At 68.3% G+C, this 50,374-nt stretch carries 41 protein-coding genes and 1 pseudogene; 22 read left to right on the top strand and 20 right to left on the bottom strand.

Going from position 1 to position 50,374, the window contains the following annotated elements; all coding sequences use genetic code 11:
* Positions 1-119: 119 nt before the first annotated feature.
* On the bottom strand, positions 120-2,294 hold the full coding sequence (gene glgB / locus RT97_RS21985) for a 1,4-alpha-glucan branching protein GlgB (RefSeq protein WP_042580955.1): 2,175 nt from the start codon (positions 2,292-2,294) through the stop codon (positions 120-122).
* 5 nt (positions 2,295-2,299) lie between these two features.
* Positions 2,300-3,994: an alpha-amylase family glycosyl hydrolase gene (locus RT97_RS21990; protein ID WP_042580956.1), complete on the bottom strand. Its 1,695-nt coding sequence runs from the start codon at positions 3,992-3,994 to the stop codon at positions 2,300-2,302.
* 131 nt (positions 3,995-4,125) lie between these two features.
* Here RT97_RS21990 and RT97_RS21995 point away from each other — a divergent pair, with 131 nt between their 5' ends.
* The 3 genes from RT97_RS21995 to RT97_RS22005 are packed head-to-tail and all read left to right on the top strand — an operon-like array spanning position 4,126 to position 6,718.
* Positions 4,126-5,577 carry an NAD(P)-binding domain-containing protein gene (locus tag RT97_RS21995; protein ID WP_042580957.1) on the top strand — a complete coding sequence of 484 codons (1,452 nt, stop codon included), beginning with the start codon at positions 4,126-4,128 and terminating at the stop codon, positions 5,575-5,577.
* 23 nt (positions 5,578-5,600) lie between these two features.
* Positions 5,601-6,128, top strand: a complete 528-nt coding sequence (locus RT97_RS22000) for a CMD domain-containing protein (protein WP_042580958.1) — start codon at positions 5,601-5,603, stop codon at positions 6,126-6,128.
* Entirely contained in the window at positions 6,125-6,718 is a 594-nt protein-coding gene (locus tag RT97_RS22005; protein ID WP_042580959.1) for a peroxidase-related enzyme, read from the top strand. The genes RT97_RS22000 and RT97_RS22005 overlap by 4 nt, the downstream gene beginning before the upstream one ends.
* On the opposite strand, the gene RT97_RS22010 is transcribed toward RT97_RS22005, so the two are convergent.
* Both RT97_RS22010 and RT97_RS22015 read right to left on the bottom strand, forming a co-directional pair.
* Positions 6,713-7,786: an NAD/NADP octopine/nopaline dehydrogenase family protein gene (locus RT97_RS22010; RefSeq protein ID WP_080898382.1), complete on the bottom strand. Its 1,074-nt coding sequence runs from the start codon at positions 7,784-7,786 to the stop codon at positions 6,713-6,715. The two genes, RT97_RS22005 and RT97_RS22010, sit on opposite strands and share 6 nt — an antisense overlap.
* Positions 7,779-8,750 (bottom strand): Bug family tripartite tricarboxylate transporter substrate binding protein, encoded by a 972-nt coding sequence (locus tag RT97_RS22015; protein WP_042580960.1) that lies wholly within the window; start codon positions 8,748-8,750, stop codon positions 7,779-7,781. Before RT97_RS22015 ends, RT97_RS22010 begins: the two co-directional genes overlap by 8 nt.
* 147 nt (positions 8,751-8,897) lie before the next feature.
* On the opposite strand from RT97_RS22015, the gene leuS reads away from it, so the two are divergent.
* From leuS to RT97_RS22045, 6 genes are all read left to right on the top strand, one after another.
* Complete coding sequence (leuS, locus tag RT97_RS22020; protein WP_042580961.1) at positions 8,898-11,528, top strand: leucine--tRNA ligase; 2,631 nt, start codon at positions 8,898-8,900, stop codon at positions 11,526-11,528.
* Positions 11,529-11,539: 11 nt separating this feature from the next.
* Positions 11,540-12,061 (top strand): LPS-assembly lipoprotein LptE, encoded by a 522-nt coding sequence (lptE, locus tag RT97_RS22025; RefSeq protein ID WP_042580962.1) that lies wholly within the window; start codon positions 11,540-11,542, stop codon positions 12,059-12,061.
* Positions 12,062-12,086: 25 nt separating this feature from the next.
* Complete coding sequence (holA, locus tag RT97_RS22030) at positions 12,087-13,160, top strand: DNA polymerase III subunit delta (RefSeq protein ID WP_042580963.1); 1,074 nt, start codon at positions 12,087-12,089, stop codon at positions 13,158-13,160.
* A 68-nt stretch (positions 13,161-13,228) separates the two neighbouring features.
* Positions 13,229-14,521 carry a glutamate-5-semialdehyde dehydrogenase gene (locus RT97_RS22035; RefSeq protein ID WP_042580964.1) on the top strand — a complete coding sequence of 431 codons (1,293 nt, stop codon included), beginning with the start codon at positions 13,229-13,231 and terminating at the stop codon, positions 14,519-14,521.
* A 256-nt stretch (positions 14,522-14,777) separates the two neighbouring features.
* Positions 14,778-16,094, top strand: a complete 1,317-nt coding sequence (gene gshA / locus RT97_RS22040; protein WP_042580965.1) for a glutamate--cysteine ligase — start codon at positions 14,778-14,780, stop codon at positions 16,092-16,094.
* A 174-nt stretch (positions 16,095-16,268) separates the two neighbouring features.
* The gene (locus RT97_RS22045; RefSeq protein WP_042580966.1) at positions 16,269-18,137 is read left to right on the top strand and encodes a potassium transporter Kup; all 1,869 of its coding nucleotides are present in this window, start codon (positions 16,269-16,271) and stop codon (positions 18,135-18,137) included.
* Positions 18,138-18,152: 15 nt separating this feature from the next.
* On the opposite strand, the gene RT97_RS22050 is transcribed toward RT97_RS22045, so the two are convergent.
* Genes RT97_RS22050 through RT97_RS22060 form a run of 3 tightly spaced genes read right to left on the bottom strand, consistent with a single transcriptional unit; the run spans position 18,153 to position 20,322 of the window.
* Entirely contained in the window at positions 18,153-18,908 is a 756-nt protein-coding gene (locus RT97_RS22050; RefSeq protein WP_042580967.1) for a GntR family transcriptional regulator, read from the bottom strand.
* A gap of 48 nt (positions 18,909-18,956) precedes the next feature.
* Complete coding sequence (locus RT97_RS22055; RefSeq protein ID WP_042580968.1) at positions 18,957-19,880, bottom strand: polysaccharide deacetylase family protein; 924 nt, start codon at positions 19,878-19,880, stop codon at positions 18,957-18,959.
* Positions 19,881-19,890: 10 nt separating this feature from the next.
* A complete protein-coding gene (locus tag RT97_RS22060) occupies positions 19,891-20,322 on the bottom strand; it encodes a hypothetical protein (RefSeq protein ID WP_042580994.1) in 432 nt (143 codons plus the stop codon).
* A gap of 232 nt (positions 20,323-20,554) precedes the next feature.
* On the opposite strand from RT97_RS22060, the gene RT97_RS22065 reads away from it, so the two are divergent.
* Genes RT97_RS22065 through gshB form a run of 5 tightly spaced genes read left to right on the top strand, consistent with a single transcriptional unit; the run spans position 20,555 to position 27,444 of the window.
* Positions 20,555-21,760, top strand: coding sequence for an ABC transporter substrate-binding protein (locus tag RT97_RS22065; protein ID WP_042580969.1), 1,206 nt, complete (start codon positions 20,555-20,557; stop codon positions 21,758-21,760).
* 22 nt (positions 21,761-21,782) lie between these two features.
* A complete protein-coding gene (locus RT97_RS22070; protein WP_042580970.1) occupies positions 21,783-22,658 on the top strand; it encodes a branched-chain amino acid ABC transporter permease in 876 nt (291 codons plus the stop codon).
* On the top strand, positions 22,655-25,177 hold the full coding sequence (locus tag RT97_RS22075; RefSeq protein ID WP_437184105.1) for a branched-chain amino acid ABC transporter ATP-binding protein/permease: 2,523 nt from the start codon (positions 22,655-22,657) through the stop codon (positions 25,175-25,177). Before RT97_RS22070 ends, RT97_RS22075 begins: the two co-directional genes overlap by 4 nt.
* A 51-nt stretch (positions 25,178-25,228) precedes the next feature.
* The gene (locus RT97_RS22080; RefSeq protein ID WP_042580971.1) at positions 25,229-26,494 is read left to right on the top strand and encodes a benzoate/H(+) symporter BenE family transporter; all 1,266 of its coding nucleotides are present in this window, start codon (positions 25,229-25,231) and stop codon (positions 26,492-26,494) included.
* Positions 26,491-27,444, top strand: coding sequence for a glutathione synthase (gene gshB, locus RT97_RS22085; protein ID WP_042580972.1), 954 nt, complete (start codon positions 26,491-26,493; stop codon positions 27,442-27,444). Before RT97_RS22080 ends, gshB begins: the two co-directional genes overlap by 4 nt.
* On the opposite strand, the gene RT97_RS22090 is transcribed toward gshB, so the two are convergent.
* The 5 genes from RT97_RS22090 to RT97_RS22110 all read right to left on the bottom strand — a co-directional run bounded on the left by RT97_RS22090 (position 27,407) and on the right by RT97_RS22110 (position 34,583).
* Entirely contained in the window at positions 27,407-28,708 is a 1,302-nt protein-coding gene (locus RT97_RS22090) for a PepSY-associated TM helix domain-containing protein (RefSeq protein ID WP_042580973.1), read from the bottom strand. The genes gshB and RT97_RS22090 overlap by 38 nt on opposite strands.
* A complete protein-coding gene (locus RT97_RS22095) occupies positions 28,708-30,909 on the bottom strand; it encodes a TonB-dependent receptor (protein ID WP_042580974.1) in 2,202 nt (733 codons plus the stop codon). The genes RT97_RS22090 and RT97_RS22095 overlap by 1 nt, the downstream gene beginning before the upstream one ends.
* A 112-nt stretch (positions 30,910-31,021) precedes the next feature.
* Positions 31,022-31,789: a class II glutamine amidotransferase gene (locus RT97_RS22100; RefSeq protein ID WP_042580975.1), complete on the bottom strand. Its 768-nt coding sequence runs from the start codon at positions 31,787-31,789 to the stop codon at positions 31,022-31,024.
* A gap of 69 nt (positions 31,790-31,858) precedes the next feature.
* A complete protein-coding gene (locus tag RT97_RS22105) occupies positions 31,859-33,001 on the bottom strand; it encodes an ABC transporter substrate-binding protein (RefSeq protein WP_042580976.1) in 1,143 nt (380 codons plus the stop codon).
* A 70-nt stretch (positions 33,002-33,071) separates the two neighbouring features.
* On the bottom strand, positions 33,072-34,583 hold the full coding sequence (locus RT97_RS22110) for a DHA2 family efflux MFS transporter permease subunit (protein WP_042580977.1): 1,512 nt from the start codon (positions 34,581-34,583) through the stop codon (positions 33,072-33,074).
* A gap of 131 nt (positions 34,584-34,714) precedes the next feature.
* Here RT97_RS22110 and RT97_RS22115 point away from each other — a divergent pair, with 131 nt between their 5' ends.
* A complete protein-coding gene (locus RT97_RS22115; protein ID WP_042580978.1) occupies positions 34,715-36,061 on the top strand; it encodes a zinc-binding metallopeptidase family protein in 1,347 nt (448 codons plus the stop codon).
* Here RT97_RS22115 and RT97_RS22120 read toward each other — a convergent pair.
* The 4 genes from RT97_RS22120 to RT97_RS22135 are packed head-to-tail and all read right to left on the bottom strand — an operon-like array spanning position 36,052 to position 38,755.
* Positions 36,052-36,279, bottom strand: a complete 228-nt coding sequence (locus tag RT97_RS22120; protein WP_042580979.1) for a cysteine-rich CWC family protein — start codon at positions 36,277-36,279, stop codon at positions 36,052-36,054. The genes RT97_RS22115 and RT97_RS22120 overlap by 10 nt on opposite strands.
* Complete coding sequence (locus RT97_RS22125; protein WP_042580980.1) at positions 36,276-37,532, bottom strand: 6-phosphofructokinase; 1,257 nt, start codon at positions 37,530-37,532, stop codon at positions 36,276-36,278. The genes RT97_RS22120 and RT97_RS22125 overlap by 4 nt, the downstream gene beginning before the upstream one ends.
* Before the next feature lie 24 nt (positions 37,533-37,556).
* Positions 37,557-38,399 (bottom strand): enoyl-CoA hydratase-related protein, encoded by an 843-nt coding sequence (locus tag RT97_RS22130; protein WP_042580981.1) that lies wholly within the window; start codon positions 38,397-38,399, stop codon positions 37,557-37,559.
* 32 nt (positions 38,400-38,431) lie between these two features.
* Positions 38,432-38,755, bottom strand: coding sequence for a DUF2917 domain-containing protein (locus RT97_RS22135; protein WP_042580982.1), 324 nt, complete (start codon positions 38,753-38,755; stop codon positions 38,432-38,434).
* 82 nt (positions 38,756-38,837) lie between these two features.
* Here RT97_RS22135 and RT97_RS22140 point away from each other — a divergent pair, with 82 nt between their 5' ends.
* The gene (locus RT97_RS22140) at positions 38,838-39,773 is read left to right on the top strand and encodes a LysR substrate-binding domain-containing protein (RefSeq protein ID WP_042580983.1); all 936 of its coding nucleotides are present in this window, start codon (positions 38,838-38,840) and stop codon (positions 39,771-39,773) included.
* Positions 39,774-39,809: 36 nt separating this feature from the next.
* Here RT97_RS22140 and RT97_RS22145 read toward each other — a convergent pair whose 3' ends face one another.
* A complete protein-coding gene (locus tag RT97_RS22145) occupies positions 39,810-40,388 on the bottom strand; it encodes a fasciclin domain-containing protein (RefSeq protein ID WP_155403862.1) in 579 nt (192 codons plus the stop codon).
* 424 nt (positions 40,389-40,812) lie between these two features.
* Between RT97_RS22145 and RT97_RS22150 the strand changes: the two genes are divergently transcribed.
* Both RT97_RS22150 and RT97_RS22155 read left to right on the top strand, forming a co-directional pair.
* On the top strand, positions 40,813-41,040 hold the full coding sequence (locus tag RT97_RS22150; RefSeq protein ID WP_042580984.1) for a hypothetical protein: 228 nt from the start codon (positions 40,813-40,815) through the stop codon (positions 41,038-41,040).
* Entirely contained in the window at positions 41,033-41,824 is a 792-nt protein-coding gene (locus RT97_RS22155; protein ID WP_042580985.1) for a hypothetical protein, read from the top strand. The genes RT97_RS22150 and RT97_RS22155 overlap by 8 nt, the downstream gene beginning before the upstream one ends.
* Before the next feature lie 27 nt (positions 41,825-41,851).
* Here the strand turns inward: RT97_RS22155 and RT97_RS22160 are convergent, their stop codons facing one another.
* Positions 41,852-43,117: an MFS transporter gene (locus RT97_RS22160; protein WP_042580986.1), complete on the bottom strand. Its 1,266-nt coding sequence runs from the start codon at positions 43,115-43,117 to the stop codon at positions 41,852-41,854.
* Positions 43,118-43,247: 130 nt separating this feature from the next.
* Complete coding sequence (locus RT97_RS22165) at positions 43,248-45,422, bottom strand: malate synthase G (protein WP_042580987.1); 2,175 nt, start codon at positions 45,420-45,422, stop codon at positions 43,248-43,250.
* A 237-nt stretch (positions 45,423-45,659) separates the two neighbouring features.
* Here RT97_RS22165 and hisC point away from each other — a divergent pair.
* Positions 45,660-46,643 (top strand): annotated as a pseudogene (hisC, locus tag RT97_RS22170) (histidinol-phosphate transaminase); the annotation flags it as partial.
* Positions 46,644-46,704: 61 nt separating this feature from the next.
* On the top strand, positions 46,705-47,673 hold the full coding sequence (locus RT97_RS22175) for a Bug family tripartite tricarboxylate transporter substrate binding protein (protein ID WP_042580989.1): 969 nt from the start codon (positions 46,705-46,707) through the stop codon (positions 47,671-47,673).
* Positions 47,674-47,816: 143 nt separating this feature from the next.
* Here RT97_RS22175 and RT97_RS22180 read toward each other — a convergent pair whose 3' ends face one another.
* Positions 47,817-48,557 carry an IclR family transcriptional regulator gene (locus RT97_RS22180; RefSeq protein ID WP_042580990.1) on the bottom strand — a complete coding sequence of 247 codons (741 nt, stop codon included), beginning with the start codon at positions 48,555-48,557 and terminating at the stop codon, positions 47,817-47,819.
* Positions 48,558-48,677: 120 nt separating this feature from the next.
* On the opposite strand from RT97_RS22180, the gene RT97_RS22185 reads away from it, so the two are divergent.
* Together RT97_RS22185 and RT97_RS22190 are read left to right on the top strand one after the other, a co-directional pair.
* Positions 48,678-49,613: a hydroxymethylglutaryl-CoA lyase gene (locus RT97_RS22185; RefSeq protein WP_042580991.1), complete on the top strand. Its 936-nt coding sequence runs from the start codon at positions 48,678-48,680 to the stop codon at positions 49,611-49,613.
* Positions 49,606-50,374: CaiB/BaiF CoA transferase family protein (locus RT97_RS22190; protein WP_042580992.1), on the top strand; the 769-nt coding region annotated here is incomplete at its 3' end. The genes RT97_RS22185 and RT97_RS22190, both read left to right, overlap by 8 nt.

A 50,374-nucleotide genomic window follows, 5' to 3' on the forward strand; every position in this document is an offset into this window, starting at 1 on the left:
AGGGACGCAGACAGCAGGGTCGCCTTTCTTTTGCCTACGTTTCTTTGGCGAAGCAAAGAAAAGTAGGTCGGCCGCCGGGCCGAGACCCGGCCTCGGGAAGAAAAAGTTTCCCGAACCCATCAAGCCAACACCCACATCACAGTACCCAACGGCGGCAAGCTGACAGAAACCGAATCCGCCTTCCCATGCCAGGCAACAGGCGAACTCTCGACGATCCCATTCCCCACCCCACTCCCGCCATACACCGCCCCATCCGTATTGACGATCTCCCGATAAGCCCCCCCAACAGGAACACCAAGTCGATACGAATGCCGAGGCAACGGCGTGAAGTTGCACGCCACCACCACGAACGCGCCGTCGCGCGCACGACGAACAAAGGCAAACACCGACTGGTCCGAATCGTCATGCACGATCCACTCGAACCCTCCGGCATCGTTGTCCAGCTCATGCAGCGCAGGAAAATGCCGGTACACATTGTTCAAATCACGCACCAGCCGCCGCACCCCCTGGTGCGACGCATGCTCCAGCAGGTGCCAGTCGAGACTCCGGTCCGCATTCCACTCGGCCACCTGCGCGAACTCGCCCCCCATGAACAGCAGCTTCTTCCCCGGATACCCCCAGAGGTAGCCGTACAGGTTGCGCAGCCCGGCGAACTTTTGCCACTCGTCGCCCGGCATGCGCCCGATCATCGAACCCTTGCCGTGCACCACCTCGTCGTGCGAGAGCGGCAGCACGAAGTTCTCGGTGTGCGCGTACATCAACCCGAAGGTGATCTGCTGGTGATGGTGCTTGCGGTAGACCGGGTCGGTGCCCGCGTAGGCGAGCGTGTCGTTCATCCAGCCCATGTTCCACTTGTAGTGAAAGCCCAGCCCGCCGTTTTCCGGCGGTCGCGTCACGCCGGGGAAGCTCGTCGATTCCTCGGCCAGCGTGACGGCCCCGGGCCGCTCGATGCCCACCACGCGGTTCATGCGGCGAAGGAAATCGATGGCTTCCAGGTTCTCGCGACCGCCCTGCGCATTCGGCACCCACTCGCCGGCCTTGCGGCTGTAGTCGCGGTACAGCATCGACGCCACCGCATCGACACGCAGGCCGTCGACGCCGTAGCGCTCCAGCCAGTACAGCGCATTGCCGACCAGGTAGTTGCGCACCTCCGTGCGCGCGAAGTTGAAGATCAGCGTCTGCCAGTCGTTGTGGAAGCCCTCGCGCGGATCGGCGTACTCGTACAGCGCCGTGCCGTCGAAGTTGCCCAGGCCGTGCGCGTCGGTCGGGAAGTGCGCGGGCACCCAGTCGAGGATCACCCCCAGCCCCGCGGCATGCGCGGACTCCACGAAATGGCGGAAGTCGCCGGGCGTTCCGAAGCGCGAGGTCGGTGCGTAAAGGCCGATTGGCTGGTAGCCCCACGATCCGTCGAAGGGGTGCTCGCTGACCGGCAGCAGCTCGATGTGCGTGAAGCCCATGTCGCGCGCATAGGGCACCAGCGTGTCGGCCAGCTCGCGGTAGTCGAGCCACTCGTGGCCGTTGTTCTTGCGGCGCCACGAGCCCAGGTGCACTTCGTAGATGCTGATCGGCGCATGGCGCTCGTTGGCCTCGGCGCGCCCCTCGGGCATCTTCACCGCGGCCGGCAGCGGGGCCACCACGCAGGCGGTTTCGGGCCGCAGGCGCGCGGAGAACGCGAACGGGTCGGCCTTGCGCAGCACCTCGCCGTGCGCCGAGAGAATTTCGAATTGGTAGCTGTCGCCGGTCGCCACGTGCGGCGCGAAGATCTCCCACACGCCGCACTCGCGGCGCAGCCGCATCATGTGGCGCCGGCCGTCCCAGTTGTTGAAGTCGCCGACCACCGACACCCGCCGCGCATTCGGCGCCCAGACCGCGAAGGCCACGCCCTTGACGCCGTCGATCTCGCGCAGGTGCGCGCCCAGCCGCTCCCAAGGGCGCAGGTGCGTGCCCTCGGCCAGCAGCCACACGTCGGTCTCGCCGAGCACGAACGGAAAACGGTACGGGTCTTCCAGCCGCGAGGTGTGCGAGTCCCATTCGACCTGGAATGAGTAGCCCAGGCGCGCCTCCGCGGCCGGCACCAGGCCGCTGAACAGGTCGGAGTCTTCCTGCCGCGTGAGCATCGCCAGCGGCCAGCCGGTGCGCGAATGCATCACCGCCACGCTCCGAGCGCCGGGCATCAGCGCACGCACTTCGAGCCCCTCGCGCGTTTCGTGCGGCCCGAGCACGGCGAACGGGTCGCCATGTTCGGCGCGCATCAGGGCGCGGACTTCGGAAGCGGGCAGGGCGTTCGGTGGCATGGTGATCAGCTTTGTCCTTCTTCGTGGGCGGATGTTCCGAAAAAGACGCCGTAGGGCGCCAGTGCCAGCATGCGCTTTTGGCCATCGCCCTGCACGGCGGCGGTGCCTGCCAGCGGATGGCCAGGCAGCGGCACCAGCGCCTCGCGCAACGGGATCGACACGGGCTCGCTGCCCAGATTGAAGACCGCCTGCAGCGACCGGCTCCCGTCGCGCCGCTCGAACCGCAGCACGGGCTCGGGCGCGTCGAAGAACACGATGCTGCCCGTGCGCAGCAGCGGCTGCGTGCGGCGCCAGTGCAGCAGGGCGCGGCTGAAGGCCAGCATCGAACCCGGTTCGTCGGCCTGGTTGTCGATGGCCAGCGGCAAGTGGGGGCCGTACACCGGCAGCCAAGGCGTGCCGGTGGTGAAGCCGCCGTGCGGCGCATCGGCCTGCCACGGCATCGGCGTGCGGCAGCCGTCGCGCCCCTTGAACTCGGGCCAGAAGGCGCGGCCATAGGGGTCCTGCAGCAGCTCGAAGGGCACCTCGGCTTCTGGCAGGCCGAGCTCTTCGCCCTGGTAGATGCTGGCGCTGCCGCGCAGCGCAAGCAGCACGGTGAGCCAGAGCCGGTCGCGCCGCGTGTCGGACGCCTTGCCGTCGCTCCAGCGCGTGGCCACGCGCGGCACGTCGTGGTTCGACACTGCCCAGCAGCCCCAGCCGCGCGTGGGCGCGAGCGCCAGGTCGAGCGCCTCGACCTGGTGGCGCAGGTGCGCTGCGCTGTGGTCCGCGGTCAGCAGGCTGAAGCTGTAGGCCAGGTGCAGGCGCTTGCCCAGCTCGGTGTACTGCGCCATGACGGGCGGGGCGTTCTCGTCGCCGACCTCGCCCAGCGCGACCGCGCCGTAGCCGTCGAGCAGCCGGCGCAGGTTCTCGAGGAAGGCCAGGTTCTCGGTCTGGCTCTTGTCGTACAGGTGCTGCTGCATCGCATAGGGGTTGTCGGCGCGCACGGTGCTGACCTCGTCGATCGACGCGAGCGATGCCGGCGGGTTGTCGCGCAGCAGCGCGTCGTGGAACTGGTGGTTGCAGGCGTCGAAGCGGAAGCCGTCCACGCCGCGTTCGCACCAGAAGCGCACCTCGCCGAGCAGGGCCTCCTGCACGGCGGCGCAATGGAAGTTGAGGTCGGGCTGTTCGGCGAGAAAGCTGTGCAGGTAGTACTGCCGCCGGCGCGAATCCCACTGCCACGCCGAGCCGCCGAAGACCGAGAGCCAGTTGGTGGGCGGCGTGCCGTCGGGCTTGGGGTCGGCCCAGACGTACCAGTCGGCCTTGGGGTTGTCGCGACTCGATCGGCTTTCGGCGAACCACGCATGCTGGTCGGAGGTGTGCGAGAGCACCTGGTCGATGATGAGCTTCAGGCCCAGCGCATGCATGCGCGCGAGCATCGCGTCGAAGTCGGCGAGCGTGCCGAAGAGCGGATCGACCGCGCGGTAGTCGGACACGTCGTAGCCGAAGTCCTTCATCGGCGAGCGGAAGAAGGGCGAGACCCAGACCGCATCGACGCCGAGGCTGGCCACGTGGTCGAGCCGGGCCGTGATGCCGGGCAGGTCGCCGATGCCGTCGCCGTTGCTGTCCATGAAGCTGCGCGGGTAGATCTGGTAGATCACCGCGCCGCGCCACCATTCGCCCTTGCTGCCGTTGGTGTTTTCGGTGCTGTCGATGCTGCTGCCCATGCCTGCCCCTGTGGTCGAAATTCATTGTGGCATGCGAGATTCGGGCCAGTCGCACGCGCTTGCGGAGGGCTGTGCGCGATTCGGCAGGCCGCGAAGCTTTCTACACTGGGCGCTGTTTCCGGCTCCTCCCAATGACATCAGACTCCGTTTCCTCCCTCGCTGCGCTCGAGGCGCGGCTCGCCCAGGACCTCGACTACCTCGGCTGGCCCGGCCGCCAGTGGATGCCCGTGCGGCAGAACGACGGCCAGGCGCTGCTCGACGTGGCCGTCATCGGCGGCGGGCAGGCCGGCCTCGCCGCCTCGGTGGCACTGGCGCAGCAGGGCATCCGCGCCGTGGTGTTCGACCGCTCGCCGGCCGGCCGCGAAGGCCCCTGGGCCACCACCGCGCGCATGGAAACGCTGCGCTCACCCAAGGAGCTCACCGGCCCCGCGCTGGGCCTGCCGTCGCTCACCTTCCGCGCGTGGTTCGAGGCGCAGTTCGGCCGGGAGGTATGGGCGGCGATGGACAAGATCCCGCGCCTGCAGTGGATGGACTACCTCGCCTGGTACCGCCGCGTGATGAACGTCGACGTGCGCAACGACACCGCGGTCACCCGCATCCAGCCGCTGCCCGATGGCACGGCGGTGCGTCTCGACCTGCGCACGCCGGCCGGCGACCGCAGCGTGCTCGCGCGCCGCGTCGTGCTGGCCACCGGTCGCGACGGTCTTGGCGGGCCAGCGGTTCCGGCGTTCGTCGATGAGCTGCCGCGTTCGCAATGGGCGCACTCGTCCGACGAGATGGATTACGGCCAACTCGCGGGCCGGCGCGTCGGCGTGGTCGGCGCGGGTTCTTCGGCAATGGACAGCGCCGCCACCGCGCTGGAAGCCGGCGCGCGCAGCGTCGAGCTGCTGATCCGCCGCCCGGACCTGCCGCGCGTCAACAAGGGCAAGGGTGCCGGCGTGCCGGGCCTCACGCAGGGGCACTTCGACCTGTCGGACGAGCGCAAGTGGCGCATCCGCCACTACATCAACGTGGCGAACGTGCCGCCGCCGCATGGCAGCACGCTGCGGGTGTCGGCATTTCCGAATGCGTTCTTCAACTTCGGCTGCCCGATCCTTTCGGTCGCGCCGCAGGGCGAGTCGATGCGCGTATCGACGCCCAAGGGCGATTTCGAGTTCGACTTCCTCATCGTCTCGACCGGCTTCAAGGTCGACTGGCCGAACCGCCCCGAATTCGATGGCATCGCCCCCCACATCCGCACGTGGAAAGACCGCTTCGTGCCCAGGGCCGGCGACGATGACCAGGAGCTGGCCGATTCGCCCGACCTCGGGCCGGTCTTCGAATTCCAGCCGCGCGTGCCGGGCGAGTGCCCGGGGCTCGAACGCATCCATTGCTTCTGCTATCCGGCGGCGCTCTCGCACGGCACGGTGTCGGGCGACATCCCCGCGATCAGCGACGGTGCCAAGCGCCTCGCGAGCGGCATCGCGAGCCTGTTCTACCGCGAGGATTTCGACCACCACTTCGCCAACCTCGAGGCCTACAGCGAGCCCGAACTGTTCGGCGACGAGTGGGTGCCCGCGCCGCCGCCCGGCGAACGCGGCTGAACCTTCTTCTTCAAGGACCCCGCATGACGAATCTTTCCGTGGCGCTGCCGGCCATCGACGTGGTCGATGACGCCGTGCCCCTCGCGCCGAACCAGCCGACCTGGGCATTGCGCCAGCAGCGCGACAAGGTGGTGGCCGCCACCCAGAGCAGCCACGACGCGATGTTCTCGCACGCCGTCGAAGGCCTGACCCGCACCGACCGCCTCTTGGTCGCGCTGCATGCCTGCCGCGTCTCGAACGCGCCGAGCCTCGCCGCGCACTACCGCGAGGAACTGGCCGCCGACAACGCCGACGCCGCGGTGGCCGATGCGGTGGAGCGCGGCGACATCGCCTCGCTCGCCGACGCGCGACTGCGTGCGATGCTCGACTTCGCCGGCAAGCTCATCGCGCGCCCGATCGAGGGCGACCGCGCCGCCATTCAGGCGCTGGCGGCGCACGGGCTGTCGACGCCCGCGCTGGTGGCGTTGAGCCAGCTGATCGCTTTTCTCTCGTACCAGGTGCGCGTCGTCGCGGGGCTCAAGGCGCTGGCCGCCGCGGAGGCTTCGGCATGACGGCGCCGATCCGCATCCGGGGCTTCACCAACGAGGTACTGAAGTGGAAGCCGTGGCTCGACACGGTGAACGTCGACACCGCCACGCCGGCCCAGCTGGCCGCGCTGGACGAGATGAGCCCGCAGGCGCGCACCTCGCCGTACTTCCTGGTGCTCGCGCACCAGCCCGAGATATTGCTGCAGCGCTCCATCGCCTTCAACGCGATCATGTTCGCGCCCGGCGGCATGCCGCGCGCCGAGCGCGAGCTGGGAGCCACGGTGGAGTCGCGCGTCAACGGCTGCGTTTACTGCGCGTCGGTGCATGCGCAGCGCTTCGAGCAACTGGCCAAGCGCAGCGACGTGATCGAGCAGGTGTTCGAGGCGCCCGCATCGGCTGGCACCACGCCGCGCGAGAAGGCCATCGTCGAGTTCTCGATCAAGCTCGGTGCCGAGCCGGACACGGTGTCGGCTGAGGACGTCCGCGCGCTGAAGGCGGTGGGGCTGGGCGAGCTGGAAATCCTCGACCTGATCCATTCGGTGGCACTGTTCGCCTGGGCCAACCGGCTGATGCTCAACCTGGGAGAGCCGGTCTTTCCCGCGGACGGGTCATAGGCGCGCGAGCAGGCCTGCGACGGTTTCGCTCTCGAGGCCCAGCGGCGCGAGCAGGTCGTTCTGCGCGCGGAAATCGATGCCGTTGACCAGCGAGGCGGCATCCACGATGGTGCGCGTCGCGGGCGTGGGCACGCCGGCGATCTCCCCCAGCGCCTCCACGAAGGCAAGGCCGTAGGGCATGTCTTCGGTCACGTAGCGGGTGTCGGTGCGCACCGGCCCGGGCGGACCGCCGCGCTTGGCATGCAGTTCGGCCGCGATGTCTTCGAGCCGCGCCGATGCGGTGCCGAACGAGCGCGCGAAGTGTTCCTCGATGGGGCCGAGCGCAATGCCGAAGGCCTCTGCAACGGCCCGCCGCTCCAGGTCCAGCGCCTCGATGGCGCGCGACACGCCGGGCGTCATGCAGTGGTACTGCGGCCAGTTCTCCGCGCGCTCGATGCGGGTCCAGTTGAAGACCGCGAGCGGGCCGTGGGACTGCGGGTTGACGTTGGCGAGCGCGCTGGCGAGCACGCTGTCGTGCGGAAAAAAGCCGTTGCCGAACAGCGCGGCGCAAAGGGCGACGGCCTCACCGACGTTCGCGCCCGGAAGCGCCGACACGCCGACTGCCTTGCGCCGCGTCATCACCTTGACCTGCGTGCCCGATTCGCGGCGCGCGGTCAGCACCGTGGTGCCGAAGCTCGCAACGGTCACCTGCTTGCCGGCGCGCCGCGCGGCTTCGTGCAGGTAGAGCGACGACAGCGAGGCCATCGAGCTGACGATCACCGTCTGGCCGTCGCGAAGGGAGGGCAGGAGCGCGTCCATCACTGGTTTATGGCCGTTGACCGGCAGGGCGAGCAGCAGCACGTCCGAGGCGTGGCAAAGCTGCGCCGCGCTGTCGGCGACTTCGACCGTCACGGTGCAGGGCTGCACGCCGCCGGCTTCCAGCGGCTGGGTGCGCAGGGCCTCCGCGCCCTGTCCGCCCGGCGACCAGAGCGTGACGCCGTGGCCCGCCAGGCGCAGCCATGCGGCGCTGGCCAGCGCGATGGCGCCGGTGCCCGCGATGCCGACGCGGTACGTCGACGCGTCAATCAACTTTGATACCGCCCTGTTTGATCACTTTTGCCCAGCGCTGGCTGTCCTCGGTCACCACCTTGCCGAGCGCCGCCGCATTGCCGCAGGTGTTGACCGCGCCCAGCTGGGCGAAGCGCTGCTTCGTCTCCGGCAGGTTGCACACCTCGACCAGCGCGGCGGAGAGCTTGTCGATGCTCGCGGCCGGCATGCGCGCCGGGGCCATCACGCCCACCCACACCGGCACTTCCATGCCCGGCAGGCCCGTGGCCTCGCCGACGGTGGGCGCCGTGCCCATGCTGGGCAGCGCCGCGCGCGAGAAGGTGCCGAGCACGCGCGCCTTGCCGGTCGCGACCATGGGCTCGATCGAGGCGACGCTGGTGACGATCGTCGCCACCTGCCCGCCCAGCAGGTCGGTCAGCGCGGGTGCCGCGCCGCGGTAGGGCACATGCAGCAGGTTCACGCCGCTCGCCTGCGCGAGCAGCGCGCCCGTGAGGTGCGACACCGTGCCGTTGCCGGTCGAGGCGTAGGTGACCTGGCCGGGCCGCGCCTTGGCGTCGCGCAGCACGTCGGCGATGGTCTTGTAGGGGCTTTCGGCGCGCACGGAGAGCGTCATCGGCGTGTCGGCGACCAGCGCCACGGGCACCAGCTCGTGCACCGGGTCGTAGGGGAGCTTGGCCTGCAGATGGGGGGCGATGGTGACCGCGCCGCCCGTGGCCAGCAGCACGGTGGCCCCGTCGGTCGCCTTGGCCACCGCGTCGGCGGCGACGATGCCCCCGGCGCCGGCCTTGTTGTCGATGATCACCGGCGTGCCGAGCTTGTCGGTGAGCTTGGCGCCCAGGTAGCGGGCAATGACGTCCTGCGCGCCGCCGGGGGCGAAGGGCACGACCATGCGCAGGGGCTTGTCGTTCTGCTGCGCCCAGAGGGGCGTGGCGGTGACAAGGGCGGCGGCGAGGCCCAGGGCCAGGGGTTTCCAGAGCAGTTTCATGGCGTTCAGGCAGTACGAAAGCAGACGTTACGCAGGCAACTTGCAGGTTGCGTGCCCCAAGTCTAGGGTCTGCCGCGCGGAGGGCATCGGCCGGGCGCGATAATCCGCCTTCCCCGGCCAGCCCGCGCCGGGCCTTGCCGAAACGCTATGAACCCCAGCTACAAACCCAGCGACGTCGAGTCCGCTGCCCAGGCGCAATGGAGCGCCGCCGATGCCTACCGCGTCACCGAGGACGCGAGCCGCAAGAAGTACTACGCCTGCTCCATGCTGCCGTACCCCAGCGGCAAGCTGCACATGGGCCATGTGCGCAACTACACCATCAACGACATGCTCACGCGCTACCTGCGCATGAGCGGCTACAACGTGCTGATGCCCATGGGCTGGGACGCCTTCGGCCTGCCGGCGGAAAACGCGGCGCTGAAGAACGGCGTGCCACCGGCCAAGTGGACCTACGAGAACATCGACTACATGCGCGGCCAGCTCCAGGCCATGGGCCTGGCGATCGACTGGAGCCGCGAGATCGCCACCTGCGATCCGAGCTACTACAAGTGGAACCAGTGGCTGTTCCTGAAGATGCTCGAGAAGGGCATTGCCTACCGCAAGACCCAGGTCGTGAACTGGGACCCGGTCGACCAGACCGTGCTGGCCAACGAGCAGGTGATCGACGGCAAGGGCTGGCGCACCGGCGCCACGGTCGAGCGCCGCGAGATCCCGGGTTACTACCTGAAGATCAGCGACTACGCCCAGGAACTGCTCGAGCACACCCAGCACAAGCTGCCGGGCTGGCCCGAGCGCGTGAAGCTCATGCAGGAAAACTGGATCGGCAAGAGCGAGGGCGTGCGCTTCGCCTTCACCCATGACATCCAGGGTGCCGACGGCAAGCTGATCCAGGACGGCCGCATGTACGTGTTCACCACGCGTGCCGACACGATCATGGGCGTGACCTTCTGCGCCGTGGCGCCGGAGCATCCGCTGGCTGCGCACGCGGCCACGCTCGATCCGAAGGTCGCGGCCTTCATCGAGGAGTGCAAGAACGGCGGCACCACCGAAGCCGAGCTCGCCACGCAGGAGAAGAAGGGCGTGCCCACGGGCCTGACCGTCACGCACCCGATCACCGACGAGCAGGTGCCGGTGTGGGTGGGCAACTACGTGCTCATCGGCTATGGCGATGGCGCCGTGATGGGCGTGCCCGCGCACGACGAGCGCGACTTCGCCTTCGCCAACAAGTACGGCATCGAGATCATCCAGGTCGTGCTGGTCGATGACGAGCCGCACTTCGACTATCACAAGTGGCAGGACTGGTACGGCGACAAGCAGCGCGGCGTGACCATCAACTCCGACAACTTCAGCGGCATGACCTACAAGGAGGCCGTGGCCGCCGTGGCGCATGCGCTGGGCCAGAAGGGCCTGGGCGAGCTGCAGACCACGTGGCGCCTGCGCGACTGGGGCGTGAGCCGCCAGCGCTACTGGGGCACGCCGATCCCGATCATCCATTGCGACGAGCACGGCGCGGTGCCGGTCCCCGAGAAGGACCTGCCCGTGGTACTGCCCACCGACTGCGTGCCCGACGGCTCGGGCAACCCGCTGAACAAGCACGAAGGCTTCCATGCCGGCGTGGTGTGCCCGGTCTGCGGCAAGGCCGCGCGGCGCGAGACGGACACGATGGACACCTTCGTGGATTCGTCGTGGTACTTCATGCGCTATTGCGACCCGAAGAACGACCAGGCGATGGTCGCCGAGGGCGCCGACTACTGGATGCCGATGGACCAGTACATCGGCGGCATCGAGCACGCGATTCTTCATTTGCTGTACGCGCGCTTCTGGACCAAGGTGATGCGCGACCTGGGCCTGGTGAAGGCCGACGAGCCCTTCAGCAAGCTGCTCACGCAGGGGATGGTGCTCAACCACATCTTCTACAAGCGCAGCGAGAAGGGCGGCAAGGACTACTTCCCGCCTTCGGAAGTCACGCCGGTGCTCGACGCGCAGGGCCGCATCGTCGGCGGCACCACGGCCGACGGCACGAAGGTCGAGTACGGCGGCGTCGGCAAGATGGGCAAGAGCGAGCGCAACGGCGTCGACCCGCAGGACCTGATCGAGAAATACGGCGCCGACACCGCGCGCCTGTACACCATGTTCACCGCACCGCCCGAAGCCACGCTCGAGTGGAACGACGCTGCCGTCGAAGGCAGCTACCGGTTCCTGCGCCGGGTGTGGAACTTCGGCGTGGCGCAGGCGGACGTGGCGCCGGCCAAGGCGGGCGCACAGGCGTTCGGCAAGGCCGCGCAGGCGCTGCGCCGCGAGGTGCACACGGTGCTGCGCCAGGTCGACTACGACTACCAGCGCATGCAATACAACACGGTGGTGTCGGGTGCGATGAAGCTCCTGAACGCGCTCGAAGGCTTCAAGCCCGACGGCAGCGCGGGCGATGCGGCCGCTGTGCGCGAGGGCTTCGGCATCCTCCTGCGCTGCCTGTACCCCGCCACTCCGCACATCGCCCAGCAGCTCTGGAGCGAACTGGGCTACGACAAGGACCTGGGCGGCCTGCTCGATGCGGCCTGGCCGACGGTCGACGTCCAGGCGCTGGTGCAGGACGAGATCGAGCTCATGCTGCAGGTCAACGGCAAGCTGCGCGGCAAGCTGCTGGTGCCGGCTGGCGCCTCCAAGGAGGAGATCGAGAAGCTCGCGCTCGCCTGCGACGACTTCGTCGCCTTCGCCGAGGGCGCGCCGCCCAAGCGCGTGATCGTGGTTCCCGGCCGTCTGGTCAACGTGGTCCTTTGAACGATAGAAGCATGAACAAACGCAATGCCTCGCTGCCGCGCCGCGGCTTTCTTCTCGGCCTGGCCGCCGTGGGTGCCAGCATGGGCCTGGCCGGCTGCGGCTTCGAGCTTCGCAAGGCGCCGGTCTTCGCGTTCAAGACGCTGTCGGTCGAGGGCAATTCCGCGCTGATCAACCAGGTGCGGCGCGAACTGCGCGCGGCCGGCACGGTGACGCTGGTGCCCAAGGAAGACGCCAGTACCGCAGACGCGGTGCTGGTGGTCCTTGGCGAAGACCGCGACCGGTTCGTGATCTCGACCAATTCGGCCGGCGCGCTGCGCGAGCTGCAGTTGCGCCTGCGCATGCGCTTCAGCCTGAAGACGCCGGGCGGCAAGGAGCTGCTCTCGGCTTCCGAGGTGTCGCAGACGCGCGACCTGAGCTTCAACGAGACCAACGCGCTCGCCAAGGAAGGCGAGGCCGAGCTTCTGTTCCGCGACATGCAGTCGGACATCGCGCAGCAGCTGATACGGCGCCTGGCGGCCGTCAAGGAACTCTAGGCGCCCGCGCCGCATCGTTTTTTCCATGCAACTTGCCAGCGCCCAACTCGGGGCCCACCTGCAAAAGGGGCTCAAGCCGCTCTACACGATCCACGGCGACGAGCCGCTGCTCGCGCAGGAAGCGGCGGACGCCATCCGCGCCGCCGCGCGCACGCAGGGCTACACCGAGCGCAGCTCGTACACCGTGGCCGGCGCGCACTTCGACTGGAGCGCGGTGCTGGCGGCGGGCGGTTCGCTCTCGCTCTTCGCCGACAAGCAGATCGTGGAAATCCGCATTCCCTCGGGCAAGCCCGGCAAGGATGGCAGCACCGCCCTGCAGCAGCTGGCCGAGGCCGCGCCCGGCAACGACAGCATGCTCACGCTGGTGATGCTGCCGCGCCTGGACAAGGCCACGCGCACCGGCGCCTGGTTCTCGGCGCTGGAGAACAACGGCGTGAGCCTGCAGGTCGACCCGATCGAGCGCGCCGCGCTGCCGCAGTGGATCGCGCAACGCCTCGGTTTGCAGGGCCAGCGCGTGATGCCGGGCGACGAAGGCCAGCGCACGCTGCAGTTCTTTGCCGACCGGGTCGAGGGCAACCTCCTGGCCGCGCACCAGGAAATCCAGAAGCTCGCGCTGCTGCATCCGGCGGGCGAACTGAGCTGGGAGCAGGTCGAAGGCGCGGTCAACAACGTGGCGCGCTACGACGTGTTCAAGCTCTCCGAAGCGGTGCTCGCGGGCAACCCTCAGCGCGTGGCGCGCATGCTCGACGGCCTGCAGGCCGAGGGCGAGGCCGAGGTGCTGGTGCATTACACGATCGCCGAGGACATCCGCGCGTTGAAGCGCGTGAAAGACGCCATGGCCGCCGGCCGCCCGCTGCCGATGGCCCTGCGCGAGAACCGCATCTGGGGACCGCGCGAGCGCGCCTTCGAGCGCGTGCTGCCGCGGCTGGACGACCGCATGCTGGCGCGCCTGCTGCGCGCAGCCCACCTGGTGGACGGCATCTGCAAGGGCCTGAAGCAGCCCGACTGGCCCGCGAGCGGCTGGCAGGCGCTGCAGCGGCTGGCGCTGATGCTGTGCCGCGCGTGCAGCAGTGCGCCGGCGGCCGCGCGCCGCGCCTGATTTGATGGCTCCAGGCACCAAAAGGCCTGTGTAAGCCGGGCCACAGGTCCGCGTGGGAAAATGCCGACATGAATGCGTTCAACGTCAGCGAGCACATGCAGGCCCTCGGGCTGCAGGCAAAGACCGCTGCTTTCCTCATGGCCCGTGCGGATGCAGCTACCAAAAACATAGCACTGAAGGCGCTCGCGCGGCGCCTGCGCGAAGCCGGCCCGGTGCTGGCGGTTGCCAATCAGAAGGACCTGGAACGCGCGACCGCCGCCGGCCTCTCCGCCCCGATGGTCGACCGCCTCAAGCTCACCCCGAAGGTCATCGAAACCGTGGCCCTGGGCTGCGAGCAGCTCGCCGGCATGGCCGACGTGATCGGCGAAATCATCGGCATGAAGCAGCAACCCAGCGGCATCCGCGTGGGCCAGATGCGGGTGCCGATCGGCGTGTTCGGCATGATCTTCGAGAGCCGCCCCAACGTGACCATCGAGGCCGCGAGCCTGGCGATCAAGAGCGGCAACGCGGCCATCCTGCGCGGCGGCTCGGAAGCCATCGAGTCGAACAAGGCGCTGGCGCTGCTGGTGGCCGAGGCGCTGGCCGAAGCGGGCCTGCCCGTCGAGGCGGTGCAGCTGGTGCAGACCACCGACCGCGAGGCCGTGGGCCAACTCATCGCCATGCCCGAATTCGTGGACGTGATCATTCCGCGCGGCGGCAAGGGGCTGATCGAGCGCATCAGCCGCGACGCCAAGGTGCCGGTCATCAAGCACCTGGACGGCAACTGCCACGTCTACGTGGACGACACGGCCGAGTTCGGCATGGCGCTGCGCATCGTGGACAACGCCAAGACCCAGAAGTACAGCCCCTGCAATGCCGCCGAAGGCTTGCTGGTGTCCGAAGTGGTGGCCGAGGATTTCCTGCCGCAGATTGCCGCCATCTTTGCCGCCAAGGGCGTGGAAATGCGCTGCGACCCGGCCGCGGCGCAGATCCTGCGGGCCAGCGGCGCTGCCGATCCGGCCGCCAAGGTGGTTGATGCGGTCGAGTCCGACTGGTCCGAGGAATACCTGGCCGCCGTGATCAGCATCAAGGTCGTGGCCGGCGTCGATGAGGCGATTGCGCACATCAACCGCTATTCGAGCCACCACACCGACGCCATCGTCACGCGCGACCATGTGCATGCGCAGCGGTTCCTCCGCGAGGTCGATTCGGCCAGCGTCATGGTCAATGCGAGCACCCGCTTCGCCGATGGTTTCGAGTTCGGCCTGGGCGCCGAAATCGGCATCAGCACCGACAAGTTCCACGCCCGCGGCCCCGTCGGCATCGAAGGGCTGACCTCGCTCAAGTACGTGGTGCTCGGCCAGGGCGAAGTGCGAAGCTGATGTGTGCTGCTCCCGCGGTCTTGTCATTGGGGCATGTACCCCCAATTCCTACAATTCCGCTCAACCTCTGAGAGGCTGAGAGGCAATCCGACATGACGGCTCATCCCCCGCAAATGGCCCACTCTGCGTTGCAAATGCTCGCCGTAGCCCGAGCTATGGCTGTGCTTTGCGCCTTGATCGGGCCCATTTGCCGGGGCTGCTCGATCACGCCGAATTGCCTCTCAACCTCTAAGTACAAATTGAAGAAGGCCGCCGCATGGTTCCGCATCTCGTCACCGCCCTGACCGGCCCGATCAACGAATTGGAGCAGCGGGTGCTCGACTCGATGCCCGCCATCGAGCGCTGGTTCCGCCTCGAATGGATGGAGCACACGCCGCCGTTCTACAGTTCGGTCGACATCCGCAACGCGGGCTTCAAGCTCGCACCGGTGGACACCAATCTCTTCCCGGGTGGCTGGAACAACCTGACGAAGGAGATGCTGCCGCTGGCCGTGCAGGCCGCCCAGGCCGCCATTGAAAAGATCTGTCCGGAAGCGCGCAACCTGCTCGTCATTCCGGAAAATCACTCCAAGAACACGTTTTATCTCGCCAACATCGCGCAACTTGTGCGCATCTTCCACATGGCGGGTCTGAACGTGCGAATCGGCTCGGTCGATCCTGCCATCAAGTCGTCCAAGAAGATCGAGTTGCCCAACGGCGAGACCGTGACGCTAGAGCCCGTGGTGCGCAGCAAGCGCCGGTTGGGGCTGAAGAACTTCGATCCCTGCACGATTTTGCTCAACAACGAGCTATCTGCAGGAACGCCGGGCATCCTCGAGGATCTTCACGAGCAATACCTGCTCCCGCCGCTGCACGCGGGCTGGTCGGTTCGTCGCAAGAGCAACCACCTGCACAGCTATGAAGAGCTCTCCAAGCGCTTGGGGAAGCTCCTGGGCATCGACCCCTGGCTGATCAACCCGATCTACGCGCGCGCCGAAGGCGTGGACATCGCCGAGGGCCGCGGCATCGACGTGCTCACCAGCCATGTGGACGCGGTGCTCACCAAGGTGCGCCGCAAGTACAAGGAATACGGCATCAACGAAAAGCCGTTCGTGGTCGTCAAGGGCGGCCACAGCGGCAGCGGCAGCCCGGGCGTGGTGACGGTGCGCGATGCCAAGGAAGTCGAGGCGCTGATCGGCAAGTCGCGCACCAGCACGTCCTCGGCGGCCAAGACCTCCGCCGGGCGCGACCTGCGCGAACCCACCGAATTGATCGTCCAGGAAGGCGTGCTGACCAACGAGCGCGTGCACAACGGCGTGGCCGAGCCGGTCGTCTACATGATGGACCGCTACGTGGTCGGCGGCTTCTACCGGGTGCATGCCGAGCAGGCGGCCGACGAGAACCTGAAGCTGCCGGGCGCGAGCTACGTGCCGCTGGCGTTCTCGGAAAGCACCCACATGCCCCAACCCGGTGCCAAGCCCGGCGCGAGCGCCCCGAACCGTTTCTACATGTATGGCGTGGTCGGCCGCCTGGCCATGGTCGCGGCCAGTTACGAGATGGAAGCGACCGACCCGGACGCCGAAATCTACGAATGATTCCCGCCGCCGGGTTGCGGCGTCACCGGGCAACGGCAAAATAGCGGCCCCACAGCAACGGAAACAAAAGGGCGGGAGGGGTGACGCGTGGTGGAACAAGTGTTCCGCCGCCAAGACGCCCCCTCGTGTCTGACGCGTCGATCCCCAACGGCCAGCCCTTTTCCCATCGACTTCGTGTCAGCCCCCAAATCAATCTCAGCCGGCCTGATCGTCGGCGCCATCGGCGTCGTCTATGGCGACATCGGCACCAGCGTGCTGTACGCGGTCAAGGAAGTGTTCGGCCACGGCCACGTGCCTTTCACCGTCCAGAACGTCTACGGCATCCTGTCGATGTTCTTCTGGACCCTCACCGTCATCGTCTCGATCAAGTACGTGGTGCTGGTGCTGCGCGCCGACAACGAAGGCGAGGGCGGCCTCGTCGCCATGCTCGCGCTGGCGTCCCGGGCGGTGGCCGACAGGCCGCGCCTTCGCCACGTGCTGCTGGTGATCGGCATCTTCGGCACCTCGCTCTTCTACGGCGACGGCGTCATCACGCCGGCCATCTCGGTGCTCTCGGCGGTCGAGGGCCTGGAGGTGGTGTCGCCGCACTTCAAGCACTACGTGATCCCGATCACCCTGGTCGTGCTGTTCTGCCTCTTCGCCGTGCAAAAGCGCGGCACCGCGGGCATCGGCAAGTTCTTCGGGCCGGTCACGCTGGCGTGGTTCGCGGCCATCGCGGTGCTGGGCGTGTGGCAGATCCTGCACCACCCCGAAATCGTCAAGGCGCTCAACCCCTGGTATGCGCTGAAGTTCATCTGGGACAACCCGGGCACGAGCTTCATCCTTCTGGGCGCGATGGTGCTGTGCGTGACCGGCGCCGAGGCGCTGTACGCCGACCTCGGCCACTTCGGCAAGAAGCCGATCCGCATCGCGTGGTTCTCGGTCGTCATGCCGGCGCTGACGCTCAACTACCTCGGCCAGGGCGCGCTGCTGCTGGAGAACCCCGAGGCGGTGAAGAACCCCTTCTTCATGATGGCGCCCGAGTGGGCGCTGGTGCCGCTGGTGATGCTGGCCACGCTGTCGACGGTGATCGCCTCGCAGGCGCTCATCACCGGCGCTTTCAGCGTGACGCGCCAGGTCATCCAGCTGGGCTACCTGCCGCGCCTGAACATCGAGCACACCAGCGTGCGCACGGCCGGGCAGATCTACATTCCGCTGGTCAACTGGGGCCTCTTCGTGGCCATCGTGCTGGCGGTGGTGATGTTCCGCACCTCGAGCAGCCTGGCCGCGGCCTACGGCATCGCGGTGACCACCGACATGCTGATCACCACGATCCTGACCTTCTTCGTGATCCGCTTCGCCTGGAAGCTGCCGCTCGCGCTGTGCATCGCGTCGACGGCGGTCTTCTTCGTGGTCGACTTCCTGTTCTTCGCCTCGAACCTGCTCAAGCTCTTCGAAGGCGGCTGGTTCCCGCTCCTGATCGGCGGCGCGGTGTTCACGCTGATGATCACCTGGAAGGAAGGCCGGCGCCTCATGGGCGAGGCGCAGCACGCCGATGCGATCGACCTGAAATCGTTTCTGGACTCCGTGTTCGTGAGCCCGCCGGCGCGCGTGGACGGCACGGCCGTGTTCCTTACCGCGGAGCCGGGAGTCGTGCCCAATGCGCTCTTGCACAACCTCAAGCACAACAAGGTGCTGCACGAGCAGAACATGTTCGTCACCGTGCGCAACCACGAGGTGCCCTGGATCCCGATGGACAAGCGCATCGAGATCGAGGCGCTCGGCCACCATTGCTGGCAGGTCATCGTGCACTACGGCTTCAAGAACGACATCGACCTGCCGCGCGCGCTGGAGCATGCGCGCCTGCGCGGTTGCCAGCTGGAGCCGATGGCCACAAGCTACTTCCTCTCGCGCGACGTCGTGATCCCTACGCTGGGCAGCGGCATGGCGCCGTGGCGCGAGAAGCTCTTTGCGCAGATGCACCACAACGCGAGCGGCGCGGCGGCGTTCCTGGGGCTGCCGAACAACGCGGTGGTGGAGCTGGGGTCGAAGATCGAGATTTGAGGGCGTTCGGGCGCGTCAGCCGAGCCCCAGCATCTGCCCCAGGCTGCGCTGCGACGCCGGCCGGTCCAGCGCGATGTTCCGCTCGAGCACCAGCAGGTGCTCTTCCATCAGCCGCACGGCGGTGTCGGCATCGCCGCGCGCGATCGCATCGACCACATCGGCATGCTCGTCGTGTTCGCACGAGGCGTTGCCCGGCGGTTCGTAGAGCGCCACGATCAGCGAGCAGCGCGACATGAGCTCGCTCAGGTAGCGCTCCAGTATCGGGTTGCGCGCGAGCCGCGCCACACGCAGGTGAAAAGAACTCGCAAGGCGCGCCCATTCGGGCTGCGTGTAGCGGTGCATCGCCGCATGCTCCTGCTTCAGGTGCCGCCGCAGTTCGGCCACCTCGGCCCTGGTCGCATTGCGCACCGCCATGCGCACCAGCGCGGCCTCGAGCGCGCGGCGCGCCTCGAAGATCTGCCGCGTTTCTTCCGGCGAGGGCATGGCGACGATGGCGCCACGGTTGGGCCGCAGCTCGACGATATGGTCGTGGGCCAGCCGTTGCAGCACCTTGCGCACCATCGCGCGGCTCACGCCGAACAGTTCGCACAGCGAGGCTTCGGGCAGCTTGGTGCCCGGCGCGAGGCGCTGGTGGGTCACGCCCTCGAACACCGAGCGATAGATGCGCTCTTCGATGTCGCCCTCGTCGGCGGCCGGTGCGGCGTCGGCCGCGGCGGACGGCGGTTTGCGTGGGGTGGCTGCGGGCTTCAGCGGCGAGGGGGAACGGGCCATGAGGTGGGAGGCGGGCGGTGAGGGGACGCGGCCATTATCGAGCGCGCTTCACCAGGACTGCGAGGGACGCTCCGCCGCGAGCCGCGTCATGTGCGAGGCAATCTCCCCCGGCGTGGTGAACCATATCTCGCCGCGGTCGCGCGCACGCGCCAAGTGCGCGAGCGCCGTTCGCAGGTGGCGCAGCCGGTAGGGCTGGCCCACGATGTAGGGGTGCAGCGCGAGGCCCATCACCAGCGGCTGCGCGCGTGACTGGTCCAGCATTTCGTCGAAGTTGTCGACCACCATCGCGCTGAAGTCCTTCGCGTCCATCAGGCGGCCCACGATCATCGGAATGTCGTTGAGCTCCTGTGGATACGGCACCGACCAGATCGCGCCGCCGCCGCGGGTGCGCATGCGCACCGGCTGGTCGTCGTGGCACCAGTTGAGCGTGTAGCCGTAGCCGGTCTCGGCCAGCAGGTCGGGCGTGACGGCGCTCTCGGAGATCCACGGCGACAGCCACCCCGCGGGCGCCGTGTCGCTCTCGCGCAGCATGCGCTCGCGGCAGCGCAGCAGCAGCGCTCGCTCGTGCGGCTCGTCGAGCGCGCCCTGGCGTTCCGCGTTGCTGTGGCCGTGTCCGATGAGTTCGTCGCCGCGCGCCACGCAGGCCTGCACCAGTTCCGGGCAGTGGTCGTACAGCGCGGTGTTGATCAGGGCGCCGGTCGGCAGCCCCAGCGCATCGAACAGTTCCAGGCAGCGCCAAGCGCCCACGCGGTTGCCGTATTCGCGCCAGCCGTGGTTGAGCACGTCGGGCTGCGGCGAGGCCGGGCCGATGCAGGCGCCCATGCCGTCGCCGAAGGCGAAGTGTTCGATGTTGAAGCCCAGGTACACCGCCAGCCGCGCGCCGTTCGGCCACGCGTAGTCGGGGCGCCGGGTGATCGCCCGGTAGTCGAAGCGATCGTGCGAGGGCAGCAGTTCGGGCCAGCGCGTGGTCATGCGGCGGCCCTCAGAGCACGGCGAGTCCGGCGCGCACCAGCAGCCACTCGGCGCTGTCGTTCCACACGTCCATCTGCACGATGAGCCCGTGGCTCACCACGTAGCGGTCGACGTAGCGGTTACCTTCGAAGGCCGTGCCGTCGGGCCACGCGCCGTAGAGCGTGCCCAGGCTGTAGACCACGGTGGCCTCGGGTGTGCCGCCGGCCACTGTTTCGGTGCGCTCGATCTTCTTCTTCACCCATGCATAGCGCTTTGCATTGAAGGCCGAGGTGTCGCCGGGCGCATGCATCTCGCGGTTGCCGGTGAAGCGGATGCGGATGCCCGGCGCGGTATGGCGCGAGGCCGATTGCGGGTCGGGAATCATCACCAGCCGAAGGAACTCGTCGACCACGGCGGCGGGGTCGGACAGGGTGGGGGTGTCTGGGGTAAAGGGCGTATTCATCAGGTTCTCCATCTGTGGGCCATTGCGGTGCACGGCAAAGGGAATGGCTGGAGATGCAGCAATTCCTGTGCCGAATCGTCGACGTTGTTTCCATTGGATTGTCGACAATTTGAAGCAGCAATTGTCAACTTGGCATGCCGCTTGCATCCCGGGACGGGCAGCCGCTTCGGCGCATGTCGATGCACCTCATTGGGTGCGCTACCCGTTGTCCACCTGTTTCCAGGAGTCCGCCATGACCCAGCTTGCCCCCCGCTTTTCTCACCTGACCCGCCGCGCCCTGTGCCTGGCCGCGGCCGCCACCTGCCTTGCGGCGGGCAGCGCCTTCGCTGCCGATCCGATCAAGATCGGCCTGGTCACCGCCTTGTCGGGCCAGTCGGCGCTGGCCGGCGAATCCATCTCTCGCGGGCTCACCGTGGCCATCGACGAGATCAACGCCAAGGGCGGCCTGCTCGGCGGGCGCAAGCTCGAGCTGGTGCGCCGCGATGACGAAGCCAACCCCGCCAAGGGCGTGGTGGCCGCGCGCGAACTGATCTTCAAGGAGAAGGTGGCGGTGCTCTTCGGCGGGCTCGACACGCCGGTGTCGATGGCCATCGTGCCGGTCGCCAACCAGGAGAAGACGCCCTTCATGGGCCCCTGGGCCGCGGGCACGCCGATCACGAAGAACGGCGCCAACCCCAACTACGCCTTCCGCGTGTCCGCGGTCGACGAGATCGTCAACGTGGGCATGCTCGACTACGCGCAGAAGAACTTCAAGTCGAGCAAGTTCGGCATGATCCTGGTCAACAACCCCTGGGGCGAATCGAACGAGAAGGGCCTGCACGCCGCGCTCGCCGCCAAGGGCCTGAAGGCGGTGGGCGTGGAGAAGTTCGACGGCAACGACGTCGACGTGGTGCCGCAGCTCACGCGCCTGAAAGCCGCGGGCGCCGACACGCTCTTCATGGTCGGCAACGTCGGCCCCTCGGCGCAGGTGGTGAAGTCGCTCGACCGCATGGGCTGGCAGGTGCCGATCGTGTCGCATTGGGGTCCGGCCGGCGGCCGCTTCACCGAACTGGCCGGCCCGAACGGCAAGAACGTGCACTTCGTGCAGACCTACAGCTTCTTCGGCAAGCAGTCGCCGGTCGGCGAGAAGGTGATCGCCGCGCTGAAGGCCAAGTACCCGGCCATCAAGGGCCCGGACGACATCACGCCGGCCGTGGGCGTGGCCAACGCCTACGACGGCATGCAGCTCGCCGCGCTGGCCATCGCGGCGGCCGGCTCGACCGACGGCGATGCGGTGCGCCAGGGCTTCTACAAGATCGGCAAGTACGAAGGCCTCATCAAGACCTACGACAAGCCCTTCTCGCCCGCCGTGCACGACGCCGTGACCGCCAACGACTACGTGTGGGCGCAGTTCATCGACAACCGCATCCTGCCGGTGGGCATGGTCGCGGCCAAGTAAGAAAAGAAGAGGACCGCGCGCAATGCTGCTTTCCGCATGGATCAGCGGGTTGGGGCTGGGGAGCATGTACGGGCTGATCGCCCTGGGCTTCTACGTCACCTACGCCGTTTCGGGCACCGTCAACTTCGCGCAGGGCAGCGCGATGATGCTGGGCGCGGTCTTCACCTTCTGGTTCGCGCAGACGCTGGGCTGGCCGATGCCGCTGGCCGTCGTGCTGGCGCTGCTGCTGTGCGGCGTGTACGGGCTGTGGGTCGAGTTCGCGGCCGTCCGGCCCTTCGCCAGCCGCGGCTCGGAGGCCTGGTTGATGGCGACGGTGGCGCTGGGCATCGTGGTGGACAACCTCGTGATGTTCACCTTCGGCAAGGAGCCGCGCAGCCTGCCTTCGTCGCTCGCGGTCACGCCGCTGCAGCTGGGCGACATCGGGCTGGGCGTGTATCCGCTGCAGTTGATCATTCCGGTGGTGGGCCTTGCGTTGGCCGCCGGGCTGCACGTCTTGGCGCGCCGCACGCGCTGGGGCATCGGCATGCTCGCGGTGGTGCAGAACCCGTCGGCCGCGCGGCTCATGGGCATTCCGATCAGGCGCGCGGTGGCTGCCGCGTTCGCGCTGTCGGCGATGTTCGCCGGCGTGGCGGGCGTGCTGATCGCGCCGCTCTACAACGTGCAGGCGGACATGGGCACGCTCTTCGGGCTCAAGGCGTTCGCGGTCGCGATCCTCGGCGGCATCACCAGCGCCTGGGGCGTGATGGTGGCGGGCCTGCTGTTCGGCCTGGCCGAGGCGCTGGTCACCTCCACGCTGGGCTCCGGCTACACGCAGATCCTCACCTTCGGGCTGGTGATCGTGGTGCTGGCGTTGCGGCCGCAGGGACTCTTCGGCCGCGCAGCGGTGAAGAAGGTATGAGCGGCGTGCGCGGCATGCGCGGCATGCGCTGGACCTCGCTGGCAGCGTTGGTGGCGGCCATGGCGGCGGGCATTGCGCTCGCGGCCACGGTCAACGGCTACTACGTGTTCGTTCTCGCCAACGTGGCGCTGTTCGCCATCGTCGGCATCGGGCTCAATGTGCTGCTGGGCCTGACGGGGCAGATGTCGTTCGGCCATGTGGGCTTCTATGCCATCGGCGCGTATGCCGTGGCCATCCTGACAGGCAAGGCCGGCTGGAGCTTCTGGCTGGCGTGGCCCGTGGGCGCGCTCGTCGCGGGCGCCATGGGCGCCTTGCTGGCGCTGCCCGCCTTGCGCGCACGGGGGCCGTACCTGGCCATGATCACCATCGCCTTCGGCTTCATCGTCGAACACGCGATCGTCGAGGCGCGCGATCTCACCGGCGGACAGAACGGCATCATGGGCATCGCCGGTCCGTCGCTCGGTTCGTTCGCGCAGGGCGAGCGTGCGGCCGCGATGCTGGCCGTGCTCACGGCCGGCGTGGCGCTCGCGGGCTTCGCGATGCTCTCGCGCGGCGGCTGGGGCGCGGCGATGCGCGCGGTGCGCGACAGCGAAACGGCGGCCGAATCCATCGGGCTCGATCCGCTGCGCATCAAGACGGTGGCCTTCGCAGTTTCCGCGCTGTGCGCGGGCGCGGCGGGCGGGCTGTTCGCGCCGCTCTCGGGCTTCGTCACGCCGCACACCTTCGGCTTCGGGCAATCGATTCTCTTCGTGCTGGTCGTGATGATCGGCGGCGCGGGCTCGGTGGGCGGGCCGCTGGTGGGTGCGCTGGTGGTCGGGCTGCTGCCCGAAATGCTCGCGAGCCTGGAGGAATACCGGCTGCTCTTCTTCGGCCTGCTGCTGCTGGTCGTGCTGTGGGCGGCGCCGGACGGTGCGGCCGGGCTCTGGCGGCGCGCGGTCGCGCGGGTTCTGCCGCGCGCCGTGGCGTCGCCACCGCAGGGCGAGGGCGGAGGCGAGGGCCTGCCGCCGCGCGCACCCGGCGCGCCGATCCGCACCGACGGCCTCACGATGCAATTCGGCGGCGTGCGCGCGGTGAGCGACCTGGCCTTCGGCACGCAGGCCGGCGGCATCACCAGCCTGATCGGGCCGAACGGCGCCGGCAAGACCACGGTGCTCAACATGCTGAGCGGCTTCTACCGGCCCACGGGCGGCGGCTTTCGCCTCGGCGAGACGGCGTTGCAGGGGCTGCGTGCCTTCCGCATTGCACGCGCCGGCGTGGCGCGCACCTACCAGACCTCGCAGCTCTTCGGCAGCCTCAGCGTGGAAGACAACGTCGCGCTCGCCCTGGGGCGCGGCATGCTCGGGCCGCTGCTGGGCGCGCGGCGTTTCCGCTCGGCGGCAGCGCGTGCGCAGGCGCGGCAGCTCCTGGCCTTCTGCGGTTATGCGGGTTCGGCGCAAACGCCCGCGGCCGATCTAGCGCATGTGGACCGGCGCCTGGTCGAGATCGCCCGCGCCCTGGCCACCGGGCCGCAGGTGCTGCTGCTCGACGAGCCCGCCGCGGGCCTGTCGCGCGAAGACAAGGCGTCGCTCGCCGGCCTGCTGCAGCGCATCGCGCAAGCGGGCATCGGCGTGCTGCTGGTCGAGCACGACATGGAGCTGGTCATGGGCATCTCCGACCACTTGGTGGTGCTCGATGCGGGGCAGCGTCTTGCGGTCGGCGACGTGGCCGCGATCCAGTCGGACCCGGCGGTGCGAAAGGCCTACCTCGGCGAAGCGCTCACGGCGGACGATTCCTCGGCGAAGGCGCCGCGCCCGCCCTTGCCGGCGGACGCCCTCGAAGTGCTCGGCGTGGGCGCGCTGGTGGCGGGCTATGGCGCGGAGCCGGTGCTGCACGGCATCGACCTGCAGGTGCGCCGCGGCGAACTGGTGGCGCTGCTGGGGGCCAACGGCGCCGGCAAGTCCACGCTGATGCGCTCGCTCGCCGGGCTGCACCGGCCGGTGCGCGGCGGTATCCATCTGGACGGCACCGAGCTCGCGGGCCTGCCGGCCGAACGCATCGTCGCGCGCGGCCTGGTGCTGGTGCCCGAGGGCCGGCAGGTGTTTCCCGAGCTCAGCGTGCGCGACAACATCCGGCTCGGGGCCTTTCTCGACGGACGCGACATCGAGGTGCGCACCGAGGCGATGCTCGACCGATTCCCGCGCCTGCGCGAGCGGCTGCACCAGCGTGCCGGCCTGCTCTCGGGCGGCGAGCAGCAGATGCTGGCGATCGCGCGCGGGCTCATGTCCAGGCCGCGCGTGCTGCTGCTCGACGAGCCCTCGCTGGGACTGGCGCCCAAGATCATCGCCGAGCTGTTCGAGGCGCTGGCCGCACTGCGCACCGAAGGCTTGACGGTGGTGCTGGTCGACCAGATGGCGGCGCTGGCGCTGGCGCTGTGCGACCGAGCCTATGTAATCGAAGGCGGGCGCATCGTGGCACAGGGCAGCGCGGCCGAAATCGCCGCCGACGGCGCCCTCGCCAAGGCCTACCTCGGCGCGGCCTGAGCTCCTTGCGGGCGGTCGTGCGGCGCGCCCTGCGCCCGGCACAATCGCCCGATGTCATTTTTCAAGGACCTGAGCCTTTCGGCTTTCACCGCGGGCTTCGTCGCCGTGCTCGTGGGTTTCACGAGTTCGGTGGCCATCGTGTTCCAGGCCGCGCAGGCCTTCGGCGCCACGCCCGAGATGGCGGCCTCGTGGATGTGGGCGCTGGGCATCGGCATGGGGCTGGCCTCGGCGCTGCCTTCGCTCTGGTGGAAGAAGCCCGTGATGATCGCCTGGAGCACCCCGGGCGCGGCGGTGCTGGCGGTCGCGGGTGTGGGGCATGGCATGGGCGAGGCGGTGGGCGCGTTCATCGTCTGCGCGGTGCTGATCGTGCTGGTCGGCGCCACCGGCTGGTTCGAACGCGTGATGAACAGGATTCCGATGGCCATCGCCTCGGCGCTCCTGGCCGGCGTGCTGGCGCGCTTCGGCATCGCGGCCTTCGTCGCGGCGCAGACCGCCTTGCCGCTGGTGCTGCTGATGCTGGGCACCTACCTCGTCGGCAGGCGGCTGTTGCCGCGCTATGCGGTGCCGCTGACGCTGCTCGTGGCCATCGTGTTCGTGGCGGCGCGCGGGGAGCTCGCGTGGTCGTCGGTGCATTTCTCGCTGACCTGGCCGGTGTTCACGATGCCGGTCTTCAGCTGGCAGGCCGTCGTGAGCCTGGCGCTGCCGCTCTTCGTCGTGACCATGGCCTCGCAGAACCTGCCCGGCGTGGCGGCGATCCGCGCAAGCGGCTACAGCGACCTGCCGGTCAGCAAGCTCATCACCCTCACCGGCCTTGCGACGCTGGTGCTCGCGCCCTTCGGCGCCTTCGCGCTGAACCTGAGCGCGATCACGGCCGCCATGTGCATGGGCCGCGAAGCCCATGAAGACCCGGCGCGGCGCTACACCGCGGCCGTGAGCTGCGGTGCGATCTACGTGGTGATCGGGCTCTTCGGCGCGGCGGTCACGGGACTGCTCACCGCGTTTCCCAAGGAGCTGGTCGCGGCCATCGCGGGCCTCGCGCTGCTGGGCACCATCGGCGGCGGGCTCGCGGCCGCGGTGCGCGACGAATCGCACCGCGAGGCGGCGCTGATCACCTTCCTGGTGACGCTCTCGGGCGTGACGCTGGCGGGCATCGGCTCGGCCTTCTGGGGCGTGGTGGCCGGGGCGGTGGCGCTGGCCGTGCAGCAGGTGGGGCGAAGGCAAAAAGCCCCTGCCGGCAAGGAGATGGCCGCTTCCGGCAACATCGCCCCAGAAACCAACGTGGCCGCCGCACCCGGCGCCGGAAAGAACGTCCCGTGAAAAACATCCTCTTCGTCGCCGACCCGCTCGATCACTTCAAGATCTACAAGGACACCACCTTCTCGATGATGCGCGAGGCCCAGCGCCGCGGCCACCGCATCGCGGCGTGCCTGCCGCAGGACATCCAGTGGAAATCGGGCGGGCTGGTCACCGCCACGGTGCAGCAGATCACGCTGACGGGAGACGCGAAGGACTGGTACACCGTCGACATCACCGAATCGAAGGCGCTGAAGGACTTCGACGCGGTGCTGATGCGCAAGGACCCACCCTTCGACGCCGAGTACATCTATTCGACGCACCTCCTGCAGCAGGCCGAGCGCGAGGGCGCGCAGGTGGTCAACTCGCCGCGCGCGCTGCGCGACCATCCCGAGAAGCTCGCGATCATGGAGTTTCCGCAGTTCGTGACGCCCACGCTGGTCACGCGCAGCGCGCAGGCCGTGCGCGACTTCCACGCCGAGCACGGCGACATCATCCTCAAGCCGCTGGACGGCATGGGCGGCATGGGCATCTTCCGCGTGAAGCAGGACGCGCTGAACCTGGGCTCCATCGTCGAGACGCTCAACAAGGACGGCGCCGAGACCATCATGGTGCAGCGCTTCGTGCCCGAGGTCGTGCAGGGCGACAAGCGCATCCTGATCATTGCGGGCGAGCCGGCGCCCTTCGTGCTGGCGCGCATTCCGCAGGGCACCGAGGTGCGCGGCAATCTGGCCGCGGGCGGCAAGGGCGTGGCGCAGCCGCTGACCGCGCGCAACCGCGAGATCGCCGAGGCGATCGGCAAGGTGCTCGCGCCGCGCGGGCTGCTCCTGATCGGGCTCGATGTGATCGGCGACTCTGTCACCGAGATCAACGTGACCAGCCCGACCTGCTTTCAGGAAATCACCGAGCAGACCGGCTTCGACGTGCCGAAGATGTTCATCGACGCGCTGGAGAAAACGTTGCGTCCGGCCTGAGCACAGGCGCCGCCGCGCGGGCTTCGCGCTCGCGCCGCGCCTGCAGGCGCCGTGAGCGCAGCTTGCGCGCCCAGATGACGATGCCGGTGATCGACAGCATCGCCACCACCAGCCCCAGCGCCGACATCATGATGCGGCCCGGCATGCCCAGGATGCGACCGCCGTGCAGCGGCAATTGCAGCTGCGCGAACACATCGGCCGCCGTGCCGTGCCACGGCCGGTTGCTGCTGATGATGTGGCCGTCGCGTCCGTCCAGGTAGAGGTTCGACAGGCCCATGCCGTCGCTGTCGTCGTGCGTGGCGTGGTCGAAGAAAGAGATGTTGTAGAAGCCGCCGCGCGCGTTGTAGAACGCGCCGCCCAGCGGCGTCGTCCAGCCGCGGCGCCGGGCTTCGGCCTCGGCCTGCGCCACGATCTCGCGAAAGCCGATGGTGGGCTCGATGCGCGTGCCCAGCGGCGCGAGCGGCACCAGCGCCGACGGTCCGGGCGTGGTCTTGGAGACCAGCGAGAGCATCGGGTGGAACACCTCCTTGTAGAGGTTCAGCGAGAACGAGGTGAAGGCGACGACGATGATCAGCCCCCAGATCCACAGCCCGCCCGCGCGGTGCAGGTCGAAGTTGAGTTTGTAGCCGCCTGCGGCCCAGCGCACGGTCCACGCCGGCTTCCAGCGTTGCCACCAGGCGGCCGCGGGCCGGTGCGTCGGATGCACGGCCTGGCGCTGGCGGCGGGGCATCGTCAGGTAGAGCGCCACGAAGCTGTCGATGAGCCACACCAGCGCCACCGTGCCCATGATCCACCAGCCGATGCGGTCGGTGCCCCACATCGCCGGCACGTGCAGCATGTAGTGGAGCTTGCGCAGGAACGGCATCAGCGTCTCGGGCTTGAGCGAGATGGCGGTCGAGTCGCGGCGGCCGCGCACTTCGGCGGTGACCGGGTCGACGAACACCTGGTTGTAGCCGAGCTTGAAGGGCTTGCCCGTGGCCGGGTCGACGCGCGGCTGCACGAAGTAGCCGGCTGCGTGGCGTTCATGGAAGCCGAGCGGCATGTACGCGACCCGCGCGCGCGGGTCGTGCGCCTCGACCGCGGCGGCCAGCTCGAACGGGTCCTTGAAGGGGCCGCGGCTCTGCGTGTCGTAGAGCTTGCGGTTGAGCCAGCCGTCGATCTCGTGGTCCCACGAGATGACCGCGCCGGTCAGGCCCGAGACGATGAGGAACAGCGCGACCGCCAGGCCCGCCCAGCGGTGGATGGCGGTAGCGAACGCGCGCATCAGAAGTCGATGGTGCCGCTCACGGCGAAGGTGCGCGGTGCGCCCATCACCAGGTAGTTGGAGCCTTGCGTGCCGCCCACCGAGGCCCAGTACGACTTGTTGAACAGGTTGTCGATGCGCGCGCGCAGCGTGAGCGCACGGCCGTTGCCCAGGTCGACCAGGTAGCGCGCGCCGATGTCGAAGCGCGTCCAGCCCGGGATCTGCTGCGTGTTGGCGGCGTTGGCGTACTGCTTGGAGGTGTACAGGAGGCGCGCATTCAGCGACAGGTTGCGCACGCCCGGCACGTCCCACTCGGCGCCGAGGTTGGCCTGTTGCTTGGCCACGCCGATGGCGGTGAGGCCGTCGGTGATGCCGCCTTGCGTGTTCTTCTGCTTGGCGTCCAGCAGCGTCAGGCCGCCGAGCAGGCGCAGGCCCTTGGCCGGTTGCCCGAACACCGAGAACTCCAGGCCCTGGTTGCGCTGCTTGCCGTAGAGGCCGTAGCTCTGGCCCGAGTATTGGTAGACCGGCTGGTCGGTGGTGAAGAACGCCGCGCTCGCGCCCACCGTGCCGCCGTCGTACTTGACGCCGATTTCCTTCTGCTTGGCCTGGTACGGGGCGAACACCTCCCCGGCGTTGGTGACCGGGCGGTTGTTCACCGTGCCGGGCGCCACGTTGCCCTTGACGAGGGCTTCGATGTAGTTGGCGTAGGCCGACACGGTCGGCGTGATCTTGAACACGACGCCCGCCACCGGCGTGGTCTTGCTCTTGTCGTAGGCGCTCGATTCCTTGATCGTGTTGTAGGCGAAGCTGGTCTGCTTGATGGTCTGGCGGCGCGCGCCGAGCGTGACCAGCAGGCGGTCTTCCATGAAGGACATGGTGTCGGCGATGGCGATGCTCGAAGTGTCGATCTTGTCGGTCAGGCGCGGGTCTTCGAGCGTGTTGCCGGTGAAGCTGTTGGCGACCGGGTAGGGCGAGAAGAACGGTGCGTAGATGTTGTTGAGAACGGCGCCGCGCGAGATCGTGTACGCGTTGTCGCGGTCGTTGCTGTACGTGGCGGCCGAGGCCACCACCGTGTGCTTCACCGGGCCCGTGACGAAGTTGCCGCGCACGCCGATCTCGGCGGTGCCGATGCGGTCCTTGCGGGTGTTGCTGAAGCGCGTGTTGCTGGTGTTGCCGAACGAATTGACGAGGGTCGGGTTCGACAGCACGTTGTCTTCGTCGCTGCGGCGCACGCCGCCGGCGGCCCAGGCGGTGATGTTGTCGGTGATGTCGACTTCACCGCGGAAGGTGGCGAACTTGTCCTTTTCCTTGGAGTAGGTCCACGGCTGGGCGAAGTTGCTCTTCGCGTCGGGCGCGCGCGGGATCGGCAGCGTCGAGGAGGGCGTGAGGCTCGGGCGGCCGTCCTTCAGGTCGTAGTCCTGGTAGCCGAAGTCGGCCGACAGGCGCACGTTGCGGCTGTGCCAATCGAGGCCGACACCGAAGGCGCTGAGTTGCTGGCTCTCCTTGAAGATGCCGGTGCCGCCTTCGCGGCGCACGGCGTTCACGCGAACGCCCAGGCTGTCGTCGGGGCCGAAGCGGCGCGCCAGGTCGAGGTTCACGAAGCCCTGGCCGCCGCTCTGCACGCCGAAGCCGACGCGGGTAAGCGGCTCGTTGGGCGCGCGCTTGGGCAGCAGGTTGATCGCGCCGCCGATGCCGCTGCCGCCGGGTGCTGCGCCGTTCAGAAAGGTGTTGGCGCCGCGGAACACTTCCACGCGTTCGAAGAATTCGGAGGCGATGTACTGGCGCGGCAGCATGCCGTAGAGGCCGTTGTAGGAGACGTCGTCCGAATACACGGGGAAGCCGCGCACCACGTAGAGCTCCTGGAAGTTGCCGAAGCCGCGCGCCTGGCGCACCGACGGATCGTTGAGCAGCACGTCGGCCACGCTCTTGGCCTGCTGGTCCTGGATCAGTTCGTTGGTGTAGTTGGTGCTCGAGAACGGCGTGCTCATCATGTCCTGGTTGCCCAGGATGCCGACCCGTCCGCCACGCGCCACCTGGCCGCCGGCGAAGGGCTTGGTCAGGCCTTCGGCCGAGGCGTCGGCGCTGGCTTCGACCGTGATGGTGGCCAGGGAACCGCTCGGTGCGGCCTCGGCCGCGGGGGTCTGGGCCATCGCCGTCAGGGCATTGAAGGCGAGGAACGACGCGATCGCGGTCGGGCGAAGAGGGAAAAATGGAGCGGGCATGAAGGGTCTGGTGCGCAAATGAGAACCGTTATTATTCTCTCGCACAGCCCTGCCATCGATACTTTCTTGCAATGTTGCAAAAAAGTGTCAGAAAAAAGTCTTCGTCAAGCCTTCAGCGGGCCGATCGCTGCCCGTCCACGAACACATGCAGTTCGCCCGGCGCAAAGGGCGTCCATGTCTCGTTGGTGGTAAGCGGCGTGGTCACCACCACCGCCACGCGGTCGGTCGGCGTGGTGTGCTGGGCGAAATCGATCTCCAGGTCTTCGTCGGACAGCTGCGCCGTCACGAACGGATGCCGCCGCTCCACGTACCAGAGGTTGGTCGAGGCGTGCGCCCAGAGCGCCTGCCCGTTCGACAGCATGAAGTTGAAGGTGCCGTGGCTTGCGAGCTGCGGCGCGAGCTCGCGCAGCGTGAGCGTCAGCTCCTCGATGCTGGGCACGCCCGCGTGCGACTTCGCCAGTTCCTGCATCAGCCAGCAGAACGCGTGCTCGCTGTCGGTGTTGCCCACGGGATGGAAGTTGCCGTGCAGGCGCGGCCGGAAGTCCTTCAGGTCGCCGTTGTGCGCAAACACCCAGTAGCGCCCCCACAGCTCCCGCACGAAAGGATGGCAGTTCTGCAGGTTGACCTCGCCCTGCGTGGCCTTGCGGATGTGCGCGATGACGTTGCGGCTCTGGATCGGGTAGCGCCGGATCAGCTCCGCCACCGGCGATTCGCAGGCCGGCTGGTGATCGACGAAATGGCGCAGGCCCTGGTCCTCGAAGAACGCGATGCCCCAGCCGTCGGCGTGGTGGTCGGTGCGGCCACCGCGCTGCGCGAACCCCGTGAAGCTGAAGGTCACGTCGGTCGGCGTGTTGCAGTTCATCCCTAGCAATTGACACATGCAGGCGATTAGACCGCGATTCGCGCCGGCCCCGCCCCCGGCGTCATTTACCCGACCACGAAGCTGCAGCTAGCGGATGAACTTGCCTTCCTTGGTCACGCGCACCATCTCGATGAAGCGCGAGCCTGTGTTGCTCGCGCCGGTGAAGTCGATCTCCATGCCGCCGATGCGCAGCTTCATCGCCTTCAGCGCGGCGTGCAGCCTGGCGCGCGTGAGGTCTCTGCCCGTGCGGCGCAGGCCCTCGATCATCACGAGCGCGTTCACGTAGCCCTCGTAGCTCAGGTAGCCCAGGTCCACCTTGGCGCGCTCGGCCAGCTGGCGGAATTCGCGCGCGGTGGCGTCGACCTCGCTCCACGGGTAGGGCACGATCTGCGAGATGGCCAGCCCGCTGGTCTTGTCGCCCACGAGCTTGGCGGTGACGTCGCCCGGCACGATCGACATGCCGTAGAACATCTGGCGCCCGCCGGCCCCCCAGGCGGCTTTCATGACCTCGCCGCCGATGCCGCCACCCAGGTACATGATGACCGCCTGCGCCTTGCTGTCGGCCAGCGCCTTGCCGGATGCCTCGTTGCCCGTGCCGTCGCCCTTGACGGCCACTGCGGCCTCGGGCTTCAGCTTGAGCGCGTCGAGCGCGGCTTCGACGAGCTTGGCGACTTCCGCGCCGCCCGGGTTGTCCAGGTAGGCCACGGCGATGCGCGAGACGCCGATGGTCGTCAGGTGCTGCACCAGCGCCTGGGCTTCACGCGCGAAGGTGGCGCGCACGAAGTAGCCGGCGCCGCCCATCTTCTCGCGGGCCGAATCGGACACCGCGTAGCCGCCCACCGTCGGCGCGCCGCTCTGGTTCACCACCTTGGCGCCCGCGGCGGTGGTGCCCGAGCCCACGCAGCCGAAGAAGGCGAAGACGCGGTGCTCTCCCAGCAGCTTCTCGTAGTTGGCCAGGGCCTTTTCGGGCTTGAGTTCGTCGTCGAGCGAAACCAGCCGGATCTTGCGACCCGACAGCCCGCCCTGCGCATTGACCGCATCGAAGGCCAGCCCGGCCCCCGCCATCACAACCTTGACCGGCACGCCGAGCGGGCCGCTCAGGATGCCGGTGTGGCCCAGGACGATCTCGCCGTCAGTGACGCCGCTCTCTGCAGCATGGGCCGGAAAGGAAAGATGGCCGAGTCCGGCCGCTGCCGCAGCCGAGGCGGCAATGAAATTTCTGCGATGCATGGAACCGTTTCGTTATCAGATACAACTGATAACAATTGAATGCGAAAGCGCCTCGCCGCACCGCCGGGGTTTACCCCGTGTTGCGCGTTGTCCCCTCCGGCTGCTTCGGCCCTTCGCGCAGCTGCCACGCCGCGCAGATCGCCAATGCGCAAAGCCCGGCCAGCATCGCGAACACTTCGTCGAAGGCCGCAAGACGCGCCGGGCTGCTCACCGGATTGGCGAGGGAATCGCCATGGGCTGCGAGCCGCCACTCGAGCACGATCGCGCACAGGCTCACACCTGCCGCACCGCCGAGCATGCGCACGAAGTTGATCGCGCTCGCGCCCTGCGGAATCAGCGGCTTGGCGAGCGGCCGCATCGAGCCCAGGTTGAGCGACGGCAGGATGAACCCCAGCCCGATGCGTCCGATGATCGCGAACGCCACCAGCAGCCAGATCGCGCTGTCGAGCCTGAGCACCATCATCAGCGCGAAGGAGGCGGCCAGCAGCGCGAGTCCGACGGTCACCAGCACCCACGTCGGATGCCGGTCGGCCAGCCGGCCCACGCCGGCGATGGTCACGGCCAGCACGATGCCGGCCGGCAGAAGGATGGTGCCCACGTGCGATGCCGACAGGCTCAGCCCCACCTGCATGTATACCGGCAAGAGGTAGGTCGAGCCGAACAGCGCCGTGCCGTAGATGAAGGCGACCACGCTGCCCATCGCGAACTGCCGGTACTGGAAGAGCGCGAGATTCATGAGCGGCGTGCCGCCCGAGGCCGCGAGCCGGCGCTGCCACCACACGAAGGCGACGAAGGACACCAGCGCACCGGCCAGCAGCAGCGCAGCCTGCAGCGGCGAATCGCCGCGCAGTTCGACCAGCCCGTTCAGGAGGCACAGCGTGCCGACCGTGCCCAGCGCGAGGCCGCGCGCGTCGAGCCCGCCGCCGCGCACCGCGGCCACGCCGCCGGGGGCCGTCTTGGGCACGAACTTGTAGGCCAGCCAGATCGAGGCCAGGCAGAAAGGCACCACCATGAAGAAGATCGAGCGCCAGCCGAACAGGTCGACCAGCACCCCGCCGATGCTCGGCCCGATGGCCGGCGCCAGCACCACGCCCATGCCGAAGATGCCGCTCGCGCGCCCCTGCTCGTGGGGCTCGAAGGCGCGCAGGATGATGATGGCCGGAATGGGCTGGACCACGCCCGCCGCGAGCCCTTCGGCCACGCGCGCGAACAGCACCAGCGAGAAGTTGTTGGCCAGCCCGCCCGCGATGCCGCCCACGAGCAGCAGCAGCATCGTGCCCACGTAGGTACGCCGGTAGCCGTAGCGCGAGAGCAGCCACGGCGTGGTGAGCATCGAGACCGTCATCGCCACCATGAAGCCCGAGCTCACCCACTGCGCGCGCTCCTGCCCGAGCGAGAAGTGGTGGCTCATGCCCGGGATCGCCACGTTCACGATGGTCGAGGACATGATCGAGGCCATCGTCCCGACCATCACCGACATCAGCAGATACCAGCGGTAGCGCTCGCCATAGCGTTCGCGCAGGGTGCCCATGGAGGGCGGAGCCGGCGGGGGCGCGGCTTCGGTCGTGTGTGGGGAGGTCATGGGGCGGCGGAATGTCTCGGGGTCCGTCGTCCTACAAGCATATCGGTGTTTGCTTGGCGAACGGCGCAGGGGCGCGCCCCACAATGCAGCGGCTGTCCCCTCCGCGTCAAGCCCAGCAAGAAGAGAACAACATGGATTCCCCGATCAACGATCCCATCAACGAACAGGCCGGCGAGGCCGCGCCGGATGTCGCGCCCACGCTCGCCACCGAACTCGCCGCGCCCACCATGAGTCGCGCCTACCGCTGCCAGTGCGGGCGTCCCGTGTTCCTGCGCAACAGCGAGTGCCTGGCGTGCCACACGCCGCTCGGCTACGTGATCGACAGCCTGGGCGTCATGCCGCTGGCGCCGGCCGAAGGCGACGGCGCGCTGCCGGACACCTTCACCGTCTTCGGTGACCCGCACGGCAAGACCTACCGCCGTTGCGCCAACCTCATGACCCCCGCCGCCTGCAGCTGGATGGTGCCGGCCGCGCGCGAGGGCGAGGAGGCGCCGGCCGATGTGCACGGGCTGGCGCCCGGGTACTGCCTGGCCTGCAGCGTCACGCGGACCATTCCCGATCTCTCGGTCGAGGCCCACGGCGGCTTCTGGGGCAAGCTCGAACAGGCCAAGCGCCGCCTGATCTCGCAACTGCTCGCGCTCGGCCTGCCGGTGGTGAGCCGGCATGCGGACCCCGTGCACGGCCTGGCGTTCGACTTCCTCAGCAACATGCCGGGCGGACCGCACGTGATGACGGGCCACGAGGACGGTGTGATCACCCTCAATGCCGAGGAGGCCGAAGACGCGGTGCGCGAGCGCATCCGCGCCGAGATGCGCGAGCCTTACCGCACGCTGCTGGGCCACTTCCGCCACGAGATCGGCCACTACTACTGGGACCTGCTGGTGCAGCCCACGCACTGGTTGGACGACTACCGCGCGCTCTTCGGCGACGAGCGCGCCGACTACGCGGCCTCGCTGCAGAAGCACTACGAGCAGGGCCCGCCCCCCGACTGGGCCGATCGCTTCGTGAGCAGCTACGCGAGCACGCACCCGTGGGAGGACTGGGCCGAGACATGGGCCCACTACCTGCACATGGCCGACACCGCGGACACCGCCATGAGCTTCGGCGTCGATGCGACCAACGTGGAGCTCGCGAGCGACCTCTTCACCGCCGACGACCTCTGGAAACCCGACCATCCCGACGCCACGAAATTCCTGGATTTCGTCAACGGCTGGGTGCTGCTCACCAATGTGCTCAACGAGTTGTCGCGCAGCATGGGGCAGCCGGATTACTACCCCTTCGTGATGCCGCGCACGGCGGTGGGCAAGCTGCAGTTCATCCACCTCGTGATCACCGAGCAGCGGGCCGGGTCGGCGCCGACGATGGTGGTGGCCAGCGAGGTGGCCGCGCCCGAGCCGGTCGAGCCTGCACCCGAACAGGGGCAGGCGCAGACGCAATCCCAATCGCAGTCGCAGTCGCAGGGCGGCGTTCAGTCCTGAGGCGGCGTGCCCGCGGCGCAGCGCGCACAGATGCAGGCGAGGCCGCGCATCGACTCCGGCAGTTGGGCAAGCGGGGCATTGCTGAAGTCGACCTGCATGCACCAGCAGGGCGGCTGCGCCTGGCCCGTCTCGCGTTCGATTTCCATGGCGCAGCGGTTCGACTCGCCGCACAGCGGGCAGCGCGTCGCGTCGATGACCGCTGCGGTGACGGTCGTCATGCGAGTTTGAAAGTCGGCAGCTTCTTGGCCACCGCGACGTTCTGCAGCGTGACGTAGACCGGCAAGCCGTTGCGGTACGCGGGGTAGTCCTCGCCCTCGATCAGCGGCAGCAGGTAGCGCCGGCATTTCTCGGTGATGCCGTAGCCGTCGTCCGAGATGAAATCGCGCGGCATCGGCTTCTCGACATTGGCCACTGATTCGAGCGGCGCGCTGCCCAGGGTGTACGCATACGGCACGTCGGAGGTTCGCTCGATCGTCGGCATCACCGCGTTGCGACCTTCGAGGGCAAGCTCGACGGCGCGCTGTCCCAACTCATACGCCTGCTTCACGTCGGTGGCCGAGGCGATGTGCCGCGCGGCGCGCTGCAGATAGTCGGCCACGGCCCAATGGAACTTGTGGCCGTGCGCGTCCTTGATCATCTGCGCCACCACGGGCGCGGCGCCGCCGAGCTGCGCATGGCCGAATGCATCGCGCGTGCCTTGCTCCGCGAGGAAAGTGCCGTCGGGGTAATGGCAGCCCTCGGACACCACGACCGAGCAGTAGCCATGCTGCTTCACCAATTCATCGACGCGCGCAAGAAAGCGCGCCTTGTCGAACTCGATCTCGGGAAACAGCACCACCACCGGAATGCCGTGGTCCGCGGCAAGCCCGCCGGCCGCGGCGATCCATCCCGCATGCCGCCCCATCACTTCGAGCACGAACACCTTGGTCGACGTGGCGGCCATCGAGCGCACGTCGAACGAAGCTTCGAGCGTGGACACCGCCACGTACTTCGCGACCGAGCCGAAGCCCGGGCAGCAGTCGGTCAGCGGCAGGTCGTTGTCGATGGTCTTGGGCACATGGATCGCCTGCAGCGGATAGCCGAGCGATTGCGACAGCTGGCTCACCTTGAAGCAGGTGTCGGCCGAATCGCCGCCGCCGTTGTAGAAGAAATAACCGATGCCGTGCGCCCTGAACACCTCGATCAGCCGCTCGTATTCGCGACGGTTCTTCTCGAGCGACTTGAGCTTGTAGCGGCACGAACCGAACGCGCCCGACGGCGTGGTGCGCAGCGCCGCGATGGCCTCGGCTGATTCGGCGCCGGTGTCGATCAGCTCCTCCGTCAGCGCGCCGATGATGCCGTTGCGTCCGGCGTAGAGCTTGCCGATGCGGTCCGGGTGTTCTCGTGCCGTCTCGATCACGCCGCAGGCCGACGCATTGATGACCGAGGTGACGCCGCCCGACTGGGCGTAGAAGGCGTTGAGGATGGGCATGCGGCATTCTCCCGCAGCCCTATGTCAGGCGCCAGTGCCGGCGGCTTTCAGGGTGTCAGGATGTGAGCGGCTCTCGAAAGCCGGCGGCCGCTTCTGCAGGAACGCGCTCACGCCTTCGCGGAAGGTCGGCCGGTCGATCAGCTCGCGCTGGCGTTCGCTTTCGTAGTGCAGTTGTTCCTTCAGCGTGTGACGCTCGGAGGCCTCGAAGGCTTCGCGCGCTTCGACGACTGCATGCGCCGGCAGGCGCGCGAGGCGCTGCGCGATGGCGCGTGCATCGTCCATCAGCTGCTCGTCGTCGGCGCAGGCCCAGATCAGCCCCCATTGCACCGCGCGGCCTGCGCTCAGGCGCTCGTCGAGCAGCGCCATGCCCATCGCGCGCGCCTTGCCGGCACGCCGCGGAATGGCCCAGGTGCAGCCCAGGTCCGGCACGATGCCCAGCTTCGGGAGGAACGGAAGATAGAAGTACGCGCTGCGTGCGGCGATCGTCACGTCGGCCGCGAGTGCGAGGCCCACGCCCGCGCCGGCGGCCGGGCCGTTCACCGCAGCGACGACAGGAACAGGCAGCGTGCGCAGCGTCTCGATCAGCGGATTGCTCAGCGACTGCATCCACTCGGCCGTCTGCGTGCCGAGCGACTTGCCTTCTTCGCCGGGCGCCATCGCGCTCAGGTCGGCGCCCACGCAGAAGGCCTTGCCCGCGCCCGTCAGGATCACGGCGCGCACCGCGCGGTCGTCGCGGATGCGCTCGAGCGCGTCGCGCAGTTCGACCTGCAGTCCGTGCGCGATGGGATTCAGCTTGGCCGGCAGGTTCAGCGTGAGCGTCGCGATGCCGTCGGCGAGGTCGTAGAGGATCGGTGCTTGGGAGTCCATGGCATCGAGGTTCGATGCCGATGGCACCCGGGTCAAGCCGGGGACAACCCGTGTGGCCGAAGTCGCCAAGGCGACCACGCGCGCGCGGGTGGTGCGAGAGGCATCGCGGCGGGCTGCGCGTCCGACACGGTGATGCACGAGGCGCTCAGTGCCGACACCAGGATGCGGCGGTGCTCGGTGCCGTCGAAGCGGTCGCCGGCCTCGAGCACGATGTCGCGCGGATCGCGGTCCAGCGTGACCCAGACGGTGCCGCTGCGGCATTCGATGCCCACGCCTTTGCCATCGGGCACGGCAAACACGGTGCGCGTCGGCAGGCTGACATGGAAGCGGGAGGAAGTTTTCGGTAGGGTGCTCATGACAAGCTCCATTGCATTCGGGATACGAATGAATATAGTGAGTCGGCGCACTCCTTACACGCGGTCATTCGGAACTCGTTGCATGCTTCCAGAGAATGCGAAACCTCCCGGCTCCCTCAGTGGCGACCTCCCGCCGCTCGAACTGCTGCGCAGTTTCGAGGCCGCCGCGCGCCGGCTCAGCTTCACGCTCGCGGCCGGCGAGCTGCACCTCACGCAGTCGGCCGTGAGCCGGCAGATCCAGCAGCTCGAAGCCAGCCTGGGCGTGCTGCTCTTCGAGCGCCGCCACCGCGCGCTGGCACTCACCGAGGCCGGCGGCGTGATGCAGCGCGCAGTCACTGACAGCCTGGAGCGGCTGCGCGACGCCACGGCCCGCGTGCGCGCGAGCGCCGCGCCGCGGCAGGTGGCGATCACCAGCACGCCGGGCTTCGCATCGCTCTGGCTCATTCCGAAACTGGCGCGCTTCACCGGCACGCATCCGCAGGTCGACGTGCGCGTGTCGGCCACGCTCGACGTGCTCGACCTGGACGTGAGCCGCCTCGATCTGGCGGTGCGCTTCGCGCCCATCGGCCGCGGTGTCGGGCCGGCGCTGTTCGAGGAGTCGGTGATCCCGCTGTGTTCGCCGCAGCTCGCCGCATCGCTGCGGGAGCTCTCGGACTTTGCGGGGCTCACGCTGCTCACCGTCGAATATCCGGACCACAGCGAAGCCCCGACGGCAGACTGGGAGCCGTGGCTCAAGGTGATGGGGCTGGAGGACCTGCGCATGAAGAGCACCCTGCGCTTCACGCAATACGCCGATGCGGTGGCCGCCGCGGTGGCGGGGCAGGGCGTGGTGATCGGGCGCTTGCCGTTGCTGCGCGAACTGGTGCGCGACGGACGGCTCGTGGCGCCGCTCGGCGAGGGCGCCGCATCGCACCGCGGCTACTTCATAGAAATGTCCAGGCGCGCCGCGAACAACCGCGACGCGCAAGAGTTCGCACAGTGGCTGCGCGACGAAGCCGAGGCGGCGCAGCGGACCTGAAGAAGGCCCGCCGCGCGCATGCCGTGGCGCGGGCGATCAACCCGGCAGCAGCACCTTGTTCACAACGTGGATCACGCCGTTCGACTGGTAGACGTTGGCGATCGTCACGGTTGCGGTGCCGCCCTTGGCATCGGTCACCATCACGTTGCTGCCGCTCATCGTCGCGGTGAGCGTGCCGCCGCTGGCGGTCTTGAGCACGGCCTTGCCACCACCCGCGTTGATCGCGTTCATGAGCGCGGGGCCGTCCATCTTGCCGGGCACCACGTGATAGGTCAGCACCTTGGTCAGCGTGGGCTTGTTCTCCGGCTTGAGCAGCGTGTCGACGGTGCCGGCCGGCAGGGCTGCGAAGGCGGCGTTGGTCGGTGCGAACACGGTGAACGGGCCCGGACTCTTGAGCGTGCCGACCAGGTCCGCGGCCTTGACGGCGGCGACCAGCGTCGTGTGGTCCTTCGAGTTCACGGCGTTGTCCACGATGTCCTTGGTCGGGTACATCGCGGCGCCGCCGACCATCGGGTTCGACGACATGCCGGAGCTGCCGCTGCCGCTCATGCCCATGCCGCCCGCGCAAGCGCCGAGCAGGACCGAAACACCGAGTGCGATCACGAGTTTTTTCATGGAAGTCTCCTGGAAGGAAATGGTTGTCGAGGTTCTCTGTGGATACCGCCAACAGCTCGGAGGCGCGATGCGCTTGAGACCAATACGGCGTGCGGATGCAACTGGATTCGTAGGACGGCATCTCGTTGAAAGCTCGGCGGCATGGCGTCGGCTTTGCGCCACAGCGTTGCAGGAGGCGCTTGCGCATCGCGCACGCGCTCGACAGAATCCGCCCTTCGTTTTTCAGCAACAGTTTCTTTTCACCGCGCCTGGCGACTACCGACCTCCCGGGCGACACACTCATTCAATGAACCGTTTCCTGAACACCTGACCCGCACACCGACCGCCCCGGCCGGATGTGCATCCATGCATTCGCCGAGGCCCCGTCGACAAAGGCCCCGCGCAGCCATTCGCCGGGGCCTTTTTGTTTCTGGAGTGTGCGCACATGAGTGCTCAACGAAAGGCCCGCGACGACGACAAGCGTCTGGGCCGGTTCTATTTTTCGGTGCCGAATGCGGCACCTCGCAATCCCGTGGTGGCCGCGATGGCGCGCCGCGAATCGAGCCAGGGCGCCGGGCGCCACCTGCGCACGCACCGCGCGGAGCGGCGTGCGCAGAAGGTTGCATTGCAGAAGGCTGCGCGCAACGTGGGACGCGGAGGCGACGATGCGTGACGACATGGACAAGGTCATCGTCGAACGGCCGCGCCGCGGCGGCAGTTGGCAGGGCGACGGGCGTGCCTGGCGCAACAGCAAGGAGGCCGGTTCGCACCTGGGCATGAAGCGTGGCTACCACCGCACGAAGTGGCTCAACGAGAACCTCGCCCCACTCAAGCGCTGGCTGCACAAGCAGGTGCACCGGCCGTGGGACAAGGTGTATGCGGAACTCTGCAGCGGCATCGACCGACGCAGCACCGTGCAGGCGCACATCTTCGAGCACATCGACGACTTCGTCGAACGCGGCGCGGTGATGCGCGATGGCCAGGTGTGGGTCAGCGCATCCTGGTGGGGACGCGGTGGCCGCGCACCGCTCGAGGAAGCTTCGCACGTCGAGCTGTTCGTGCATCCGCTCACCGGCATCCTGCTGCCCAACCGGCGGCTGCGCGAGGCGCGTGCCGCGCAGCGGACGCGACATGGCACCTGGGCCGAGCGGCGTGGCGACAAGCCCTGCGCGGTCTATCACGTGATCGACGAGAACACGCAATGGCACCGTGTCGATGGCTGCTGGTTCGAGGTGACTCTTGCGAAGTTTCCCGAGCGAGTGGATGCGGCGAAGCGGGAAGAAAAACGCTACGACGTGCTGCGTCGTTGCATGGTTACCCATGGCGGCGCGGGGCGACGGCCAGCACCCGACATGCCCACCCATGCCAGCCTGTACGGACGCAACGACGTGTATGCAGCCAACAAGCGGCAACTGGGCCGCCGCGAAGTGCGGGCGCGTCTAGGCGATGACGCGTGAGTGCTGCGCTTGCGGTCTTGCACGCGCTCAGGGCGCGCGTGCAGGCACCGGCGCGCGCGGCAGCAGGGAGAACGCAAGCGTGCCCGCAGCCAACATCACGGCCACGGTCAGGAACACCGCGCGGAACGGCTCGACGCCATGCGCCACGCCCCACGATGCGGCCACGCCCGTTGTCCATTGCATGAGCGACACGCCGAGGAACATCGCCATGTTCATGAGCGCCATCGCGCGGCCTGTCATCGCCGCGGGATAGCCGTTCTTGGTGTACGCGTACTGCAGCACGCTGTAGCCAGAGATGAGGCCGTAGACGATCGGCAGGCCGATGTCGATCACGCGCGAATGGGTGAACGCCATCGCGCCGAACATCAGCGCGCCGGCCGAGGCGCAGCCCATCATCCAGCGCGTGCGCCGCGCAGGGCCCGGGTCCAGGCGGCCGAACAGGGCGGGGCTGATCATGCCGGTGACCGTCATCACCAGCGCCACGTTGCCGCTGGCCACGAGCGAAAGGCCGTGGCGCTCGTGAAGCACCGGCCCGAGCCAGAGGCCGCGCAGCGTGATGAAGGCTGCGTACGACACGCAGGCAAAGCACAGCAGGCCGAGCGTGTGCGGCATCGCGAACAGCGGCAGCAGTTCGCGCACCGCCTTGCGCAGCGACTGCCGCTCTGCAGGCTCGGCCTGCGGCGCCAGGTCCACGGCGCGCGCCGGCTCGCGCACGCGCCAGAAGATGACGATCCACGACAGCACTGCGAACGCGGCCAGCACCGTGTAGCCGGCGCGCCATGACGCGGCCTCGATCAGCAGCGCCAGCGGCGTGCCGGTGAAGAGGATGCCCAAGCCCGCCAGGCTCATCACCAGCCCCGACATCGCAGTGAAGCGCGAGGCATCGAAGTGCCTCGCGATGAACACCGTGCACGCGAGGAACGCAGGCGCGCAGCCCACGCCGATCAGCGCTTGCCCCAGCAGCAGCATGTGAAAGCTCGACGCCACCGCGCAGAGCGCAGCGCCCGCGATGGCCAGCGGAAACGCGGTGAGCACCGTGCGCCGCACGCCGAACATGTCGATCGACACGCCCATCGCGAGCTGCATGATCCCGAACATGAAGTGGAAGGTGCCCGCCCACGTGCCCAGTTGCTGGGGCGAGAGGCCGAAGTGGGTGCCGAGCGGCGTGGCCATCATGGCGCCGACGGTGCGGAAGGCCTGGCTCAGCGCGAAGGCCGTGGCGAGGGCCACGAGCATGGCGGCCGCGGAGGTCGACCAGCGCGGCGGGGGCGGCGAGGCCGCGTTCGTGTTCATCGGGAGAGGGAGGGGCTGAAAGAGGAAGGGCGCGGCACGAATGCTAATGGCATGCCGCCCCCAATGCAGAACGGCGCCCGAGGGCGCCGTTCGTTCGCTCACGCCCGGCACGATGCCGGGCGCGTGCCGGTCAGGCCTCGCCCTTGACCTTCAAGCGCCATGCGTGCAGCAGCGGCTCGGTGTAGCCGCTCGGCTGCTCGATGCCCTTGAACACCAGGTCCTGCGCCGCCTTGTACGCCGCCGAGGTCGCGGAGTTGCCGGCCATCGTCTGGTAGAGCGCGTCGCCAGCGTTCTGCTCGTCGACCACCTTGGCCATGCGCTGGAAGGTCTCGTCGACCTGTGCCTTGGTCACCACGCCGTGCAGCAGCCAGTTGGCGATGTGCTGGCTGGAGATGCGCAGCGTCGCGCGGTCTTCCATGAGGCCCACGTTGTGGATGTCGGGCACCTTGGAGCAGCCCACGCCCTGGTCGATCCAGCGCACCACGTAGCCCAGGATGCCCTGCACGTTGTTGTCGATTTCCTGCTGGCGCTCTTCGGCCGTCCACTTGGCTTCGGGGGCGATCGGCACCTGCAGCAGCGCGTTCAGGATGTTGTCGCGCTCGCCGTCGGCGTCGATCTTTTCCAGCTCCTGCTGCACTGCCGTCACGCTCACCTGGTGGTAATGCAGCGCGTGCAGCGTGGCGGCCGTGGGCGAGGGCACCCAGGCGGTGTTGGCGCCGGCCTTGGGATGGCCGATCTTCTGCTCGAGCATCGCGGCCATGAGGTCAGGCATGGCCCACATGCCCTTGCCGATCTGCGCTTTGCCGCGCAAGCCGCACGAGAGGCCGACCAGCACGTTGTTCTTTTCATAAGCGCCGATCCACGCGCTGGACTTCATGTCGCCCTTGCGGATCATCGGGCCGCCCTGCATGGCGGTGTGCATCTCGTCGCCGGTGCGATCGAGGAAGCCGGTGTTGATGAAGGCCACGCGCGCAGCCGCTTCGGCGATGCAGGCCTTCAGGTTCACACTGGTGCGGCGCTCCTCGTCCATGATGCCGAGCTTGACGGTGTTGGCCGGCAGGCCGAGCAGTTGCTCGACGCGGCCGAACAGCTCGCTCGCGAAGGCCACTTCGGCCGGGCCGTGCATCTTCGGCTTCACGATGTAGATGCTGCCGGTGCGCGAGTTGCCCTTGCGCTTGAGGTCGATGGTGGCGATGGTGGTGGTCACCACGGCATCGAGGATGCCTTCCGGAATCTCCTTGCCGCCCGCATACAGGATGGCCGGGTTGGTCATCAGGTGGCCCACGTTGCGCAGGAACATGAGCGAGCGGCCGTGCAGCTTGACGGGCTTGCCGTCGGCGCCGGTGTATTCGCGGTCGGCGTTCAGGCCGCGCGTGAAGGTCTTGCCGCCCTTGGCAACTTCTTCCGTCAGCGTGCCTTCGACGATGCCCAGCCAGTTCGAGTAAGCGACCACCTTGTCGGCCGCATCGACCACGGCCACCGAGTCTTCCAGGTCCAGGATGGTCGAGAGCGCGGCTTCGAGCACCAGGTCGCTCACGCCGGCCGCATCGCTCTTGCCGATGGCGGTGCTGCGGTCGATGCGGATATCGAGGTGGATGCCGTTGTGCTTGAGCAGCACCGAGGACGGCGCCGCGGCATCGCCCTGGTAGCCGATGAATTGCGAGGCGTCGGCCAGGCCCGTGCTGCTGCTCTGCAGCGCGACGACGAGCTTGCCGTCCTTCACGCTGTAGCCGGTCGCCATCTTGTGCGAGCCGTTGGCCAGCGGCGCGGCCTGGTCGAGCACGTTGCGCGCGAACTCGATGACCTTGGCGCCGCGCACGGGGTTGTAGCCCTTGCCCTTTTCGGCGCCGCCGGTTTCGGGAATCGCATCGGTGCCGTACAGCGCGTCGTACAGCGAACCCCAGCGCGCGTTGGCGGCGTTGAGCGCGTAGCGCGCATTCAGGATCGGCACCACCAGCTGCGGGCCGGCCTGCAGCGCGAGTTCGGAGTCGACGTTCGCGGTCGTGGCCTTCGCGCCCTTGGGCTGCGGCAGCAGGTAGCCGATTTTCTCGAGGAAGGCGCGGTAGGCCGGCATGTCGGCGATCGGGCCGGGGTTCTTCTTGTGCCAGGCGTCGAGCTCGCTCTGCAGGCGGTCGCGCTCGGCGAGCAGCGCGATGTTCTTGGGCGCGAGGTCGCTCACGATGGCGTCGAAGCCCTTCCAGAAGACGTCGCTCGCCACGCCGGTGGCGGGCAGGACCTTTTCTTCGATAAAGCGGTGGAGCTCGGTCGCGACCTGGAGTCCGTGGGCGGTGGTGCGGGCGGTCATGTTTCTCTCCTGGAAATCGGAATGCGGCGGAATACGGAATCTAAAGACGTGGGTGTCGCAATGACGTAGGTCAACTTTATTCGATACTTTACGAGGGAGTAAGAGCCGAAAGCGAGATTTATCAATGACAAAAATGAAGGTAATGGCGTCGTGGCGCCGCTGCTCGTTCAAAGGGTAGGCACTGATAGAGACGGCGCGGCTGCGGGATATATTTAACTTCTTAAATAATTCCGACCCGCCGAAATGATCCTCCTGGCTTCCAACGAAAACCCGCTCGGCATGCCCGAATCGGCCCGCCGCGCCGCCGCAGCCGCGCTCGAAGGCGCCGGCAACTACCCCGACAGCAACGGCACCGCGCTCAAGAATGCGCTGGCCGCCCGGCTCGACATGTCGCCCGAGTGGCTCACGCTGGGCAGCGGATCGAGCGAAATCCTCGAACTCGCCGCGCAGGTGAGCCTGAAGCCGGGCGAGAACGTCGTCTATTCGCAATACGGCTTCATCGTCTACGCGCAGGCCACCGCGCATGCCCATGCGCGCGCCACCGTCGTGCCCTCGCGCGAATACGGCCACGACCTGGACGCGATGCGCGCAGCCATCGCCGACGACACGAAGCTGGTCTTCGTCGCCAACCCGAACAACCCGACCGGCACCTTCATCGATGCTGCGCCGCTGCTGGCCTTCCTGCAATCGGTGCCCACGCACGTGACGGTGTTGCTCGACGAGGCCTACACCGAGTACCTCTCGCCCGCGCAGCGCTACGACAGCATCGAATGGGTGCGGCGCCTGCCGAACCTCGTCGTGGCGCGCACCTTCTCCAAGGCCTTCGGCCTCGCGGGCATGCGCATCGGCTACGGCGTGTCGCAGCCGCCGCTGGCTGCGCGCATGAACGCGCAGCGCCCGCGCTTCAACGTGACGACGCCGGCGCAGGCCGCCGCGGTGGCCGCGCTCGGCGATGCGGATTTCCTCGCGCGCACCTACGAGCTCAACACCGCCGGACGCCACCAGCTCGCCGCGGGCTTCACCGAACTGGGCCTCACGTACATCCCTTCGTCGGGCAATTTCCTGATGGTGCAGGTGGGCGATGCGCAGGCTGTGCATGCGCGCCTCTTGGCCGCCGGCATCGAGGTCTCGCTGCTCGGTCCGTACGGCCTGCCGCAGTGGCTGCGCGTGAGCGTCGGCCTTCCCGAACAGAACAAGGCCGTGCTCGCCGCACTGCGCTGAACCGGGCCTCAGCTCGCCCCGTTCCCCATTTCCACCACGCCCCCCCCGAGGAGACATAAGCATGAAACGCCGCCAGTTCGCAGCGCAAGCCGCTGCCGTCATTGCCGCCACGGCGCTTGCGCCATCGGCCTTCGCGCAGGAGCGCACCACGCGCATCCTGATCGGCTTTCCGCCGGGCGGCTCGGCGGACGTGGTGGCGCGCCTCCTGGCCGACAAGATGCGCGTCTCGCTCGGGCAGAACGTCATCATCGACAACAAGCCCGGCGCGGCGGGGCGCCTCGCGCTGGCCGAACTCAAGCGGTCGCCGCCCGACGGCAGCGTGCTGATCTTCTCGCCGAGCGGCGCGATGGTGATCCACCCGTGGCTCTATTCGAACCTCGGCTACGACCCGGCCAAGGACTTCACGCCGATCGCGCTCGGCAGCACGTTCGACTTCGCGGTGACAGCCGGCCCGGGCGCGCCGCCCGGCGACCTCAAGGCGGTGCTGGCCTGGATGAAGGCCAACCCCGCCAAGGCCAACTACGCGACCTCGGGCGCGGGCACGGTGCCGCACTTCGCGGGCCAGTTGCTCGCGCAGGCGTCGGGTGTGCCGATGACGCACGTCGCCTACCGCGGCGGCGCGCCCGCTGCGCAGGACCTGATCGGCGGACAGGTGCCGCTGATGGTCGACACCGCATCGGAAACCATCGAGCACCACCGCGCCGGCAAGGTGCGCATCCTCGCGGTGACGGGCGAGCAGCGCAGCCGCGCGCTGCCCGACGTGCCGACGCTGAAGGAGGCGGGCATCGGCGTGACGGCCGATGCGTTCTTCGGGCTCTACGGCCTGCCGGGCATGTCGCCCGAGGTGGTCGCGCGCATCGACAAGGCCGTGGCCGATGCGCTGCGCATGCCCGATGTGCAGGACCGGATCTACGCGCTGGGGCTCGTGCCGGCGCATGCGGGGCCGGCTGAACTTGCCGCGATCCAGGCGGCGCATCTGAAGCGCTGGGAAATGCCGATCAAGAACTCGGGGTTCAAGGCCGAGTCCTGAAGGACCCCTAACTTCTCCCTCCCCTTCCGGGGGAGGGCAGGGGTGGGGGCACGACGGCCTTCGATCGGGCGCCGCGCTGTTGCAAACGCCGCTTGCCCCCATCCCAGCCTTCCCCCGGGAGGGGAAGGAGCGAGACCTTCAGGTCACACCTGGCCGCCGAGTTCCTTCGCGGCCGCGCGCACGGGCTCGATATAGCCCTCGTCGTAGCGGTGCGTCGGCATCGTGAGCGTGACCGCCGCGGCGAGGCGGCCGTCCGCATGGAACACCGGTGCCGAGATGCCCGCGAGCTCGGCCGTGCGGTCGCCCACCAGCGCGCAGAAGCCCTGCGCGCGGATCGCGTCGCAGAGCTTGCGCTCCTTCGCGCCGCGCGGCCGCTCGGCTTCGGGCCCGAACGCGATCAGCACGCGCGCACCGGCGCCGCGGTCGTTGGGCAACAGGTCGCCCGCGCGCACGTGGTCGCGCACCACATGCGACGAATCGACGCGGAACTGGCACAGGCGCACCCAGCTGTCGCCCTGCTCCTGCCGCACGTGATACGCCGCGCTTTCGCCGGTGGCGACGACCAGCGCGCGCAGCACCGGCAGCACGATGCGGTCGAGCGACTGCGATGCGGCGTAGAGCCCGTGCAGCCGCGCGATCTCCATGCCCAGCGCGTAGCGGCCGTCGTCCTGCCGGCGGATCAGCCGCGCGTGCTCGAGCGATGCCAAGAGCCGCAGCACCGTGCTCTTGTAGAGCTGCGTGCGCTCGGCGAACTGCGCGAGCGACAGCGCCTCGTCGCCCGCCCGGAACGCCGAGAGCAGGCTCAGCGCGCGATCGACTGCGGCAGCGCCGCCCGGGGCGGCATTGAGGTCGGAAACCGATTCGGTCTGGGCTTTGCGGGGCATGGGCGTCGCTTGACAGGGAAAGTCGATCGGCGGTCTAATTCTGTTTAACGGAATCTAGTTCTGTCTAATAGAACTGTCAAGCGACCCATCGTTCCGGGTCGCGCCAAGGAGACGAAGTCGATGACACCCCCCGATGTCCTCATCAGCGAAGTCGGTCCGCGCGACGGCCTGCAATCGGTCAAGGCCACCATGCCCACGGCCGACAAGTTGCGCTGGATCGACGCGCTCTATGCGGCCGGCGTGCGCGAGATCGAAGTTGCCTCGTTCGTGCCCGCGAAACTGCTGCCCCAGATGGCCGATGCGGCCGACGTGGTGCGCCATGCGATCACGCTGCCCGGCCTCACCGTGATGGCGCTGGTGCCCAACCGCAAGGGCGCCGAGGCCGCGCTCGCGGCGGGCGTGCACAAGCTCACGATGCCGGTGTCGGCCAGCGTCGCGCATTCGCTCGCCAACGTGCGCAAGACGCCGACGGAAATGGTCGAGGAGGTCCGCGCCATCTCCGACCTGCGCCGCACGATCGCGCCGCAAGTCAGGCTCGAAGCCGGCATTTCCACCGCCTTCGGCTGCACGCTGCAGGGGCTGGTGCCCGAAGACGACGTGATCCGCCTCGCCGCGCAGTGCATCGAGGCCGGTGCCGACGAATCGGGGCTCTCCGACACCGTCGGCTACGCCAATCCCGCGCAGGTGCGCCGTCTCTTCAAGCGCCTGCGCGCGGAGCTCGGCGCGCACGCGGGCGCGGCGCACATGCACAACACGCGGGGCCTGGGCATCGCGAACTGCCTGGCCGCGTGGGACGAGGGCGTGCGCACCTTCGACGCCTCGCTCGGCGGCCTCGGCGGCTGTCCCTACGCGCCCGGCGCCTCGGGCAATGCCGTGACCGAAGACCTCGTCTTCATGTTCGAGGCCATGGGCGTTCGCACCGGCATCGACATCCAGAAACTCATCGCGGCGCGCGCGCCGCTTATGGCGGGCCTGCCAGGCGAACCGGTCTACGGCATGACGCCCGAGGCCGGCTTGCCCAAGGGTTTTGTCCAGGAACACATCGCACATGTCTGAAGCCAATCCACTCCCTTACGCAGGCGTTCGCGTCGTCGAGTTCACCCACATGGTCATGGGCCCGACCTGCGGCCTGCTGCTGGCCGATCTCGGCGCCGAGGTCATCAAGGTCGAGCCCATCGAGGGCGACAGCACGCGTCGCCTCCTCGGTTCGGGCTCGGGCTTCTTCCCGACCTTCAACCGCAACAAGAAGAGCATCGCGCTCGACCTGAAAAAGCCCGAAGGCGTGGAGGCCGCGCTGCGCCTCGTCGCCACCGCCGACATCGTGAGCGAGAACTTCAAGCCCGGCACGATGAAGAAGCTGGGCCTGGACTACGACACGCTTTCCAAGCTCAACCCGCGCCTCATCTACGTGAGCCACAAGGGCTTCCTGCCCGGCCCCTACGACCACCGCACCGCGCTCGACGAAGTGGTGCAGATGATGGGCGGCCTGGCCTACATGACGGGCCGCTCGGGCGACCCGCTGCGTGCGGGCACCAGCGTGAACGACATCATGGGCGGCATGTTCGGCGCCATCGGCGCGATGGCCGCGCTGCGCCAGCGCGAGCTCACGGGCGAAGGGTGCGAGGTGCAGGCCGCGCTCTTCGAGAACAACGTGTTCCTGGTCGCGCAGCACATGATGCAGTTCGCCGCCACCGGCAAGGCGGCCGACCCGATGCCCAGCCGCATCTCGGCGTGGGCGGTGTACGACGTGTTCACCGTGAAAGACGGCGAGCAGATCTTCCTTGCGGCCGTGAGCGACAAGCAGTGGGCCGTCTTCT

Source organism: Variovorax paradoxus (assembly GCF_000834655.1).
Classification (GTDB): domain Bacteria; phylum Pseudomonadota; class Gammaproteobacteria; order Burkholderiales; family Burkholderiaceae_C; genus Variovorax; species Variovorax paradoxus_F.

What these genes read in the sequence shown, in the direction of transcription:
- RT97_RS22110 (WP_042580977.1), bottom strand. Translation starts at nt 34,583, where the DNA reads ATGACCTCCCCACACACGACCGAAGCCGCGCCCCCGCCGGCTCCGCCC.
- RT97_RS22005 (WP_042580959.1), top strand. Translation starts at nt 6,125, where the DNA reads ATGACGGCGCCGATCCGCATCCGGGGCTTCACCAACGAGGTACTGAAG.
- RT97_RS22015 (WP_042580960.1), bottom strand. Translation starts at nt 8,750, where the DNA reads ATGAAACTGCTCTGGAAACCCCTGGCCCTGGGCCTCGCCGCCGCCCTT.
- RT97_RS22075 (WP_437184105.1), top strand. Translation starts at nt 22,655, where the DNA reads ATGAGCGGCGTGCGCGGCATGCGCGGCATGCGCTGGACCTCGCTGGCA.
- RT97_RS22060 (WP_042580994.1), bottom strand. Translation starts at nt 20,322, where the DNA reads ATGAATACGCCCTTTACCCCAGACACCCCCACCCTGTCCGACCCCGCC.
- RT97_RS22080 (WP_042580971.1), top strand. Translation starts at nt 25,229, where the DNA reads ATGTCATTTTTCAAGGACCTGAGCCTTTCGGCTTTCACCGCGGGCTTC.
- RT97_RS21995 (WP_042580957.1), top strand. Translation starts at nt 4,126, where the DNA reads ATGACATCAGACTCCGTTTCCTCCCTCGCTGCGCTCGAGGCGCGGCTC.
- holA (WP_042580963.1), top strand. Translation starts at nt 12,087, where the DNA reads ATGCAACTTGCCAGCGCCCAACTCGGGGCCCACCTGCAAAAGGGGCTC.
- lptE (WP_042580962.1), top strand. Translation starts at nt 11,540, where the DNA reads ATGAACAAACGCAATGCCTCGCTGCCGCGCCGCGGCTTTCTTCTCGGC.
- RT97_RS22105 (WP_042580976.1), bottom strand. Translation starts at nt 33,001, where the DNA reads ATGCATCGCAGAAATTTCATTGCCGCCTCGGCTGCGGCAGCGGCCGGA.
- RT97_RS22145 (WP_155403862.1), bottom strand. Translation starts at nt 40,388, where the DNA reads ATGAAAAAACTCGTGATCGCACTCGGTGTTTCGGTCCTGCTCGGCGCT.
- RT97_RS22135 (WP_042580982.1), bottom strand. Translation starts at nt 38,755, where the DNA reads ATGAGCACCCTACCGAAAACTTCCTCCCGCTTCCATGTCAGCCTGCCG.
- RT97_RS22055 (WP_042580968.1), bottom strand. Translation starts at nt 19,880, where the DNA reads ATGACCACGCGCTGGCCCGAACTGCTGCCCTCGCACGATCGCTTCGAC.
- RT97_RS22185 (WP_042580991.1), top strand. Translation starts at nt 48,678, where the DNA reads ATGACACCCCCCGATGTCCTCATCAGCGAAGTCGGTCCGCGCGACGGC.
- RT97_RS22090 (WP_042580973.1), bottom strand. Translation starts at nt 28,708, where the DNA reads ATGCGCGCGTTCGCTACCGCCATCCACCGCTGGGCGGGCCTGGCGGTC.
- RT97_RS22130 (WP_042580981.1), bottom strand. Translation starts at nt 38,399, where the DNA reads ATGGACTCCCAAGCACCGATCCTCTACGACCTCGCCGACGGCATCGCG.
- RT97_RS22035 (WP_042580964.1), top strand. Translation starts at nt 13,229, where the DNA reads ATGAATGCGTTCAACGTCAGCGAGCACATGCAGGCCCTCGGGCTGCAG.
- RT97_RS22100 (WP_042580975.1), bottom strand. Translation starts at nt 31,789, where the DNA reads ATGTGTCAATTGCTAGGGATGAACTGCAACACGCCGACCGACGTGACC.
- RT97_RS22095 (WP_042580974.1), bottom strand. Translation starts at nt 30,909, where the DNA reads ATGCCCGCTCCATTTTTCCCTCTTCGCCCGACCGCGATCGCGTCGTTC.
- RT97_RS22155 (WP_042580985.1), top strand. Translation starts at nt 41,033, where the DNA reads ATGCGTGACGACATGGACAAGGTCATCGTCGAACGGCCGCGCCGCGGC.
- RT97_RS22140 (WP_042580983.1), top strand. Translation starts at nt 38,838, where the DNA reads ATGCTTCCAGAGAATGCGAAACCTCCCGGCTCCCTCAGTGGCGACCTC.
- RT97_RS22165 (WP_042580987.1), bottom strand. Translation starts at nt 45,422, where the DNA reads ATGACCGCCCGCACCACCGCCCACGGACTCCAGGTCGCGACCGAGCTC.
- RT97_RS22000 (WP_042580958.1), top strand. Translation starts at nt 5,601, where the DNA reads ATGACGAATCTTTCCGTGGCGCTGCCGGCCATCGACGTGGTCGATGAC.
- RT97_RS22120 (WP_042580979.1), bottom strand. Translation starts at nt 36,279, where the DNA reads ATGACGACCGTCACCGCAGCGGTCATCGACGCGACGCGCTGCCCGCTG.
- RT97_RS21990 (WP_042580956.1), bottom strand. Translation starts at nt 3,994, where the DNA reads ATGGGCAGCAGCATCGACAGCACCGAAAACACCAACGGCAGCAAGGGC.
- RT97_RS22065 (WP_042580969.1), top strand. Translation starts at nt 20,555, where the DNA reads ATGACCCAGCTTGCCCCCCGCTTTTCTCACCTGACCCGCCGCGCCCTG.
- RT97_RS22150 (WP_042580984.1), top strand. Translation starts at nt 40,813, where the DNA reads ATGAGTGCTCAACGAAAGGCCCGCGACGACGACAAGCGTCTGGGCCGG.
- RT97_RS22175 (WP_042580989.1), top strand. Translation starts at nt 46,705, where the DNA reads ATGAAACGCCGCCAGTTCGCAGCGCAAGCCGCTGCCGTCATTGCCGCC.
- leuS (WP_042580961.1), top strand. Translation starts at nt 8,898, where the DNA reads ATGAACCCCAGCTACAAACCCAGCGACGTCGAGTCCGCTGCCCAGGCG.
- RT97_RS22180 (WP_042580990.1), bottom strand. Translation starts at nt 48,557, where the DNA reads ATGCCCCGCAAAGCCCAGACCGAATCGGTTTCCGACCTCAATGCCGCC.
- RT97_RS22160 (WP_042580986.1), bottom strand. Translation starts at nt 43,117, where the DNA reads ATGAACACGAACGCGGCCTCGCCGCCCCCGCCGCGCTGGTCGACCTCC.
- RT97_RS22070 (WP_042580970.1), top strand. Translation starts at nt 21,783, where the DNA reads ATGCTGCTTTCCGCATGGATCAGCGGGTTGGGGCTGGGGAGCATGTAC.
- RT97_RS22050 (WP_042580967.1), bottom strand. Translation starts at nt 18,908, where the DNA reads ATGGCCCGTTCCCCCTCGCCGCTGAAGCCCGCAGCCACCCCACGCAAA.
- RT97_RS22115 (WP_042580978.1), top strand. Translation starts at nt 34,715, where the DNA reads ATGGATTCCCCGATCAACGATCCCATCAACGAACAGGCCGGCGAGGCC.
- glgB (WP_042580955.1), bottom strand. Translation starts at nt 2,294, where the DNA reads ATGCCACCGAACGCCCTGCCCGCTTCCGAAGTCCGCGCCCTGATGCGC.
- gshA (WP_042580965.1), top strand. Translation starts at nt 14,778, where the DNA reads ATGGTTCCGCATCTCGTCACCGCCCTGACCGGCCCGATCAACGAATTG.
- RT97_RS22125 (WP_042580980.1), bottom strand. Translation starts at nt 37,532, where the DNA reads ATGCCCATCCTCAACGCCTTCTACGCCCAGTCGGGCGGCGTCACCTCG.